The sequence below is a fragment of the Photobacterium arenosum genome, from assembly GCF_014841115.1.
In the GTDB taxonomy this organism is placed as follows: domain Bacteria; phylum Pseudomonadota; class Gammaproteobacteria; order Enterobacterales; family Vibrionaceae; genus Photobacterium; species Photobacterium arenosum.
In genome coordinates this window covers 230,687-288,357 of sequence record NZ_JACYTP010000003.1, presented here as the reverse complement: position 1 = coordinate 288,357, position 57,671 = coordinate 230,687, and the positions used below count along the sequence as shown (strand labels likewise).

51 protein-coding genes, 3 tRNA genes and 1 other annotated feature (1 of these 55 cut by a window edge) are annotated in these 57,671 nt (G+C 50.0%); of the genes, 25 read left to right on the top strand and 29 right to left on the bottom strand.

All coding sequences use genetic code 11. The features are described 5' to 3' along the window. Nucleotides 1–369: 369 nt before the first annotated feature. Nucleotides 370–460: transfer RNA gene (locus IFO68_RS07245), tRNA-Ser, on the bottom strand. 6 nt (nt 461–466) lie between these two features. Further along, nucleotides 467–554, bottom strand: a tRNA-Ser gene (locus tag IFO68_RS07240). Between the two features lie 199 nt (nt 555–753). Here IFO68_RS07240 and mscM point away from each other — a divergent pair. Continuing rightward, on the top strand, nt 754–4,068 hold the full coding sequence (gene mscM / locus IFO68_RS07235; protein WP_192015271.1) for a miniconductance mechanosensitive channel MscM: 3,315 nt from the start codon (nt 754–756) through the stop codon (nt 4,066–4,068). A 64-nt stretch (nt 4,069–4,132) separates the two neighbouring features. Here the strand turns inward: mscM and IFO68_RS07230 are convergent, their stop codons facing one another. The 3 genes from IFO68_RS07230 to IFO68_RS07220 all read right to left on the bottom strand — a co-directional run bounded on the left by IFO68_RS07230 (nt 4,133) and on the right by IFO68_RS07220 (nt 7,834). Continuing rightward, entirely contained in the window at nt 4,133–4,576 is a 444-nt protein-coding gene (locus tag IFO68_RS07230) for an L-alanine exporter AlaE (protein WP_303453641.1), read from the bottom strand. A 671-nt stretch (nt 4,577–5,247) separates the two neighbouring features. Continuing rightward, complete coding sequence (locus IFO68_RS07225; RefSeq protein WP_192015270.1) at nt 5,248–7,080, bottom strand: M4 family metallopeptidase; 1,833 nt, start codon at nt 7,078–7,080, stop codon at nt 5,248–5,250. A 666-nt stretch (nt 7,081–7,746) separates the two neighbouring features. Beyond that, a tRNA-Ser gene (locus tag IFO68_RS07220) sits at nt 7,747–7,834 on the bottom strand. A 247-nt stretch (nt 7,835–8,081) separates the two neighbouring features. Between IFO68_RS07220 and IFO68_RS07215 the strand changes: the two genes are divergently transcribed. Next, on the top strand, nt 8,082–8,657 hold the full coding sequence (locus IFO68_RS07215) for a UPF0149 family protein (protein WP_192015269.1): 576 nt from the start codon (nt 8,082–8,084) through the stop codon (nt 8,655–8,657). Nucleotides 8,658–8,714: 57 nt separating this feature from the next. Here IFO68_RS07215 and IFO68_RS07210 read toward each other — a convergent pair whose 3' ends face one another. From IFO68_RS07210 to cydA, 14 genes are all read right to left on the bottom strand, one after another. Next, complete coding sequence (locus tag IFO68_RS07210) at nt 8,715–10,616, bottom strand: TRAP transporter permease (RefSeq protein WP_192015268.1); 1,902 nt, start codon at nt 10,614–10,616, stop codon at nt 8,715–8,717. A 76-nt stretch (nt 10,617–10,692) separates the two neighbouring features. Further along, nucleotides 10,693–11,634 carry a TAXI family TRAP transporter solute-binding subunit gene (locus tag IFO68_RS07205; RefSeq protein ID WP_192015267.1) on the bottom strand — a complete coding sequence of 314 codons (942 nt, stop codon included), beginning with the start codon at nt 11,632–11,634 and terminating at the stop codon, nt 10,693–10,695. A 349-nt stretch (nt 11,635–11,983) separates the two neighbouring features. Further along, the gene (nadA, locus tag IFO68_RS07200; RefSeq protein WP_192015266.1) at nt 11,984–13,045 is read right to left on the bottom strand and encodes a quinolinate synthase NadA; all 1,062 of its coding nucleotides are present in this window, start codon (nt 13,043–13,045) and stop codon (nt 11,984–11,986) included. A 158-nt stretch (nt 13,046–13,203) separates the two neighbouring features. Next, the gene (gene ybgF, locus IFO68_RS07195) at nt 13,204–13,953 is read right to left on the bottom strand and encodes a tol-pal system protein YbgF (protein WP_192015265.1); all 750 of its coding nucleotides are present in this window, start codon (nt 13,951–13,953) and stop codon (nt 13,204–13,206) included. 14 nt (nt 13,954–13,967) lie between these two features. Further along, a complete protein-coding gene (pal, locus tag IFO68_RS07190) occupies nt 13,968–14,501 on the bottom strand; it encodes a peptidoglycan-associated lipoprotein Pal (RefSeq protein ID WP_192015264.1) in 534 nt (177 codons plus the stop codon). A gap of 36 nt (nt 14,502–14,537) precedes the next feature. Further along, entirely contained in the window at nt 14,538–15,884 is a 1,347-nt protein-coding gene (gene tolB / locus IFO68_RS07185; RefSeq protein ID WP_192015263.1) for a Tol-Pal system beta propeller repeat protein TolB, read from the bottom strand. A 13-nt stretch (nt 15,885–15,897) separates the two neighbouring features. Continuing rightward, nucleotides 15,898–16,944 carry a cell envelope integrity protein TolA gene (gene tolA / locus IFO68_RS07180; RefSeq protein WP_192015262.1) on the bottom strand — a complete coding sequence of 349 codons (1,047 nt, stop codon included), beginning with the start codon at nt 16,942–16,944 and terminating at the stop codon, nt 15,898–15,900. 8 nt (nt 16,945–16,952) lie between these two features. Further along, nucleotides 16,953–17,402 carry a protein TolR gene (gene tolR / locus IFO68_RS07175; RefSeq protein ID WP_225445102.1) on the bottom strand — a complete coding sequence of 150 codons (450 nt, stop codon included), beginning with the start codon at nt 17,400–17,402 and terminating at the stop codon, nt 16,953–16,955. A gap of 4 nt (nt 17,403–17,406) precedes the next feature. Then, on the bottom strand, nt 17,407–18,093 hold the full coding sequence (gene tolQ / locus IFO68_RS07170; protein WP_192015261.1) for a protein TolQ: 687 nt from the start codon (nt 18,091–18,093) through the stop codon (nt 17,407–17,409). Beyond that, a complete protein-coding gene (gene ybgC / locus IFO68_RS07165; RefSeq protein ID WP_192015260.1) occupies nt 18,094–18,498 on the bottom strand; it encodes a tol-pal system-associated acyl-CoA thioesterase in 405 nt (134 codons plus the stop codon). Between the two features lie 218 nt (nt 18,499–18,716). Next, nucleotides 18,717–19,043 carry a cyd operon YbgE family protein gene (locus IFO68_RS07160; RefSeq protein WP_192015259.1) on the bottom strand — a complete coding sequence of 109 codons (327 nt, stop codon included), beginning with the start codon at nt 19,041–19,043 and terminating at the stop codon, nt 18,717–18,719. Then, entirely contained in the window at nt 19,015–19,134 is a 120-nt protein-coding gene (gene cydX / locus IFO68_RS07155; RefSeq protein WP_192015258.1) for a cytochrome bd-I oxidase subunit CydX, read from the bottom strand. Before cydX ends, IFO68_RS07160 begins: the two co-directional genes overlap by 29 nt. Before the next feature lie 11 nt (nt 19,135–19,145). Continuing rightward, complete coding sequence (gene cydB / locus IFO68_RS07150; RefSeq protein ID WP_192015257.1) at nt 19,146–20,282, bottom strand: cytochrome d ubiquinol oxidase subunit II; 1,137 nt, start codon at nt 20,280–20,282, stop codon at nt 19,146–19,148. Nucleotides 20,283–20,307: 25 nt separating this feature from the next. Next, nucleotides 20,308–21,891, bottom strand: coding sequence for a cytochrome ubiquinol oxidase subunit I (gene cydA, locus IFO68_RS07145; protein ID WP_192015256.1), 1,584 nt, complete (start codon nt 21,889–21,891; stop codon nt 20,308–20,310). Between the two features lie 44 nt (nt 21,892–21,935). Between cydA and IFO68_RS07140 the strand changes: the two genes are divergently transcribed. After that, complete coding sequence (locus tag IFO68_RS07140) at nt 21,936–22,235, top strand: hypothetical protein (RefSeq protein ID WP_192015255.1); 300 nt, start codon at nt 21,936–21,938, stop codon at nt 22,233–22,235. Between the two features lie 699 nt (nt 22,236–22,934). On the opposite strand, the gene ruvB is transcribed toward IFO68_RS07140, so the two are convergent. The 6 genes from ruvB to aspS form a co-directional block, all read right to left on the bottom strand. After that, nucleotides 22,935–23,948: a Holliday junction branch migration DNA helicase RuvB gene (gene ruvB / locus IFO68_RS07135; RefSeq protein ID WP_192015254.1), complete on the bottom strand. Its 1,014-nt coding sequence runs from the start codon at nt 23,946–23,948 to the stop codon at nt 22,935–22,937. A gap of 10 nt (nt 23,949–23,958) precedes the next feature. Beyond that, a complete protein-coding gene (ruvA, locus tag IFO68_RS07130; protein ID WP_192015253.1) occupies nt 23,959–24,579 on the bottom strand; it encodes a Holliday junction branch migration protein RuvA in 621 nt (206 codons plus the stop codon). Nucleotides 24,580–24,681: 102 nt separating this feature from the next. Then, entirely contained in the window at nt 24,682–26,139 is a 1,458-nt protein-coding gene (locus IFO68_RS07125; protein ID WP_192015252.1) for a methyl-accepting chemotaxis protein, read from the bottom strand. 170 nt (nt 26,140–26,309) lie between these two features. After that, the gene (ruvC, locus tag IFO68_RS07120) at nt 26,310–26,831 is read right to left on the bottom strand and encodes a crossover junction endodeoxyribonuclease RuvC (protein ID WP_027253444.1); all 522 of its coding nucleotides are present in this window, start codon (nt 26,829–26,831) and stop codon (nt 26,310–26,312) included. Nucleotides 26,832–26,836: 5 nt separating this feature from the next. After that, nucleotides 26,837–27,580 carry a YebC/PmpR family DNA-binding transcriptional regulator gene (locus IFO68_RS07115; RefSeq protein WP_192015251.1) on the bottom strand — a complete coding sequence of 248 codons (744 nt, stop codon included), beginning with the start codon at nt 27,578–27,580 and terminating at the stop codon, nt 26,837–26,839. A 172-nt stretch (nt 27,581–27,752) separates the two neighbouring features. Continuing rightward, nucleotides 27,753–29,540 carry an aspartate--tRNA ligase gene (gene aspS / locus IFO68_RS07110; RefSeq protein WP_192015250.1) on the bottom strand — a complete coding sequence of 596 codons (1,788 nt, stop codon included), beginning with the start codon at nt 29,538–29,540 and terminating at the stop codon, nt 27,753–27,755. A 298-nt stretch (nt 29,541–29,838) separates the two neighbouring features. Here aspS and IFO68_RS07105 point away from each other — a divergent pair, with 298 nt between their 5' ends. The 9 genes from IFO68_RS07105 (at nt 29,839) to IFO68_RS07065 (ending at nt 38,853) form a co-directional block, all read left to right on the top strand. Next, the gene (locus IFO68_RS07105; RefSeq protein WP_225445100.1) at nt 29,839–30,714 is read left to right on the top strand and encodes a DUF72 domain-containing protein; all 876 of its coding nucleotides are present in this window, start codon (nt 29,839–29,841) and stop codon (nt 30,712–30,714) included. Between the two features lie 164 nt (nt 30,715–30,878). Beyond that, nucleotides 30,879–31,607 (top strand): carboxy-S-adenosyl-L-methionine synthase CmoA, encoded by a 729-nt coding sequence (gene cmoA, locus IFO68_RS07100; RefSeq protein WP_192015249.1) that lies wholly within the window; start codon nt 30,879–30,881, stop codon nt 31,605–31,607. A 30-nt stretch (nt 31,608–31,637) separates the two neighbouring features. Continuing rightward, the gene (gene cmoB, locus IFO68_RS07095) at nt 31,638–32,612 is read left to right on the top strand and encodes a tRNA 5-methoxyuridine(34)/uridine 5-oxyacetic acid(34) synthase CmoB (protein WP_192015248.1); all 975 of its coding nucleotides are present in this window, start codon (nt 31,638–31,640) and stop codon (nt 32,610–32,612) included. A gap of 102 nt (nt 32,613–32,714) precedes the next feature. Then, nucleotides 32,715–33,470 (top strand): ATP-dependent zinc protease family protein, encoded by a 756-nt coding sequence (locus IFO68_RS07090; protein WP_192015372.1) that lies wholly within the window; start codon nt 32,715–32,717, stop codon nt 33,468–33,470. A 97-nt stretch (nt 33,471–33,567) separates the two neighbouring features. Then, nucleotides 33,568–35,073, top strand: coding sequence for an inactive transglutaminase family protein (locus tag IFO68_RS07085; protein WP_192015247.1), 1,506 nt, complete (start codon nt 33,568–33,570; stop codon nt 35,071–35,073). Nucleotides 35,074–35,076: 3 nt separating this feature from the next. Beyond that, nucleotides 35,077–36,048 carry an alpha-L-glutamate ligase-like protein gene (locus IFO68_RS07080; protein WP_192015246.1) on the top strand — a complete coding sequence of 324 codons (972 nt, stop codon included), beginning with the start codon at nt 35,077–35,079 and terminating at the stop codon, nt 36,046–36,048. Between the two features lie 109 nt (nt 36,049–36,157). Then, a complete protein-coding gene (locus IFO68_RS07075) occupies nt 36,158–37,306 on the top strand; it encodes a MalY/PatB family protein (protein ID WP_192015245.1) in 1,149 nt (382 codons plus the stop codon). Nucleotides 37,307–37,394: 88 nt separating this feature from the next. Continuing rightward, complete coding sequence (locus tag IFO68_RS07070) at nt 37,395–37,916, top strand: VC2046/SO_2500 family protein (RefSeq protein ID WP_192015244.1); 522 nt, start codon at nt 37,395–37,397, stop codon at nt 37,914–37,916. Nucleotides 37,917–38,163: 247 nt separating this feature from the next. Further along, nucleotides 38,164–38,853, top strand: coding sequence for an SDR family oxidoreductase (locus tag IFO68_RS07065; protein ID WP_192015243.1), 690 nt, complete (start codon nt 38,164–38,166; stop codon nt 38,851–38,853). 126 nt (nt 38,854–38,979) lie between these two features. Here the strand turns inward: IFO68_RS07065 and adhE are convergent, their stop codons facing one another. After that, on the bottom strand, nt 38,980–41,694 hold the full coding sequence (adhE, locus tag IFO68_RS07060) for a bifunctional acetaldehyde-CoA/alcohol dehydrogenase (RefSeq protein WP_192015242.1): 2,715 nt from the start codon (nt 41,692–41,694) through the stop codon (nt 38,980–38,982). A gap of 648 nt (nt 41,695–42,342) precedes the next feature. Here adhE and IFO68_RS07055 point away from each other — a divergent pair. Further along, nucleotides 42,343–43,191: an ion transporter gene (locus tag IFO68_RS07055; protein ID WP_192015241.1), complete on the top strand. Its 849-nt coding sequence runs from the start codon at nt 42,343–42,345 to the stop codon at nt 43,189–43,191. Nucleotides 43,192–43,279: 88 nt separating this feature from the next. Here IFO68_RS07055 and cysS read toward each other — a convergent pair whose 3' ends face one another. Continuing rightward, nucleotides 43,280–44,659 (bottom strand): cysteine--tRNA ligase, encoded by a 1,380-nt coding sequence (cysS, locus tag IFO68_RS07050; RefSeq protein ID WP_192015240.1) that lies wholly within the window; start codon nt 44,657–44,659, stop codon nt 43,280–43,282. Between the two features lie 243 nt (nt 44,660–44,902). Between cysS and IFO68_RS07045 the strand changes: the two genes are divergently transcribed. From IFO68_RS07045 to hisIE, 12 genes are all read left to right on the top strand, one after another. Then, a complete protein-coding gene (locus IFO68_RS07045; protein ID WP_192015239.1) occupies nt 44,903–45,400 on the top strand; it encodes a peptidylprolyl isomerase in 498 nt (165 codons plus the stop codon). Between the two features lie 47 nt (nt 45,401–45,447). Continuing rightward, on the top strand, nt 45,448–46,188 hold the full coding sequence (gene lpxH / locus IFO68_RS07040; protein ID WP_192015238.1) for a UDP-2,3-diacylglucosamine diphosphatase: 741 nt from the start codon (nt 45,448–45,450) through the stop codon (nt 46,186–46,188). A gap of 299 nt (nt 46,189–46,487) precedes the next feature. After that, a complete protein-coding gene (locus IFO68_RS07035) occupies nt 46,488–47,702 on the top strand; it encodes an EAL and HDOD domain-containing protein (RefSeq protein ID WP_192015371.1) in 1,215 nt (404 codons plus the stop codon). Continuing rightward, nucleotides 47,703–48,191, top strand: coding sequence for a YchJ family protein (locus tag IFO68_RS07030; protein WP_192015237.1), 489 nt, complete (start codon nt 47,703–47,705; stop codon nt 48,189–48,191). A gap of 156 nt (nt 48,192–48,347) precedes the next feature. Continuing rightward, nucleotides 48,348–48,487, top strand: a sequence feature (His leader region). A 47-nt stretch (nt 48,488–48,534) separates the two neighbouring features. Beyond that, a complete protein-coding gene (gene hisG, locus IFO68_RS07025) occupies nt 48,535–49,431 on the top strand; it encodes an ATP phosphoribosyltransferase (protein WP_192015236.1) in 897 nt (298 codons plus the stop codon). A 5-nt stretch (nt 49,432–49,436) separates the two neighbouring features. Continuing rightward, entirely contained in the window at nt 49,437–50,753 is a 1,317-nt protein-coding gene (hisD, locus tag IFO68_RS07020) for a histidinol dehydrogenase (protein ID WP_192015235.1), read from the top strand. Nucleotide 50,754: 1 nt separating this feature from the next. Continuing rightward, nucleotides 50,755–51,810: a histidinol-phosphate transaminase gene (gene hisC / locus IFO68_RS07015; RefSeq protein WP_192015234.1), complete on the top strand. Its 1,056-nt coding sequence runs from the start codon at nt 50,755–50,757 to the stop codon at nt 51,808–51,810. A gap of 17 nt (nt 51,811–51,827) precedes the next feature. Next, entirely contained in the window at nt 51,828–52,898 is a 1,071-nt protein-coding gene (gene hisB / locus IFO68_RS07010; RefSeq protein WP_370630657.1) for a bifunctional histidinol-phosphatase/imidazoleglycerol-phosphate dehydratase HisB, read from the top strand. Continuing rightward, nucleotides 52,898–53,530 carry an imidazole glycerol phosphate synthase subunit HisH gene (hisH, locus tag IFO68_RS07005; RefSeq protein ID WP_192015233.1) on the top strand — a complete coding sequence of 211 codons (633 nt, stop codon included), beginning with the start codon at nt 52,898–52,900 and terminating at the stop codon, nt 53,528–53,530. Before hisB ends, hisH begins: the two co-directional genes overlap by 1 nt. Before the next feature lie 17 nt (nt 53,531–53,547). After that, nucleotides 53,548–54,282, top strand: a complete 735-nt coding sequence (hisA, locus tag IFO68_RS07000) for a 1-(5-phosphoribosyl)-5-[(5-phosphoribosylamino)methylideneamino]imidazole-4-carboxamide isomerase (RefSeq protein ID WP_192015232.1) — start codon at nt 53,548–53,550, stop codon at nt 54,280–54,282. 13 nt (nt 54,283–54,295) lie between these two features. Continuing rightward, nucleotides 54,296–55,069 (top strand): imidazole glycerol phosphate synthase subunit HisF, encoded by a 774-nt coding sequence (hisF, locus tag IFO68_RS06995; protein WP_192015231.1) that lies wholly within the window; start codon nt 54,296–54,298, stop codon nt 55,067–55,069. After that, nucleotides 55,066–55,698 (top strand): bifunctional phosphoribosyl-AMP cyclohydrolase/phosphoribosyl-ATP diphosphatase HisIE, encoded by a 633-nt coding sequence (hisIE, locus tag IFO68_RS06990; RefSeq protein ID WP_192015230.1) that lies wholly within the window; start codon nt 55,066–55,068, stop codon nt 55,696–55,698. The genes hisF and hisIE overlap by 4 nt, the downstream gene beginning before the upstream one ends. An 80-nt stretch (nt 55,699–55,778) precedes the next feature. Here the strand turns inward: hisIE and IFO68_RS06985 are convergent, their stop codons facing one another. Continuing rightward, on the bottom strand, nt 55,779–56,381 hold the full coding sequence (locus IFO68_RS06985; RefSeq protein WP_192015229.1) for a thymidine kinase: 603 nt from the start codon (nt 56,379–56,381) through the stop codon (nt 55,779–55,781). 186 nt (nt 56,382–56,567) lie between these two features. Then, nucleotides 56,568–57,671: the 3' portion of a Na+/H+ antiporter NhaC family protein gene (locus IFO68_RS06980; RefSeq protein ID WP_192015228.1), read on the bottom strand. Its footprint extends 483 nt past the window's final position; the window shows 1,104 of its 1,587 coding nt (coding positions 484–1,587); its start codon lies off the right edge, out of view; its stop codon occupies nt 56,568–56,570.

Sequence of the window (57,671 nt, the reverse complement as noted above, 5' to 3'; positions counted from 1 at the left end):
CTGATTGATGCCTATATTGAATATGCAGGATGATGGATGCGAAAGAAATCCGGATGGGGTGTCGCGGTATTTCAACAGGCCTAGCGGCCTGATATACATCAGACTAAATATGGGTTTGCCTGAAGGGCAACTTGGTCTCGCTCCGCTCGGCTGAGACTGGCCGTCCGCCCCCTTCTAGGCTTCTTCACCCTATCTCATCCTGCCAAGGTTCAGGCAAAAAAAAACCGCTGATGCTTCAGCGGTTTCTTCGAATGTGGCGGAGCCAGAACAAGGTATAGAGGGATTTTCAAATCCCGGGAAACATCATCTTAAACCCAATAAAAAAAGCCCCGACTAGGCGTCCCCGTCTGATGACGGGGCTTTCGAATGTGGCGGAGAGATAGGGATTTGAACCCTAGATACGCTATTAACGTATGCCGGTTTTCAAGACCGGTGCTTTCAACCACTCAGCCATCTCTCCTGAATGTGGCGGTGAGGGAGGGATTCGAACCCTCGATACGTTGCCGTATACACACTTTCCAGGCGTGCTCCTTCAGCCACTCGGACACCTCACCAAATTGTTGCCAACACCTGTCGCGTCGACGGCGGCTAATTTACTGACTTGTGCTAATCGGGTCAAGGTTTTTTCCCAATTAGTTGTACTTTCTTATCGTAAGCGATGATCAAAAGATCAAATCGGTTTTTTCTTAGGCCTAACACACGCTTATTTCTACACTTGTAAGATAATTCTTATTTGAGTCTCACCACTTCACTATGCGTAATCTCACCGTATTCGTACTCTCGTTAGTCTTATTGATCACCGTCTTTCCCTGCTACGCCAGTGAAGAGTCAAATTCCGCCACCACCCAGCAAACGTCCGATTACAGTAAAGCACTGGACAAACAGATTGCGTTGGCTAACGAGCTGGAGACAACGCCTGAGAATGAAAAATTACTGGAGAAACTACTTCAGGCTCAGGATCAGCTGCAAAAAACGCAAACCTATAAAACGCAAATCGAAAAGAACCAGCAGTTGCTGGATAACTTCAATGAGCAAACGGAAACCATAAAAACTCAAATCAGTGACTTTAATGCCTCAAACTTTCCAGACTTTAGCCAATGGAGCCAGGATCAGCTTACCCTTGAGATAGCTGAACAGGACAACAAGTTAGAGCAGCTTGAGTTACAGCGACATAACTATCGCAACGAGATTGAAGACATAGAACGCAGTATTGATGCGTTTCCAAAACGGGTCGAACAACTGCGCCAACAGATAGATAATGCAGATAAAGCCCGCAAGCAGGCGGAAAGAGATCGTGATAACCCGCTGTTGCTGGTTCATAACATTGAGTATGAGTTTTATGACAACCAGTTGTCTGCCCTCGAAGCCGAACAGTTGACGGGTGATAATCGCCGCACGCTCAGCAAGCAAAAGCTCCAGCTGGTCAATGTAGAAATAGAGGCCAGACAAGCTTATCGTAACAATCTGCAATTGATGCTGAACCGGCTACTCAGAACCGATGCCGAACAGTCTGCCGTCGATACCGATGAGCTGGTACAAGAGCTGGTCGATCTTCCCCCTGAACTGAAACAGCTCAGTGAAGAAAACCGGCGCTATGCCCGTGTGTTGTCCTCGTTGTCAGATCAACTGGATCAGGTTCAGTTGCAACAGGAAAAAACCGATCAGCAATCAGAACAAGTGGCAAAAACGGCAGAGGATCTGAATAACATGGCCGAGTGGTTGTCCCTCAGCCCTGCTTTCAGTGAAAACATGCGTACGCGGCTCAAGAGACTGCCAGATCCGCCGGATATGTCAGAGCTCGACAATAACATCGCTCAAAATCAGATCCGTAAGTATGAATACCAGCAACGGTTTGAAGATCTGACCGAAAGCGCAAAGTCTGCGCCAGAAAAAAATCTGTCCGAAGATCAGCAAGCACTGCAATCCGAACTCGTTCAGAACAACCTGTCTTTGTTAGAAAAGCTGATAGACAGCAGCGACATCCTGATTTATCAGCAAGCAACCTTGAAAGTCGCCTATGACAAACTGGATTCATCACTGAATAACCTGAAAAACAGAGCGGCACGCTTGCTGTTTCTGGCGCCGGACAGCAACGCTTTCAGTATCAAATTAGCGACCGACACACTGGAAAAATTGCAGTGGTTTTTTTCACCGTCGCACTGGCTGGGCTTACTCAAAGTCCCTTTGGTTGCCGATCCTGTGCTACTGGCTTTCTGTCTGATCATTGTCGCACTGCTGATTATTGCTCTCAGCTGGAGCCGCGCACGCTGGAAGCAATATTTAAAAGAAACCAGTCAGTATATAGGTAAAGTCACCAAAGACAGGTTCAGCTTCAGCACGATCAATGTCATCTGCTCTGGCTTGTTTGCCTGGCCGGCACCACTGGTGGTCGCCGTCGTTGGCGCCCTGTTAAGCGCGCTTTGGCAACTGCCTTTCATCCATCACTTAGGCCAAGCCCTCGCACTGCCATTGCCTCTGGTCATGTACTGTTTCATGAGGGAGCTGGTACGGCCGGACGGCCTGCTCATCAAACATTTTGACTGGCAGCCCAATCTGGTCATGCGCTGCTTCGGCCACTATCGCCGATTGCTCTGGATTTACCTCCCTATGATGGTGATCCAAAACTTTGCCTTCTTCTACAACGATATTGATGTGAACGCCACACTAGGACGACTTGCTTTTATCATCAGCAACATAGCCGTCAGTTACTTTATGTGGAAAATGGCCAATGAGCGTATTCCTATGACCTACCGGGACCTACCTCAAGGCCATTTGCATCTCAGCCATCACTTATTCTGGTGGCTGCTGATTTTATTACCGCAAGCGCTTAACTATTTTGCACTGCTGGGCTATCTGGGTTCAGCGCAAAAACTGATGTCCAAACTCGAATATGCTGCAGTGCTGGGCGTGTTTACCCTCTTGGTGTATTACCTGATCAAACGCCTTATGCTGATTCAGCGACGCAGGCTGGCTTTCGAACGTGCCAAAGCAAAACGTCAGGAAATACTGGCGCAGCGAAGAGCTGAATTACTTGAAGGCAAAGAGGAACCAGCAAGCAGTGAACTGCATATTGAAATTGAAGAACCAGAAGTCGATCTGGATGTCATCAGTGCGCAGTCACTGCGGCTTTTACGCTCACTGTTGCTGCTGATTTACCTGTTTATTCTGGCGCTCTTGTCGTCAGATTTATACCAGGCCACCAGCTTCCTTGAAGACATTACACTCTGGGACGTCAATGCCAATATCGACGGGATAGAACAACTCAGCCATATCACGCTGAAAAGTGTGCTGCTCGCCATTCTGGCGCTCTGGCTGACTGCCATTCTGGCCCGTGATTTACCCGGGGCAATGGAGCTGCTGGTGCTGCAACACATCAGCCTGAGTCCGGGAACCGGCTATGCGATTACTTCCCTGACCCGCTATATGGCCATTTTCTTTGGCATCATTATTGGTTCGGCATTGATAGGTTTTGAATGGTCGAAAATGCAATGGCTGATTGCAGCGCTGGGGGTCGGCCTGGGTTTTGGTCTGCAGGAGATTTTCGCCAATTTTATCTCAGGTTTGATCGTTCTGTTTGAGAAGCCTATCCGCATTGGCGATACGGTCACCATTCGCGATCTTACCGGGATTGTGGCAAAAATTAATACACGGGCAACCACCATTGTCGACTGGGACAGAAAAGAAGTCATCGTGCCGAACAAAGCCTTTGTGACAGAGCAGTTTGTCAACTGGTCGTTATCGGATTCCATCACCCGGGTAACCATAGCTATCAGTGTGAAATATCTGGCTGATACTGAATTGGTGACCCGGCTGTTATTTGAGGCGGCAGATGAATGCGAACTGGTGCTGGACAATCCTGAACCCGAGGTGTTTTTTCTGAGTATTACTGCAGACGCACAAAATTTTGAAGTGCGGGCCTATGCAGCAGAAACCGGCCACCGGCTCAGTCTGACCCATGATCTCCACAGCCGGATTAAACGTAAGTTCCTGGCACACGATATCAGTATTGCGCACCCTCAACTTGAAATTGCCATCAAGAAGCAGCAACGTCACCCTTTGAGCCGCTAGCGGCAGCAACGAAAAAGGCAGTCCGTTGGACTGCCTCTCAGGAAAGACGTTTTAACTCGCTGTGTTAAGCCTGCTGGTAGTAACCCGGTACTCTGAACATACGACGGCAAACTTCAAGAAATTGGCCATAGACGCCACCCAGTACACCGCTTACCAGCGCATTAGTTGCAACCGCTGTCATGATTTGCTCAGGCTCGGCCCCCACAAACCAAAGGATAGCGGCATAAACAGGCGACTGGAATAGCACGTAAGCCAGCATATCGGAGACGAATTTCATCCGGCCCAACGGGCTCAATTTTGCGCCCTGACGGATCATCCAGTCGCGAAAGACGCCGTAAGGCCAGGCAATAGCAATGTTAACCGGAATTGACAATGTTCGGGAAGCCAGCGACTGCTGGAAGGTCATCCCTGAGATAAACACTTCGATCATCATGCCCGTGATAAAGCAGAACACCACCATTGCAAAAGTGTCTGCTGCCGCATTGCGCACATTAAATTGTTCTTTCACTGCCGCTCCGAACCATTAACCAGAGATAAAAGCCAATATGGGTAATTCAAAAAGACTATATGACCAGAATCAACGCACATAGCCAGTCATTTGTCATATTAAATCAACTTTTCAGTGAAATATCTCACTGTATTAATATTAATGTTGTCTATTTACAACCAATAATCGTAATCAAAGCCGCATATTTAGCTAGTTGCGCACTACTGACGTGCTACTCAGGTATTTCTTGCCTTCTGTTATTCGGTTTTTTCGCATGTTTCACGGCACAAAAATGGTCGGAAAGCTCAGTTTGTCAGTTGATAAACGCAGCTTATCGCCAAGATCCGGTTTATTTACATGAAACCCCACCCCAAGTTTCGCTTCATTTTGCCTGTGCTATTTTTATATTTTTTTCATAAACTTATGATAGAACAAGCTCGGCTACCTCATCTAGCCTGCAATTAACACTGTTAAGATTGCCAAAAATCGTATGCATAAGGTGCACTTTACTGAGTCATGACTGAAGATCATGCCAAATGAAGATAAAACTGCAGGTTTTTATCGCGGGGATACAGGCACACAAAAGAGATATAACTACATAAGTGAAATTTAATTACATATCATGACCAAGCGCTCAGCAAAGAAAAAAGGGAGCACAAGGCTCCCTTCTGGTTCATAACGTTAAAAACGGCTTAGTAATTCAGGTTCAGTGTCACGCCTGAGAAGTTGCTGTAGCCACGCAGCATCACGTAGTAGGTCTGGCCAGATGAAACGGAAACATTGCAGGTTTCATTATTCCCACCAACATATGGACGACAATCCCATGAGCTCGTGGTGGGCTTGCTGCCTGCTTTCACGTACAAGTCGGCATCGCCAGATCCGCCAGTAATGCTTACAGAAGCACTTGATACTGATGCTGGCACAGTGAATGTGTAGTGAAGCTCACTGCTTCTGTTACCGGAAAGACCACTGATAGGCTTGCCTTTTTCTAGCGTATCACCCGTTGGCGGGGTTACACCACAAGCGGCATTGACACCGACAGTATTGAAGGCATCGACAACATCAGCAGTGTTATAGCCCAGATCCTGGGTTGCTTTAACAACACCACAACCACCCTGGTCAAAGTTGGAGTTGGCAGTCCAGTACAGCTGGTTAGCCACTGCAAAAACTTCGAAACCTTTACGGGCATCCCAACCGGATTTATTGGCTAGCAAGTAATATGCACGGTTGAATACACCGCTTGAATAGTGCACATTCAGGCCCGATGTGTACTGCGAAGCATGATCGATTGAGCGGCCGTCTTTGGATGGCTGATCAAAATAACGTAAGCCACCGGACTGTTTGAAAATATCGCTTCCTACTACCCAGTCCACACTGCCACGCATATAGAATTCAGCCGCTTCACCGGCGATATCAGAGAACGCTTCATTGATACCACCAGACATATTGCGGTATTCCAGACCTGAGTTCTGCTCGGTAAAGCCATGGCTGACTTCATGAGCACTGACATTGATATCTACCAGTGGATAGAAGGTAGAAGAACCGTCACCAAAGGTCATTGCGCTGCCGTCCCAGAAGGCATTTTCATATTGAGAGCCGTAATGCACACGCATTGTCAGCTGGAAGGTTAACGGTGCCGTATTCAGCCAGTCTTTATACATATCAAAGACAACCTGGCCAAAGTAGTGAGCATCATTCAGCGGTGAATAGGCACCATTGACCTGCTTGTGGCTATTGGCGTTGCTGTCAGTCGGACAGTTATAGCTGAAGGCGTTGTAGCCTGAGGTCGCCCCATTGAGATCGACGGTTTTTACTGCACTGGTATTCATGGTACAGGTCGTACCGTTTTTCTCCACCATGAAATTCGGGAAATCCACACCGAACTGATATTGCCCGGTCTTAGTGTTACCACCAGGGCCAGAGCCCGGAGCCTGGATATGGGCGATGCTGTCCCAGGTATCCAGCACATCACCTGTGTTGGCATCAATGAAGAAATAAGGACGTGATGGCTCATCAGAAGGAACAAAGAAACTCACCTGGTACACCAGCTCAGCCAGATTGTTTTCATCCAGACGAACCATCAGTGTCACTTGTTCATTTTCAAGTGGCAGCTCACCGGTTAATTGCGGAGAATGTAAAGAAGCATGGTGTGATTTAGCAATATTCAGTGCCTGTTTTTCATCAATACTTGCCTGAATTAATGGCAGATCTTGCTCTACATTTTGCGCCATTCGGCCATGAACCTGAGTCAGGCCTTTATTACTTGTCGTTGCCACTACGGCAGTATTATAAACGGGTAATCCTTTATAAAGCTGCTGATAGCGAACCTTTTGTTTACCATTTGGCAAAGTGACCGATTTAACAGGTTTAAAACTGTTATTTAATGGTGTCAGTGAACGTGCCATTAACCCTTGTTCCAGAACAGCAGAATCGGTTACGTCAACCATTTCTGCGGCCATGGCCGGCAAGGTGAAAAGTGAACCTAGTGTCAATACAGCCAAAGCTTGTTGTTTGTTTGTTTTCATTACTCATTCCTAGAGATTATAGTGAGCTGTCCTGCGCATCCCAACCAACAAACCATTCATACTGCAAATGTTTTATCGCCTAACTTCTGAGAACTTCTTGTTTCAGCTCCGTTACACATATGTATGCTTTTCAAGAAAGCGATTCAACTTTGGCTCAGCATTTCAATACTTTGCAAACATAACGAACAAAAAACCGATAATGAAACGTACATAAAAGTTAACATTTTAATAACAATTAAAACAATAAATAAGAGCTATTACTCTAATGTCAAGTAAAATCAACACGTTGAATCACCACGGATTGTATATGAAAATTTACAAATTAGTTCTTGCTAATTTACAAATATAATGAGGGTTTGATATTTAATGTAACGAATGAACATAAAATGAATAGTGTCTCGCAAATATTTTCGGCTGATAAAAGCGCTTAACGGCCAAATTAGAAATGAGTATTTCGTGAATAAACCAGTTCGCTGTCATCTAGCATTAACGACGCTATTTTAAATTTTCAATACAAAATAAATAACGATTCATGAATAAAGACTGAGTCAGAAATGAAATAATGAAGGTCAGTTTTAATTTTCTGGCTTATAGGCCATTTGATACAACTCAGAGTCGTTAAATACAAAAAGACCCGCTGATTTCTCAACGGGTCTTTTCTGAATGTGGCGGTGAGGGAGGGATTCGAACCCTCGATACGTTGCCGTATACACACTTTCCAGGCGTGCTCCTTCAGCCACTCGGACACCTCACCTAATTTTGGTCACTGCGCTTACTCAGTAACGGGGCGTAACTATAGTGTTGCCCCCGACTGAGGTCAACCCAAATCACCACATTATCAATCAAGTGGATACTTTTGCAGCATTGTCAGGCTCACACTCCCCTTTTTTCATGTTTCCCCGTTACAAGGCTATGTCTTCTGACTCTGCCTGCTACAATACCGTTATTCTGCTCCCAGGCGCTGGAACAGCGTGCCTGCCCATTTAAAAGAGAAACTGATAATGTCTGCGCAACTTTCGGCAATTTTGCAAGACCCTGAACTTAGTCAGCATTTGCTGTCTGAACATCAAACCCGTGGCTTTGTAACGGCAATGGCGGCGGCCCCTCATTTACTGGATCCGGCTGAATGGCTGGCCTACCTGTGGGGTGGTGATGAAACCTCGCCATTTACCAGCCATGAAGAGTTGGAAAACTATGCCAACGCCATCGTTCAGATATGGAACGAAGCGCGCCAGGCTTTGTTGTCCAATAGCTGGGAATGGCCGGAAGGCTGCGATTTGGATGACAAAGAATTAGTCACGCCAGCCACCCGTGAATTTGCCGAAGGCGTATTACAGGGCTGGCAATTGGCCCGGGATGACTGGGAAACCATCATGCCGGAAAACAGCCAGGACAATGCCCTGCTGGGTGGCGTGCTGCTTTCTGTCAGCCTGCTGTATGATCCGGAAAGTGCAATGGCCGCCTTATCTGAGCAAGGCGCTGAAGGTCTGGCACAATTTGAAGAAGTATTCAAAGCCATCCCTCCCATGCTGTGCGGCCTGACTCAGCGCGCACAACAGCTTACCGAAAACCAGTAATACCAACCGCCGGGCAGCCACTTCTGCCCGGCTGATTACACGGGCTGGAAACAAGCGTCAGTGGGTCATTTCCACCTTCTTCCGGCCTAACTTGGTGTTTACCACGACTATCCCGATAACAGCAACTAACGCAGCTAACCTGACCGAGTCATCCATAAACAGCATCATCAGTGCCAATGCCAGCAGTATCACTCTGAACGGCTTATTGAGCGGGTTAATCAAACGTCCCTCAATACCACCCGCAAATGCAATAATCAGCCCTGCCGTTGTCGCAATGCCAATCACAAAATGCAGCGTCTCCCCGTCACCCAGTATGAGCCCGGAGAATGCCATCATAGCAGGGATCAGGAAAAAGCCCTGAGCCAGTTTAAACGCCTGCACCGCAGATCGCATCGGCGATGCATTCGCAATACCGGCACCGGCAAAGGCCGCCAGAGCGATAGGTGGCGTGACATTAGAAGTTTGCGACAGCCAGAATACAATCATGTGGGCAGTCAGAATAGGCAAGCCGAAATCATTCAGCGCCGGTACCGCCATAACGGACAGCACTATGTACGCGGCTGTTACAGGCAAGCCCATGCCCAGCACCACCGCCGCCAGTGCTATCAGAAGGAGTGCCGACCATAAGTGACCACCGGACAGCGCCAGCAGGAACTGGGTGAACTGCAGGCCAATACCGGTTTGTCCGACAACGCCAACAACAATACCGGCCGTTGCACAGGCCACGGAAATCGGCAGGGCCATCAATGCCCCCTCTTTCATGCCTTCCAGTACCTGACTCAGGCTGACACGGCTCGAACGGCGACACAAGGCGGAAACAAGAATAGCGACACATCCCGCAATCCCGACCAGCACCGGCGAGTAACTCATCATCAGCAGCGCAGTGACCAGAATCAATGGCGCGAGAAAGTGCCAGCCTTTATTCAGCACTTCACGCACACCTGCTTTGACATCCATCCCTTCCAGCCCCAGCTTGCAGGCCATCAGGTGAACATAAAGCAACGTGCAGGCAAAGTACAAAATCGCAGGTGCGATCGATACCAGCAATATTTCGCTATATGGAATCCCCGTAAACTGCGCCATAACAAACGCACCCGCCCCCATAACAGGCGGCATAATCTGCCCCCCAGTGGATGCAGCGGCTTCAATGCCGGCAGCTTGCTCGGGTTTGTAGCCCAGCTTTTTCATCATAGGGATCGTTAACGACCCGGTTGTCACCGTATTGGCGATGGCAGAGCCAGAAATAGAGCCTAGCGCCGCCGACGCGATCACACTGGCTTTTGCCGGACCACCGCGGTATTTACCGGCAACAGCAAAGGCAATATCGATAAAAAATTGCCCGGCACCGGTCACCTGCAGAAACGCACCAAACAGCACGAAAATAAACACTACCCCTGCCGCAATCGCTAAAGGCGCGCCGTATACCCCGTTGGTGGAAAAAATATGGAATCGAATCAGCTCTTCCAACTCGAACCCTTTGCTGGCGATGCCAGAAGGCAAGGCATCACCAAACAGCGCATAAGTGATAAAGACCGCCGCAATCACCACCATTACCATGCCGACAGAACGCCGGGTCGCTTCCAGTAAGGCAACGATAGTGATCAACCCAGCCAGTTGATCTGCCCCTTTCAGCCCATCCAGTAAAAAACTGATATCGTCATAATCAAACTGAACAATGTGCCAGGTCGCCCAGATGGTGGCAGCCGACAACACAAAATCGACACTACGTGCCGCCAGATATAGTGGAAGAGAATGGCTCTGTTTGATTAATGGCTGAGTGAGAAACACTAATACCAGAATCCAGCTTAAGTGTACCGGACGAAAAACAGGCGCCGCTAATTCTGCCGTCACCCCTTGCCAAATCTGAAAGGCAGACAAAACGATAGCCGCTATAGCGGCTATTTTCATCAGCATATCTGCAAGCTTTTGCCCGTGCCGGGCAGTGGCTGTCGTTGACATAAATACTCCAATTCAGCACAAGGGCTGAGAGACAGACCCAGGTCTGCGCTTCCCCGCCCCTGAAAACAACCCATGTTTACTGCGACTGCTCATCCAGATATTGCTGGGCACCAGGATGCAATGGCACACCACCCAGTTTTTTCATATTTTCAATCGTCGTATATTGAGTCACGCTGATCGTTTTACGAATCTTATCCATATTCTCGAAGGCGGTTTTGGTCATTTCATACGCCAGTTTGTTATCCAGATCTTTATTCACCACTAACACATTCCAGATTGCCGGTGCTTTAAAGCTTGCGACATTCTTATAGGTGTCAGCGGGTGCTTCGATCAATTGATAAGAGGGGTTGGCCGCAGTGATTTTCGCCATATCCGCTTCGGTAAACGACAAAATACGGATATTACGGGTCAATGCCAGCTCTGTGATTGCGCCTACACCTAAGCTGCCGACAATGGCTCCGGCATCAATCTGACCATTGGCAATCGCACTGGTGGTCGCGGTGTAATTCAGAGACTGGGCCTGAATATCTTTTTCTTCAACCCCCAAGGCATTCAGAATATTAACGGCGCTGACTCGTGTACCCGAACCCGGTGCGCCAAGCGAAACCTTTTTACCTTTAAGATCAGCAATACTGTGGATATCTGAATCCGCAGGTACCATAAACTGGACAACATTGGGATAGAGAGCAAACAAAACTACCGCGTCCATTTTTCTCGGGAAGGGTTTAGTGCCTTCATAGGCCTGCTCAACCACATTGCCCATCGCAATACCCGCCAACTGCTTATGGGTAGATACTTTGATCACGTTTTCAACCGAAGCAGCAGTCACCTCAGCCCGCATATCAAAGTTATCAATATTCTCACTCCAGATCTTGGCCAGCATGCCGCCTAACGGGTAGTAAGTACCGCTCTGACTGCCTGTTCCTATGGTGTAATTTTCCGCACTCGCCTGAACCGATAAGGTAAGCAATGCTGTAGTCGTGAAGGCCAGCCAGCTTTTTCTGAATTGTGTAAGCATAGTTATGATCCTAGTTTTCAGATATTTAGTAGGGTTGTTTCATTATTATTTATCCTATAAATGTTATTGCCTTGTTGGCATACATGATCAACTAAAAAATGCTGACAATGAGATCTCAGGTGCCACTAAATGTTACAAATTTGATTCATTTTGTTATGTTACGGCGAGTAAAACCTGCTGTTACCGCTTACCGATAATGACTTATACCGGTTTAAGGTCTGTCTATCACAGTCGGATTTCACAACATCTCGCAAAATCCCGCCACACCTTCAACAACACAAAAGTCTTCAGATACAAAAAAAGCGACCATAGGGCCGCTTTTCATCTCGGTGGATCTGGTTTGCCCGTGTCAGGCGTTGCCTTTCACTTGCAACTGCAGCGATGCAGCAAAATCCAGCATACGGTTCAACGGAATAAGAGATTTCACACGAATGGCTTCATCGACAAAGATCTCGTGCTTTTCGCCACCTTCGCGCAAAGCTGCTTCAATGGCTTTCAAGCCGTTCATTGCCATCCAGGGGCAATGCGCACAACTTCGGCAAGTCGCGCCAGCTCCTGCCGTCGGTGCCTCAATCAGTTCTTTTCCTGGCACCATCTGCTGCATTTTGAAGAAAATGCCTTTGTCGGTCGCAACAATCAATTTTTGTTGCGGCAGGCTCTTAGCCGCTTTGATCAACTGGCTGGTAGAGCCTACAGCATCTGCTAAGGCAACCACACTCGCCGGCGATTCAGGGTGGACCAGGATAGCTGCGTCCGGATGCAGGTGCTTCATGTCTTTCAGCGCTTTGGCGGAAAATTCATCATGAACAACACACTCGCCTTGCCATAACAGCATCTCAGCGCCTGTTTTCTTCTGGATATAGCTGCCTAAATGGCGGTCTGGTCCCCAGATGATCGGCTTACCTTCGGCATCCAGATGTTCGACAATCTCCAGCGCTATACTGGACGTCACTACCCAGTCAGCGCGTGCTTTGACCGCTGCAGACGTATTCGCGTACACCACCACAGTGTGATCCGGGTGCGCATCGCAGAATTCACTGAATTCTTTTTCCGGGCAGCCTAAATCCAAAGAGCATTCAGCTTCCAGCGTCGGCATCAACACGTGTTTTTCTGGCGTAAGAATCTTGGCCGATTCCCCCATGAAACGCACACCGCAAACAATCAGGGTTTTCGCAGGATGTTGATTACCAAATCGTGCCATTTCCAGCGAATCGCCCACAAAACCACCGGTTTCTTCGGCCAGTGCCTGGATTTCGGGATCGGTGTAGTAATGCGCGATCAGCACAGCTTCTTTTTCCTGAAGCAGCGCTTTAATTTTCGCTTTGTAATCCACTTGCTCGCTTTGAGTCAGTGGAATAGGTTTGGGTGGAAATGGATACACCATTTCTGAAGGGTCAAATGTCAGGCTCATTACGTCTTGCTCTATCAGCTCGTCCTTACAATCCGCGCATTATACACTGCAATTACGCTGTAATACTAATCCGGGTAAGGCATAGAAGGGGCAAACAGACACCGCTAACCCAATTTTGAGAGGTCAGCGGCGAGGAAGAGACTAAGCCCGATATCCTGTTATTTAAGATTCTTGAGGCTTTTTTCGGCTTGTTGAGATGTCGCAGTATTGGGATATTCTGCCACTACCTGCTCGTAGAGTTTTTTTGCCACATCCGCTTTGTTGCCACGCTCGGCTAACACACCCATCTTCAACAGCGCATCAGCGCGCTTATTGGAATCTTTGAAACTGGCAACAGCTTCAAAGTGTGTTTGAGCATCCGCCATCTTGTTCTGGGTAAAATAAAGCTGCCCAAGCCAGTAATGGGCATTGGCCGCATACACAGAATCAGGATAAGTGGACAAAAATCCATTGAACGCCGTCACCGCACCATCATAATCCTTTTCTTTCAGAATCAAATTCACGGCACTTTCATAAGCGGTATTTTCATCGGCGCTGGCGGCATAGGTTTCACCGCCGGATACATCCTTTTTCTCTGCTTTGGCTGCAGCGGGTTGCTCACGGCTTAATTTGTCAATTTCACGATAGAGCTCACGCTGACGTTCCAGCATCTGCTTCATATCGTAACTATTGCGTTCAACCATACCACGTAGTTCGCCAACTTCACGGGACAATTCATCAAGTTGACGCTGCATATCCAGTTGCATCTGGCTACGCGCCTCAAACATACGTTCTAAACGTTGCAGACTGCTTTCGCTGCTTGATGAGCTGCCTTTGAGCTCAGAAACAGGAGCAGGTGCGGCGACCACAGGGGTCGCCGCACCAATCAGCAACGTTAATGCGACATAACGCATCATGTTACTGTTCATTTTCATAACCTTAATTAGTAAACCAGAACCGAACGACGGTTCTTAGCGTAATCGGCGTCAGTGTGGCCCAGTACCAGCGGCTTCTCTTCACCGTAGCTTACGATAGAGATCTGGCTTGAAGACACACCCAGTGCCTGCAGGTACTTAGCAACAGCATTGGCACGACGCTCGCCCAGTGCAATGTTGTACTCTGGCGTACCGCGCTCATCCGCGTGGCCTTCAACAATAATTTTCACACCACTGTTGTTACGCAGGTATTCAGCATGTGCTTCAAGCATCGCCTGGTAGCTGGCCTGAATTTCAGCATTGTCAAACTGGAAGTAAACCGTTTGTTCCTGGCGCAGTTGCTGGTTGCGGACTTCTTGCTCTGACATCGCCGCTGAACCAGAATCTACAGGTGTTACAACTGTGGTTTCTGAGCCAGTTGTACCAGCGCCAGTGTTAGTTTGAGCGGCAGAACTGTCTGTGCTGTCGGTAGAACTACAAGCAGCCAGAGTAAACATTGGCAGCGCAATTGCCAAACCCTTTAAAACTTTATTCAGTTGCATTTTTTTTCCTTATTTATCGCTATATTGCAGTGAACCCTATAAGAACGGTCCCCAAGATGGTGCTCTTACTCGCCCACTGGTAGCTGGTAAACGAGCCTTAAAACGACCATCTATTGATACCAGAGACAACTCGTTGGATTTGTTATTAACCGAGCTGTAGATCACCATGCCACCATTTGGGGCAATGCTTGGAGATTCATCCAAAAATGTTTTCGTCAAAATCTGTACAGCACCTGTTTTCAAATCCTGTTTGGCAATGTTGTAACCCGAATCCGATCGGTTCACCATTACCAAATAACGGCCATCTGGTGTCAGCTGACCACCGAGATTTTGCGATCCTTGCCATGTCAGACGCTCAGTCGAACCGTCAGCTAAATTTACTCGATATATCTGAGGTTTACCACCTCTGTCTGACGTGAAAATCATAGATTGACCGCTTGGATCCCAAAACGCTTCAGTGTTGTTCGCACGCCCGTCTGTCACCTGTTTCATCGCTTTAGTTTGTAAATCCATTACGTAGACTTGCAAACTCCCACTTTTCGACAAGACCATGGCTAGTTTCTTCCCGTCAGGGGAAAAACGCGGTGAACCATTGTGTCTAGGGAATGAGGCGACCATTTCACGGGTGCCATTCGTAATGTTCATGATAAAAATCTGGGACTGCTGATTTTCAAAGCTGACATAAGCCAGTTTGTTGCCGTCAGGAGACCAGGAAGGCGACATCAACGGCTGTTTGGATTTCAGGACCAGTTGCTCGTTATAGCCATCATAATCAGCAATGCGAAGCTGGTACGGATAGTCCGAGTTATCGTCGATGACCACGTAAGAGATCCGCGTCAGGAATGCCCCTTTTTCGCCGGTCAGTTTTTCATAGACCACATCCGAGATACGGTGCGCATACTGACGCAGACGGTTGGTTCTGACTGTCGCTCGGTTATTCAGCAAAACGTGATCACTGGTCTGAACCAGCTTTCCGTCTTCCAGACCCCGGCTCTCGCCATTGGTTAACTGGCCGCGCACTACATCTATCAGCTGGTAATTGATGACATAATTACCATCAGCGTTCTTACTGACAGTGCCTGTTACCAGCGCATCCACACCCAATGCTGTCCAGGCGGCATAATTAATGTCTGCTTCGCTGGTAGGCGTTTGCGGCATTGCATTAGGGGCAACAGGACTAAATTTGCCACTGCGACGTAAATCCGAGGCAATAACCGACGCCATATCAACAGGCGCCGCACCACCACCTTCCCACTGAAAGGGAATAATACCGATCGGGCGTGCCGAATCGACACCTTCAGTAATGACCAGTTCCAGTTCAGCATGTGCCAGTTGGCTCATGGTGAGCAGGGCGGCACACAAGCCCAAAATCCAACGTTTCATTTAGCTTTCCCTCTTAACTTACTGGCTTCACGGTTAAGCGAATTGAACGCAGTTTTTCCACCACTGCCGGATCTTCTGGCATGGGAAACTGGCTGACTTTTACAACGGCCGCTTTTGCCGCGCGGCACAAACTTGTATCCCCCCCCACATCCGACACATCCAGCAGCAGGCCGCTCACTGACAGTCGCATTTGCAGGTTGCATTCTTTACCCGAGAAATTTTGATCAAACAGCAAATTTTGCTGGATCATCTGCTTGTAAATTTCGCCGTAACGGGCAGTTTCATCAGCGATAAACTGCCCTTTCGCACTACCTCGTTGCTCAGTTTCTGCTTCCAGGCCGGCAAACATGTCATTAAGAGCCGCTTCCTGCTGCCGCTGCAGTGCTTTTGCTTCTTTCGCTTTACGTTCGGCTTCTTTACGGGCAGCTTCAGCTTTACGTGCTTCTTTTTCCGCTTTCTTCTTCGCCGCTACCTTAGCTTTACGATCAGCTTCTGCCTGGCGAGCCGCTTCTTCGGCACGTTTTTGCTCTTCAATTTTCTGCTGACGCGCAATTTCAGCTTTACGCGTTGCTTCTTCAGCTTCCTGCTTGGCTTTTAACTTAGCCTGACGATCCGCTTCGGCTTTTTTCGCTTCTTCGCGAGCCAGCTTGGCTTGTTCGTCTGCCTGACGCTTTTCTTCTGCTGCTTTTTCTTTTTCACGAGAAATTCGAGCCCTTTCAGCATCTGCTTCGCGCGCTGCTTTCTCGGCCTGGAGCTTATCCGCTCTCAATTTACGAATGCGCTCTTCTTCAGCCTGACGCTGCTGTTCCAGTGCCACAGCCTGACGTTCAAGGCGCTCAAGACGTTCTTGCTCGGCTTTTTTCGCCGCATCTCGCTGCTCGCGAAACTGGCGGGCCTGCTGATTGACCAAAGCGGGATCAACGACAACAGCCTGAATGGTCGAACCCTTTGGCTTAGGGTCAGACATAGTGAAGTCCGTTCCCCAGATCAGCGCAGCAAACAATACAGCATGGAAAAATAACGAAATGATGATGGCAACTGTATAGTTGTTTTTTTTCATTTACTTCCCTACTGCTCCAATGGCTCAGTCATCAGACCCACAGAGCCGACACCTGCCTGATTCAAGGCATCCAGCGTTTCGATAATCGCTGAATAAGGGACTCTGGCGTCTCCGCCCACCATTACGGGCGTTTTCGGATTAAGCTGCAATTCGGCTTTAACGCGCGTCAGCAGCTCAGTCAATTGCAGGCCACGTATCATGTCATCGTTATTGACGCTCAGGCCAAGCTGACCATCTTTGTCCACCTCGACAATGATAGGTGCCCCGCTATCGTTTTCACCGGCCAGCTCTGCCGCCGTTTGCGCTGTATGCGTGGCAGGTAACTCAACGTCTACACCCTGAGTCACAAATGGCGCGGTCACCATGAAGATAATCAGGAGCACCAGCATCACGTCAATGTACGGAACCACATTGATTTCTGCCGTCATCTTGCGCTTTTTCGGTTGATAAACCGCCATGATGTTACTCCTGGTTAGCTGCAAACGCCTGACGGTGCAGGATGCTGGAGAACTCTTCCATAAAGGTGGCGTAGTTATGTTCCAGTTTGGCAACCTTGTTGGTCAGGCGGTTGTAAAACATCACAGCCGGGATTGCTGCGAACAGACCCATCGCCGTTGCAACCAATGCTTCGGCAATACCCGGAGCGACCATCGCCAGTGTTGCCTGCTTCACGGCGCCCAACGCAATAAAGGCATGCATAATGCCCCATACTGTACCGAACAGGCCGATGTAAGGACTGATTGAACCCACAGTGGCCAGAAACGGCAGACTGGTTTCCATTTCTTCCACTTCCCGCGACAGCGATACACGCATCGCACGGCCAGCCCCTTCCATGACTGATTCTGGCGCTTTGCCATTATTACGGTGCAAACGGGCAAACTCTTTAAATCCCGCATAGAAAATCTGTTCCGTTCCGCTCAGATCGTCTTTACGGCTCTGCACTTCCTGAAACAAATGAGATAAATCAATGCCCGACCAGAAACGGTCTTCAAAACGCTCGGCTTTTGAGGCTGCCTGAGACAATATCTGCGAACGTTTCACAATCATCGCCCAGGAGATGACCGACATTCCCAGCAGGATCAGCATGACAATTTTGACCAGCAGGCTCGCCTGCAAAAACAAATCCAGAATAGAAAGTTCAGCACTCACTTAGGCTATCTCCGACAGTATATGTTCTGGTATCACAATGGGTTTCATTGAACGAGGGTCGACACAGGCTACCTGAACAGTAGCTTTACACAAGCACTGGCCCTCATTGTTTACTAAAATCTGACAAAATTCGATGGAGGCTTTACGCACCTTTAACGGCCAGGTACGAACCTTGAGCTGATCGTCTAATCTGGCACCTTTCAGGTAATCAATTTCAAGATGGCGCACCACGAAACTGAAACCTTGCTCTAACATGTCCTGTAAGCTGACTCCAAAGCTTCTGAATAGTTCCGTTCTGCCACGCTCAAAAAACTTAAGATAATTGGCATGATAAACAATGCCGCCAGTGTCTGTGTCTTCAATATAAATAGTGATTGGCCATTCAAAGGCGTTTTCTTCCGTCATCCCAATACCACTAATGATGCATAACCAACGCCAAAAAAATGACGTCAGAAGGTAATCCAGCAATAACTATACCGGAGTTAATTTAGAGAATGAAACCCCTGACTTTCCGCATGTATTATTTCCTTTCAATTTTTGACCTTGTCGGTATTTCCGGGAATTACTGCCACATAAAACACAGCCCGCTATTCTCAGCGGGCTGTGTCGTAACATACATGCTTTCAGCTCAGACGGAGCCAAAGAATACCCGCCAATATGGGTAAGGCGGCATAAGGTGTGAATAACAGTTGCCAGTACCACCGCCGAGGCACAAAACCTACCCCGAAGATAACCGCGGCACAGCAAGACCAGATGAGTGCCGGAGAAATAACAGGACCAAAACCTCCTATCCCCTCGGCGAACAAGACTGGGTCCCATATCACGAGACCGCCTGTAACCAGTCCCATGATCAGGGCCAGCACACGTAACACACTGTGCGCCAGCCAGGCATGGCTTGTTCTGACCCAGACGTCGATACGATTACTCACTGTCTGATTGACTGCTGTCATCCATGTTCTCTGTTGTTTCTAACCACAACGCGTTAATGATACCGAACGAGCAGGCTAACAGGACCCCCAGAATCCAGGCGAAATACCACATAGTCAGTCTCCTTAGTACAGTGAATTTTTATTGTCTTCGATATATTGCTTATCGAGACGACCAAACATTTTGTAATAACACCAGCAGGTGTAAGCCAGGATGATCGGCACCATGACAAAAGCAACCACTGTCATAATGTTCAGCGTCAGCTCACTGGATGTTGCATCCCAGAGTGTCAGACTGTGGTTCGGAATCTCACTGGACGGCATGATGAATGGGAACATTGCAAAGCCGAAAGTAAGAATAATGCCTGCCATGGTCAAACTGGAGAACAGGAAAGCAAACCCTGCCCGTTCAATACGACATGCCAGAATCGTCAGCAACGGCATCACAATGCCCAGTGCCGGAGCAATCCACAGCAGCGGCTGAGCATTGAAATTCATCATCAGTGCGCCAGTCTGGCGAACCACTTCTTTATTGAGCGGGTTTGACGCCGCATCTTTTACAAGCTCAGACGCGACCACATACCCTTCCAGGTTTTTCGCCCAGAATCCGGCCAGCACAAAAGCAACCAAGGTTATTATCGCTGTGATTGGCGCAATGTTACGCGCGCGCGCATGCAGCTCGTCTGTGGTTTTCATCTGCAGGTATACCGCACCCTGTGTCACTATCATCGCCAGACTGACAACGCCGCACAGCAAAGCGAAGGGATTCAGCAAGCCGAAAAACGAACCCTTATAAGTCGGAATCAGCAGATCGCTCAGAACAAAAGGCACGCCTTGCAGCAGGTTGCCAAAAGCCACACCAAAGATCACAGGCGGAACAAAGCTGCCGATGAAAATCGCACGGTCCCACAGGTTACGCCATTTTGGATCTTCAATTTTCGAGCGGTAATCAAACCCCAGAGGACGGAGCCAGAGGGCCGCTACTGTCAGAACCATAGCCAGATAAAACCCGGAAAAAGCCGTCGCATAGACCAGTGGCCAGGCCGCAAATAACGCACCGCCGGCTGTGATTAACCAAACCTGGTTACCGTCCCAGTGCGGTGCGATAGAGTTAATCATGATGCGGCGTTCTGTGTCTGTTTTACCAATAATGTTGGTGAGAACACCGACACCCATATCGAATCCATCCGTCACTGCAAAACCGATGCACAAGACACCAATCAGCAACCACCAGATAAGACGTAACACTTCGTAATCAAACATTTTTAATTCTCCTGTCCGTCTCGGATCACTTCATGACCGGGTTATCAGTTAAGTCATGCGGTGCAACATTCTGTTCAAAATGATAGCGCCCGGTTTTCAGACTGCTTGGACCCAAACGGGCAAATTTCAGCATCAGGTAGACTTCCGCAATGAGGAAACAGGTATACAGAGCGATAATAACGGCCATCGACGTCAGTACATCCGACACGGCCACATTGGACGCCGCCATCGCTGTAGGCAAAATCTCACCCACCGCCCAGGGTTGACGACCGTACTCAGCGACAAACCAGCCGGCTTCAATGGCGATCCAAGGTAGCGGGATGGCGTACAGCGCCGCGCGAAGCACCCATTTTTTCTCAGTGATTTTATGGCGACAGGTTTGAATAAATGCCGCAGCAAACACACCCAGCATAATAAATCCACAGCCCACCATGATGCGGAAGCTCCAGAATAATGGCCAGACGGTAGGCAATGAATCGGCCGCCGCTTGTGCGATGTCCTCATCCGTAGCATCCACGACCCTGTCGGTATAAGGCTTCAGCAACAGCCCATAGCCCAGATCATTTTTCACGGCATCGAACGCGGCGATATTTTCAGGTGATTTTTCACCCGCACGCAGTTTCTCAAGCAGGCCGTAGGCTTCCATACCACTACGGATACGTACTTCGTGCTCATCTTTAAGATCACGTAAACCCGTGACTTCAGTATCAAATGAACGCGTAGCAATAATACCCATCACATAGGGGATTTTAATGGCGTAATCCGTGTGCATGGTTTCCTGATTCGGAATGCCGAATAAGGTGAAAGCCGCCGGGGCTTCTTCGGTGTGCCACTCGGCTTCAATAGCGGCCAGTTTTGCCTTTTGGACATCACCCAGCTCGTAGCCGGATTCATCTCCCAACACGATCACAGACAAGATAGAGGCCATACCGAAAGAAGCCGCAATCGCAAATGAACGACGGGCAAAAGGCAGATCGCGACCTTTGAGGATGTAATAAGAGCTGACACCCAAGATGAACATGGCACCTGTTACATAGCCTGATGCCACAGTGTGGACAAATTTCACCTGTGCAACTGGATTGAGTATCACTTCGGCAAAACTCACCATCTCCATGCGCATGGTTTCGAAATTGAACTCAGCACCAACTGGATTTTGCATCCAGGCATTGGCAATCAGAATCCACAATGCAGAGAAGTTTGAGCCCAGAGCCACCAGCCAGGTCACCGTTAAGTGTTGGCGCTTACTGAGTCGATCCCAGCCAAAAAAGAATAAGCCGACAAAAGTGGATTCAAGGAAAAAAGCTATCAGCGCTTCAATTGCAAGCGGGGCGCCAAAAATGTCGCCGACGTAGTGAGAATAGTAGGCCCAGTTCATACCGAACTGGAATTCCATGGTCAGTCCAGTGGCTACACCCAGTGCAAAGTTAATGGCGAAAAGCTTACCCCAGAACTTGGTCATGTCCTTGTAGATTTGCTTTCCGGTCATCACATACACAGACTCCATGATGGCGAGCAGAAACGCCATGCCCAAAGTCAGCGGGACGAACAAAAAGTGGTACATCGCAGTCATAGCGAACTGTAACCGCGATAGTTCGACGATATCAAACATGATAACTCCTTTAGTCGCCAGTCTCCCGGCAACGTACGACATAGTTGATCGAGCACGCCCAGCAAGTATTCTTCAAGACTACTGTCAATCGGTTAAAACATCAGCAATCATTGATTGATAACCCGACAACGCGTTATCCATCGTTAGGCTACGCAAAACGTCAGCGAGCACGCCTGCCTGTTTTACAACATCATTTCCTGACCAGCGATTTACTCGCCAAACTGGATGTTGCGGACTTGTTTCGAATTATAGATTTTAATGTAAAACCACAGCCAGATAAGCTGAAACTAATACTACTGACTTCGCCACACAGGTTCAAAGGTATTTATAAAAAAGCGCGCTGATTCGCTAAGCAGATTGCGATTTAAATCGTATAGATAAGTTATTTCCATGCGCGAGATCAAACTTCTCGCAATTGCATAGCTTTGTAGCTAACACTTTAAATAAATGTGATTTTTCAATTATAAAGTTACAAAAAATGCAAATTTAATCACCTTGGCAGATTCTATAATCACAACAAAAAACGGGTAATTTTTCTCAGTAAAGCTGAAAGGAAAAAATGACTTCGGCGCACAAGATAACATCAATAAACAAGCGTAAAGACAGTGCAATTAATATAAACCTGACCCGACCTTTAGATTATTTTTTCTAATCCAAAAAGACAACAGGACAATGACTGTGCCCTGCAGGTATCACCTTACTGGCAGCCATACCAACTGTGACACTTGTTTGGAGATGAAGATATTCCTATTAACATTTCCCAGTTTGGTTACTGCACCAATATCCAAGTTTTAAACAATCACCGCCAAGCCCAGGCCTGCCAGAAAAATCCGCAACTCCTGGCCAGCCTCAACCATTTGGGCCTTTACCAGCATTAAAGCTATGGCCACCGTCAGGATTTGACCCGTCTGACGCATAAACTCATGCAGGAAATGTTAATGATATTAGATGACTCAGCCGGATTTAGCCGAAAAAAACATGCGTAAAAAGCAAACAAAAACGGAGCCTTGAGCTCCGTTTTTAACATTTGATTATCTGTGATATCAGCTGCTAGGGATATCCAAACCAAAATGCAGATAAGCGCGATGGGTCGCGATCCGTCCCCTGGGTGTGCGCTGCAAAAAGCCTTGCTGAATCAGATAGGGTTCGAGTACATCTTCAATCGTATCCTTTTCCTCTCCGATAGCGGCTGCAAGATTATCCAATCCCACAGGACCACCCATGAATTTGTCAATAATCGCCATCAGCAGTTTTCGATCCATATAATCAAAGCCGCTGCTGTCCACATCCAGCATATCCAGCGCCTGGCTTGCTACCTCTTCACTGATATGACCATCACTCTTCACTTCAGCATAATCCCGTACGCGCCGTAACAACCGGTTCGCGATACGCGGCGTGCCGCGGGCACGTCGTGCAATCTCCAGCGCCCCTTCCGGCACCATAGACAACCCGAGGCACCGGGCGCTGCGCTGAACAATATCTTGCAGATCAGCCACTTTGTAGTACTCAAGCCGCTGGGTAATACCAAAACGATCACGCAGCGGTGAGGTCAGCGAACCGGCACGCGTTGTCGCGCCCACCAGGGTAAACGGGGGCAGATCTATCTTGATAGACCGTGCCGCCGGCCCTTCGCCAATCATGATATCAAGCTGATAATCTTCCATCGCCGGATAGAGCACCTCTTCCACCTGAGGGCTGAGACGATGGATCTCATCAATAAAGAGCACATCATTTTCTTCCAGGTTGGTCAGTAGTGCCGCCAGATCGCCGGCCTTCTCCAGCACAGGGCCTGACGTTGTACGGATACTGACACCCATTTCGTTTGCAACAATGTTAGCCAGTGTCGTTTTACCCAATCCGGGCGGGCCAAAAATCAGCAGATGATCGAGCGCTTCAGTACGCAGTTTCGCAGCCTGAATAAAAATTTCCATCTGGCCCCGGACATGATCCTGGCCCTGATAATCCTGCAGTAATTTCGGGCGGATGGCACGGTCAATGACCTCTTCTTCGCGGTTAACCGGATAACTTCCCGACACCAGGCGATCAGCTTCTATCATACAATCTCACTTACACCATGGAGCGCAGGGCTTCACGGATAATCGCTTCACTTGGCATATCATCCTGCGCAACCTGAGCGACCACTTTAGAAGCCTGCTGAGGTTTATAGCCCAGCGCTATCAGGGCGCTCACGGCTTCATCTTCCGCCCGGTTCTTATCGGATGCGGCAGACTGTGCCTGGCTGGCTGCAGTATCCAGCGCTGGTGTGAAAAGATCGCCCTCGCCCCAGCCTTTCAGACGGTCTTTCATTTCAACCAGCAGGCGTTCTGCCGTTTTCTTACCCACACCGGGGATCTTCACTAAGGTAGAAATATCTTCATTTTCCACACAAAGCACGAACTGGCTGGCCGTCAACGCAGACAAGATGGCTAAACCCAGTTTCGGGCCAACACCATTGGCTTTGATGACTTCGCGAAACAAATCCCGCTCACTTTTCTTATTGAAACCGTACAGCAGCTGGGCGTCTTCTCTCACCACAAAGTGGGTGGCAATGGTGACTTCCTGCCCCGCTTGCGGCAATTCGTAAAAACAGCTCATCGGCATCTGAACTTCATACCCGATTCCGGCGGCTTCAATCACCACTTCCGGTGGCTGTTTTTCTACTATGATTCCTCGTAATCGGCCAATCACTGCCTTGCCTCTATCTCGCAAATTAAATTGGCTCTAGCATAATAAAGCGCTGGATGGATATCCAGCGCTTTATCAGAATGTCGTAAGAAATGACAGACAAGATCAAGCCTGATGGCGTGACACCAGCGCATTGAGGCTATCGGCGAGTCCTTTTAAGGTTTCGACTCTGTTGGCCAGCTCGGCGCCCTGCTGGGCCACCTGATCCGAAACCTGATTAGTCTGCACCACACTGTGTGCCACTTCGGTGCTGACCTGATTGAGCTCTTTCAGTGACTGGACCTGAATACCCAGGGTATCGGCCAGCCGGTTAACATCCTCAGACAGACCAGTGATCTCGGCAATAATACCGCCCAGCTCGGTCGCCGTAGCATGAATGACTTTTTGTCCCTGCTGCACTTCATTTTTACTTTTCTCCAGCAAGCTGCGGATCTCTGTGGCGGAAGCATTACTTTTTGCAGACAGCTTACGGACTTCATCGGCGACCACGGCGAACCCTCGTCCCGATTCCCCGGCTCTCGCGGCTTCAATCGCGGCATTCAATGCCAGCAGATTGGTCTGTTCGGCAACGGCAGTGATCAGCTCAGCGGCCGACATGACTTCATTATTACTGTGCAGGATGCGGGCGATAGCGTCGGTTGAGGCATTCAGTGATGCCGAGCTGTGCTGGGCCTGAGTTTCTATAGTTCGGCTGCGCTGGCGCAATTCGGTTACCGAACGGTCTGATTCATCCAGCCCTTCTGTCATCTGCCCGAGTTGCTGGCTCATCTGCTCGGCCGCACTGGCCTGCGACAGACAGTTCTGATTGAGATCTTTCACCTGATGATGCAACGCATCAGACTGCTGTTCCAGATCATCGGCTAACTGTGCCAGCTGACTGGCACTTTCGCTGGCACGATCCATAATGCTGCCCAGCGCCTGCTCACCTTTTTTGGCTTGCTCTGCCAATGTATGGCTGGCCCGTTCAGCCTCTGACGACTTCACCAGCGCGCTTTCTCGCTGACGCACGGTGAAGGCCTGAGCGATACCTATCACTATTAAAGGCAGTAATAAGCCAGACCAGGTTTCCAGCCGCTCTGCTGCCGGCGTCAATACCAGGTGAGGAAAGTCGTGACCGGCCAGAGATTCCTTGATCATCCAGCCAGAAATCACTACGACCAGCGCACTCCAGATCATGGCTGTGACCGGTTTGGCCGCCAGAAAAAACGCCACAATCAGCAGCGGCATCCAGAATGCCTGAGTAGAAACAACAATACCGCCACTTTGATAGACAATGTTCACGGCATGGATCACCATGCCCAGAAAACCCAGATTGACCGCGAGCTCAATCTGTTTCAGCCAACGTACAACCAGCCCGGCCAGTATTTCGCATCCAATGAGTGTAATAGACGTGATAACCAAACTGGTATGGGCATGGCTCGACCATTTTATCCAGCTGTACAAGCCGACGAAAAACGAGATGAGGGTGAAAAATAGCAGGGTATCAACCAAGCGGACTTGCTCTCCCTGCCACTGATGTGAAGAGGGCAAAAACAGGCCGCGCCAAAAAGCGACTGGGGACATTTTGTTATCCTTGTCATTGTTATATATGAACTATCCAACAGCTCCGACCACTATATTCAGTTAACAATGAATTAACAAAGAAAAAGCAGCACAAGGCTGCTTTTTTTTGATCCGTCCAACAGAACGCATTCCTGACAGGGATATTGATATGGTGACTTAACAGCGTATGACTATCTGTATCGTCCCCGTTTCGAACCCGATGCCTGGCCTGCCATCGCCACCAGGGTTTTGTGGGTATGGGCATGACAGATAGCCACTGCCAAAGCATCTGCCGCATCCGCCTGGGGCTTACCCGGTAATTTCAGCATATGGCAGACCATGTGCTGAACCTGTACTTTATCGGCACTGCCTTTGCCAACCACCGCCTGTTTAATCAATCTGGCCGCATATTCGCTGACGGGGATATGGGCATTCACGGCTGCAACAATTGCACTGCCGCGTGCCTGCCCGAGTTTCAGTGCCGAATTGGCATTTTTGCCCATGAAGACTTCTTCAATGGCAAAATCATCGGGACGAAACTGAGTGATCACTTCGGTAACCCCGGCATAAATCTGATGCAGCCGACCCGGAATATCATCACAGCTGGTACGGATACAACCACTGCCCAGATATTCAAGTTGTCTGCCCACCTGACGGATAACACCGTATCCCGTGATTCTGGAGCCTGGGTCTATCCCTAAAATAATGGCCATTAATATTACAACTGTTCCGCCACTTCGTCGGAAATATCCCCGTTATGGTATACCTCCTGCACATCATCAAGATCATCCAGCGCATCAATCAGACGCAGCAGTTTTGGCGCTGTGTCCGCGTCCAGCTCGGCCTTGGTTGACGGCACCAGAGTCACTTCTGCGTTCTGGGCTTCAAATCCGGCAGTGTCCAGTGCGTCTCTCACCGGACCAAAATCCGCCGGTGTGGTGTAGACGTCGATAGAACCATCATCATTGGTTTCAACATCATCAGCCCCCCCTTCCAGTGCTGCTTCCATGACAGCGTCTTCATCCAGCCCCGGCGCGTAGGAAATCACCCCTTTTTTCTCGAACAGGTAATTAACGCTACCGTCTGTGCCTAGGTTACCGCCCGCTTTGCTGAACGCATGGCGCACACCGGATACCGTGCGATTGCGGTTGTCTGTCATGCATTCAACCATCACAGCAGTGCCGCCAGGACCGTATCCTTCATAAATCACGGTTTCCATGTTGTCGTCACCTTCACCGCCGGCACCACGGCTGATGGCACGGTTAATGGTGTCACGCGTCATGTTATTGGACAGCGCTTTATCGACAGCAGCACGCAGGCGCGGGTTGCTTTCCGTTTCAGGACCGCCTTCTTTGGTCGACACCACGATTTCTCGGATTAACTTGGTAAAAATTTTGCCACGCTTAGCGTCTTGCGCCGCTTTGCGGTGTTTGATGTTGGCCCACTTACTATGACCTGCCATAACAATGCTCCGGATTTATAGAGGGTGTTGTCCCAGCTCTGCGTCACTGGGAGGCGCTGATCACTGTTCAGAACACGGCGAGAGATCGTACATCAGATGGTATGAAGCATACTGCAATGTCTTGAAGAGTGATCGGGCTGGCAGAGCTGCCAGCCCGGATAAGCCTGATTAATCAGGCTTCAGTATTTTGTTCGTCTTTCGCGGCCAGCTTCACCGCAATCGCCAGCTCCTCAAGAGCGGCAGGATTAGCCAGACTTGGCGCATCTGTCATCAGACATGCTGCCGCCGTTGTTTTCGGGAAGGCAATCACGTCACGGATATTCTCAGTACCACACAGCAGCATCACTAGACGATCCAGACCAAACGCCAGGCCTGCATGCGGCGGCGTACCAAATTTCAGTGCGTCCAGCAGGAAGCCGAATTTCAGTTGCTGCTCTTGCGCGTCAATACCCAGAATGTTGAATACTGCCGCCTGCATGTCTGCGTTGTGAATACGCACAGAACCACCGCCCACTTCGTAGCCATTCAGTACCATATCGTAAGCATTGGAAATTGCTGTTGCAGGGTTAGCCGCCAGCTCTTCCGCGGTCATGCCCAGTGTCGAGGTGAACGGGTGGTGCATCGCGTGCAGATTACCTTCCTCATCTTCTTCAAACATTGGGAAGTCAACCACCCATAACGGCGCCCATGCCGATTCGTTGGTCAGCTGCAGATCTTTACCCAGCTTCAGACGCAGCGCGCCCATCGCTTCATCAACCACATTTTTACGATCGGCACCAAAGAACAGAATATCGCCAGATTCGGCCTGAGTGCGCTCCAGCAACTGGGCCACTATGTCTTGGTTCAGGAATTTAGCCACAGGTGACTGCACGCCGTCAAAACCGGCCGCGCGGTCATTGACCTTCATCCATGCCAGGCCTTTTGCACCGTAAATACCGACAAAACTGGTGTACTCGTCAATCTGCTTGCGAGACAGCGCTGCACCACCCGGTACACGCAGAACGGCCACGCGGCCTTTAGGATCATTAGCAGGGCCGGCAAAGACTTTGAAGTCGACGTCTTTCAGGATGTCGGCCACATCCACCAGCTCCAGCGGGTTACGCAGATCGGGCTTGTCCGACCCGTAACGACGCATCGCTTCTTCATACTTCATGACAGGGAAAGTACCCAGGTCAACGTTCAGCAGCTCTTTCCACATATCGGCTACCATGCGCTCAGTCACGGCACGTACCTGATCGGCCGTCATGAACGAGGTTTCAATATCGATCTGGGTAAATTCAGGCTGACGATCTGCACGCAGATCTTCGTCGCGGAAACATTTGACGATTTGATAGTAGCGGTCAAAACCAGACATCATCAGCAACTGCTTAAAGAGCTGCGGTGACTGAGGCAATGCGTAGAAACTGCCTTTGTGCACACGGCTGGGCACCAGATAGTCACGGGCACCTTCCGGTGTCGCTTTAGTCAGGACAGGTGTTTCAATATCCAGGAAGCCGTTTTCATCCAGGAAGCGACGCACGAAGCTGGATGCTTTCGCACGCAGTTTGATACGGTCGCTCATTTCCGGGCGACGCAGGTCCAGATAGCGGAATTTCAGGCGTTGCTCTTCGGTGTTCTTCTGGTTGAAGTCCAGCGGCAGCACATCGGAACGGTTGATGATTTCCAGGCCTTTGGCAATCACTTCCACTTCACCGGTCGCCATGTCTTTGTTGACCTGGCTGTCCGGACGCTGACGGACTTCACCGGTCAGACGGATACAGAATTCATTGCGCAGTTGGTTCGCCACCTCGAAGATATCTTTCATATCCGGGTCAACCACTACCTGAACGATACCTTCACGATCTCGCATATCAATGAAAATAAGACCGCCTAAATCACGACGGCGGTTTACCCAGCCGCAAAGCTCAACGGTTTGTCCCGCATGGGACTTGTTCAGGTGACCACAATATTGGGTGCGCATAAGAATTTCCCGATCTGTTTACTTACAATCCTGTGTGTCCGCCCAAAATGGTATGACAGACACCAACTGTGCCAGTTTCGGCCATCTTCAGTGTCCGGCTGCGGCCTGACTGACGTCCGAAATAAAAATAACGCGGTATTATAAATGAAAAACACCACTGTAGGAAAAACCTCTGGCGTAAATCAAGCAAAATAGCCTGATTCCAGTCGTGAATGTTGACCGAATGGCGGGATATTCTCCACAATGTCAGCCAAGCCCCTTATCCAGACGGATAAAAAGTATTCACTAAGGTTTTTCAATGCCCTTTTCTTCACCCCTAAAGATCGGCATGGCAATGTGGTCACATGCGCCCTGGCAACGTAGCCTCTACGGCCGCGGCTGTCCTTCCACCGAAAGATTAAACCGGTACGCAGAAACTTTCTCCACTGTCGAAGGCAATACCACCTTCTATGCCACGCCCAAGCCGGCCACTGTACAGAACTGGGCTGATGCCACACCGGACGATTTTCGATTCACCTTCAAGCTGCCGAAAACCATCACTCATCAATATAAGCTGATGCACTGCCAGGGCCAGCTCGGTGAATTTTTTCATGTCATGGCGCCTGTGGCAGAAAAAACCGGCATCTGGAAAATTCAATTACCCGCCAGCTTCGGACCGGCAGAGCTGCCTGCACTCTCCGCTTTTCTTAAACAGCTGCCGTCAGATCTGACGGTTGGGGTTGAGGTCCGCCATCCGGCCTTTTTCAGCAAAGGCGCAGAAGAAAAGGCGCTAAACCGGTTGCTTATCGAACATCAGGCCAACCGGATTATCATGGACACTCGCCCGGTTTTTTCGGCCCCCGCCACCAGCGAGGCCGTCATTGATGCCCACCAGAAAAAACCCAGAGTGCCGGTTCACGCCATTGCAACCGCCATGCACCCTGTGGTGCGTTTCATTGGTCACCCGGATCTTGATGCCAACGATCCCTTTTTTGCCAACTGGTTACAACGTCTTCCCTTATGGCTGAGTGAAGGCCGCCAGCCTTATCTGTTCATTCATACGCCCGACAACGACTTTGCCCCGGAACTGGCCGTCCGGCTTCATCGCCAGTTGGCACAACAATTGGCTGACACAGCGTTGCACCTGCCCGAGCTGAAATTGCCGCAAGGTGGTGACCAGGTGTCACTGCTCTGAATCCTGCCTGACCTGCCCTGTAAATCCACAAGACAAGTGGCGCTATTTTATCTACAATACGCGCCTTTTCAGCGGGAGAAGGACTCCCCATTGCCATCGCCGTGCGGCGAGGTATGCCGGAAGGAACCGTGCGAGATTCAGATATCAGGTGTGAGGAAGAGATAATGGCTGGCCACGACAATTTGTTCGCCGCCCCGATCGATAAATTGGGTGATTTTACCTTTGATGAACGCGTCGCCGAAGTATTCCCGGATATGATCCAACGTTCTGTGCCGGGATACAGCAATATCATCTCCGCCATTGGCATGCTGGCCGAGCGCTTTGCTATGTCGGATTCCACTATTTATGATCTGGGCTGTTCGCTTGGCGCTGCCACGCTGTCCATGCGTCGTCATATCAAACAGCCCGGTTGTAGAATCATAGGCGTCGACAACTCCCGCGCCATGGTAGAGCGCTGCCGTCTGCATATTGACGCTTACCGCTCCGACACGCCGGCAGACATTATTGAAGCGGATATCCGGGACGTGGATATTCACAATGCCTCTGTGGTGGTGCTGAATTTCACCCTGCAGTTTCTGGCACCGGAAGATCGCCGCCAGTTGCTGGAAAAAATCTATGCCGGGCTGCGTCCGGGCGGCATTCTGATCCTGTCTGAGAAATATGTTTTTGAGAACGGCCAGGCGCACGAGTTGCTGATCGATCTGCATCACGATTTCAAACGTGCCAACGGCTACAGCGAGCTGGAAATCAGCCAGAAACGCAGCGCCATCGAGCATGTCATGCGCCCGGACAGCATCCCGGCCCACCGTGAGCGTTTGTCCGATATTGGCTTTCGCAGCGTAGAAGTCTGGTTCCAGTGCTTCAACTTCGGCTCTATGTTTGCCATCAAGTAATTAACGAAATTAAGGTAACTTTGACGCTCCATGTTTAGCTTTTCAGAATTCTATCGCTTATTAGCCAATGACGAGCAACTGCGTCCCTGGCTTAACATTTTGCCGCAGCAATTATCCGACTGGGAAACCGCCCAGCACGGCGACATGGCCCGCTGGGTTCGGGCGCTGAAGAAGTTTCCTGCCGATAAGCCGGACTTTATCGACCTGAAAACACAAGTCAGTGTCATGAATGAAGTGCCGGTAGCCGATGGTGAGCAAAAACGCCTGGAAAGCTTACTGCGTCTGCTGCACCCCTGGCGCAAAGGCCCGTACCATATCCACGGTATTCACATCGACACCGAATGGCGTTCCGACTGGAAATGGGATCGCGTTCTGCCGCACATCTCTCCCCTCAAACACCGTAAAGTGCTGGATGTCGGTTGCGGCAACGGCTACCACATGTGGCGTATGCTGGGTGAAGGGGCCGCACTGACGGTCGGGATCGATCCTTCAAACCTGTTCCTGATTCAGTTCGAGGCGATCCGTCGCCTGATGGGCCAGGATGAGCGTGCGTACCTGCTACCGCTGGGCATCGAACAACTGCCGGAACTGAAAGCGTTTGATACCATCTTCAGTATGGGTGTGCTCTATCACCGCCACTCGCCGCTTGATCACTTATTGCAGCTGAAAAACCAGCTGCGCAAAGGCGGTGAACTGGTGCTGGAAACCTTAGTGATTGAAGGCGATGAAAATGCGGTACTGGTTCCAGGTCACCGTTATGCTCAGATGCACAATGTCTACTTTTTCCCCTCTGCCAAAGCCCTGAAAGTCTGGCTGGAGAAAAGCGGTTTTGTCGATGTGCGGATTGTTGATGAAAGTGTCACCACCACCGATGAGCAACGCTCCACCAACTGGATGACAAATAATTCACTGCCGGAATATCTTGATCCGCAAGACCCGTCAAAAACAATAGAAGGCTACCCAGCCCCCCGACGCGCAGTGCTGGTCGCCGTAAATCCTGACTAAGTGTTAACAAAAGGGTGCTACCCGCATCCTTTTTTGTACGCTAAACTACGGCCCCCTAAAGAAAAACTAAGAATTACACTATATCCACTTTTGGGAGTGAGCATGCTTGGCCGCAGCGTAACCTTTATTGCATTGACATTTATTTCCGGCTGCTCAATGCTGAAAACCGAACCCAGCCCGCAGCGGGAAACGAATACACTGACTGCGATTGAGATGATGGAAACCAATGTCCATTTTCGACTTAATCGCATGTCGCAACAAATAAATGAGCAAAATGAAAACATTGCTAAGTTAGAAAAAGAGCTATCATCAATGTCAGAAGAACTGAATAAAGTTGCTTCTGTTTCATCGTCTAAACCTGAAGTCATTGTTGAGAAAAAAATAGTGCCGGTACCACAAAAAACTATTGATATCGATCCTAAAACTGCCCATGGCAAAGTTATCCTGGGTGAAGAAGAATGGATCTGGCTGGACTCAGTGCAATCCTTTTTTAAAGCACGGGTTGACACGGGTGCGACAACTTCTTCGATCAACGCACTGGATGTCCAGATCTTTGAACGGGATGGCAAACAGTGGGCCAAATTCAATCTCAGCCACAGCGGGGAAGAGAATCAGCCAGCCGATCAAATCATGGAAGCCCCGATTGTCCGCTGGGTGAAAATTCGCCAGTCTTCCGCCGACGATACCGAGCGGCGCCCGGTGGTTGAAATGTGGCTTAAACTCGGCAAATTGCATGAGAAAGCACAGTTTACCCTGGCAGACCGAACACAGATGACATATCCGGTGTTGCTTGGGCGGGAATTCTTTAAAGACGTCGCACTCGTTGATGTCGGTAAACAATTCATCCAAGGGCGATAACCGTTTTCAGTTTGGGGCATGACAGCTTGTCATAGCCCCATTTTCGTTTTCATCGTTTCGTTTGCTTCAACCAATAAAGGAAAAATTAGAGGTTGTCATGACGTCAAGAATTCCGTTTTATTTTCTCATCACCTTGCTCGTCATTGCCGGGACAGCGCTCAGTCTCTACCGCCATGATATTTACGGTGTGCCTTGGACACCGGGCGAAGAGCGCGCCTTGTGGGAGCTGGAAGCCAGAGTGGAGTTTGATGCCATCGGCAAGCCGGTCAAAGTATCAATGGCCGCACCGGAATCACAGCAGGGCTTCACGCAAATCGACGAAAGCACCTCATCACCTGGCTATGGCGTTGCACTGATCGATACCGATCAGGGACGCCGGGCGGAATGGTCAATTCGTCAGGCATCCGGCAAACAGGTGCTTTATTACAAAACACAGATGCTTGTCGACCCGCTGGCCAGTTTCTCGACCGATAAACCGAGAGGCAAGCCTGAAGCTCCCAGCCTTGATAACCCTCAGGAAACGGCAGCCAAAGCCATGCTGGTTCAGGCTAGAACCCTGTCGGCGGACAATCTGACGCTGACCCGGGAAATACTGAAACAGCTCAATGACAGGAATAACCAAAACGCCTCTTTGCTGCTCAATGCTTTTCCGCGGGAAAATGTGGTGGTTTTCTTACTCTCGATGGAAGGGATAAATGCCCGCATCGTGGGTGGCTTACAGCTCGAAGATGGCCGCCGTCGCCAAAGCATCAGCCCTATGGTGGAAGTCTGGGGCGGCGAGAAATGGCATTTATTTGACCCGCAGACAGGACAGGAAGGTAAACCTAACGATGTACTGGTCTGGAATCAGCAAGGTCATTCCTTGCTGGATGTCATAGGCGGCCGTAACTCCAATATCAGCTTCTCGATTATTTCGCAGGATATTACCCCGCAGCAGGCAACCCGTGAAAAAATCCAGGCTGAAGATCTGCTGAACTTCTCAATACACAGCCTGCCTATTGAGGAGCAGGCGATGTTCAAAACCATCATGCTGGTACCGATAGGCGCGTTGATTGTAGTCTTCCTCAGGGTCATAGTGGGCCTGAAAACCTCAGGGACATTCATGCCGGTGCTGATTGCAGTGGCCTTTGTGCAGACTCAGCTGATTACCGGTGTACTGGGTTTTCTGCTTATCGTTGGCACAGGTTTAATCATACGCAGCTACCTGTCGCGGCTGAACTTGCTGCTTGTGGCCCGAATATCCGCCGTCATAGTGACTGTAATACTCATTATTTCGATCTTTACCGTGGTGGCCTTCAAAATTGGCCTGGTAGAAGGTCTGACGATCACCTTCTTCCCGATGATCATCCTGTCCTGGACGATTGAGCGTATGTCGATTCTGTGGGAAGAAGAAGGGGCAAAAGAGGTCTTTATTCAGGGTGGTGGCTCGCTGTTAACGGCTATCATAGTGTATCTGGTCATGACCAATGATCTGGTTCGTCACTTAACCTTTAACTTTATCGGCCTGCAACTCATTATAATGGCAATGATCCTGATGCTGGGTAACTACACAGGCTACCGCCTGAGTGAGCTACGACGCTTTAAGCCGTTAGCGGAGGATTAAGCCATGTTTTTATCGCGTTATACTACGCCGTGGCGTCTGCGCGAACGCGGCATCATGGGCATGAACAAGCGCAATCACAGCTATATCGGCCGCTACAACGACCGCAGTCTGTATCCGCTTGTCGATGATAAACTGAAAACCAAGATCATCGCCCAGCGTGCGGGAGCCACCGTGCCTGAACTGATCGGTGTGATAAGAAGCCAGGTTCACGTCAAAGAAATTCACGACATGGTGCGTGACTGGCCGGGCTTTGTTATCAAACCGGCTCAAGGCTCCGGCGGGAAAGGGATTCTTGTCATTATCAAACACGAAAACGGTTTATACACCAAACCGTCAGGGGCTGTGATTAATAAGCAGGATGTTGAAAGACACATCACTAATACCCTGGCCGGGCTTTTTTCGCTCGGCGGCAAGAACGATGTGGCCATGGTCGAAAATCTGATCCAGTTTGATAATGTCTTCGACGGGTTCAGCTTTGAAGGGGTACCGGATATACGGGTGATTGTATTTAAAGGTTACCCTGTCATGGCCATGATGCGTTGTTCTACCGCGGCCTCCGACGGCAAAGCCAACCTTCACCAGGGAGCCGTCGGGGTCGGCATTGATATCGCCTCCGGCAAAGCCGTTCGTGCGGTGCAGTTTAACCTGCCGGTAGAACGTCACCCGGATACTGAAAGATTGCTCAGCGAGCTCACCGTACCCAACTGGCTGAAGTTACTGGAACTGGCAGCCAGTGCCTGGGAAATGACAGGACTGGGCTATCTGGGCACTGACATGGTACTGGATAAAGTCAAAGGTCCTATGGTATTGGAGCTGAATGCCCGGCCTGGCCTTGCGATCCAGACCGCCAATGGCTGCGGGTTGCTGCCGCGACTTCATCACATTGAAAGCCTGGGCACGCCGTCCAAGATGCCCTCTCCGGCTGAACGCGTCGCCTATGCTGCCGAGCAGTTTGGTGCTAAGCCCCTGTTCTGATTACCTCTCAAGCCCCGGTTTTCGGCTGGGGCTTTCTTCTTCAGGCCAATTAGGCGCATAATAGCTGAGTCATCATATTCATTGATTTCAACTGGTTATTGGAGAGCCTATGTCAGAGATCCTGCGTTTATTTGACCAGCCGGTGGATCGCACCAAGAGCAACAGTACAAAGTGGCTGAAGTATCAGGGAAAGGATGTTCTGCCTATGTGGGTGGCAGACAGTGACTTCAGAGTACCGGATGCGATCACACACGCCCTCCACCAGCATGTCGATCACGGCGTCTTTGGCTATGGTTCCGTGCCTGCATCGCTCAGCGAGCTGATCGTTGAGCGCATGGCGACGCTCTATAACTGGCAGATCAAACCGGAGTGGATTGTTTATTTACCCGGTCTGGTCTGTGGTCTCAATCTGGCTGTTCGTGCCTGTACCGAGCAACATCAGGCCGTTGTCAGTCCCAAGCCGGTGTACCCGAAATTTTTTAGTGCGGCAAAATACGCTTCACGCCCTCTGGCCTACTCCCCCGTAACACTGCAGCAAGGCCGCTGGCTGTTGGATTTAGCGGCAACTGAGATCCCGACCGATAGCAAGCTGTTGCTGTTCTGTAACCCCTTAAATCCCGGCGGTACCGTCTACACGCGTCAGGAGTTGGAAGCGCTGCACAGCTTTGCCAAAAAGCATGACCTGTATGTCTGTTCCGATGAAATCCACTGCGATTTGCTCCTCAATGAGAACGCCCGCCATATTCCCTTTGCCAGTCTGGATGACGATGCCGCACAGCGATCCATCACCCTGATAGCACCGAGCAAGACCTTTAACATTGCCGGTCTTGGCGCATCAATGGCAATTATTCCGAGTTTCGAGCTACGACGCCGTTTCAACCGGACGCGGGCTGGCATAGTGCCTGAGGTCAATGTGCTGGCCTATACGGCCGCCGAAGCCGCATACCGTGATTGCCAGCCGTGGCTCGACAATCAGCTCCACTATCTGCGTCAGCACAGAGACAGGCTGATGACAGCCATTAACAGTATGCCGGGGCTCACACTGCATCCGATTGAAGCGACCTATCTGGCCTGGATTGATGCCTCCGGCCTGCCTGTGGCAAACCCGCATGCCTTCTTTGAAGCCGCCGGTGTTGGCTTTTCGTCTGGCGCAGATTTTGGCCATTCCGGATTTGTCAGAATGAATTTTGCCTGTACCAGCCAGACTTTAGAGCTGGCGCTATCGCGCATGAAGAACGCCATTGAATCAATCGGTTAATAATTAGCCATCTGATAGACAATCTCGCTAAAGATTTTCACTGACTGTCCGATAGAGATAACACTGGTTTTAATTTCTGTCGGACTCCATGCAAATCCATACCATAGACAAAGCACAGCTTATCAGTGAAGTGCAGCTTGGTAACCAGCTCAACCGCGCGGTTGAGCAGGGGCGCCGATCTGACTTCGCACTGATGCTGGCTATGTTATCGCCGGATTATCTGGAAACCACGCCGACCGAAAAACCGCTGCCTCCTGCGACCACAGAAGAGCAGTTGCGCTCTTATTTCGAATTGCAAGACCCTGCCCCGCTATCGACATCCGAGTTCTGCTATCCCCGTGGTGCAGAGCAGTCACGAGCGTTCCATTATGGCGGGCTTTCCGCAACCCGCTTACTCAGCTCGTTACAACCCATAGCAATAACGTTCCCCCCCCAGGACACTAAAGGTTTGCCTGAAGAGCTGTACCATAACCTGTCCGGGCATGAGCGCCGCCGCCTGCCTCCCACCCAGCCGGAACCGATCAAAGGGTCCCCGCAGGATCTCTACCTTAACCTTATCCGAGCCAAACGTTCCGCTGAAATGTACGGCGCCGTTGCTAAGGTCTGCTGATCACCATCACCTTTTCTTTTCGTTATTTTTCAGTCAATTAAGCAATTTTTTCGCGACATCTCACAAAGTACTAAATTTCGTGACAAGCGTCATATGCCAAACAATTCAATGCCGCTTTACCTGCGTACTTAACTAAGATTTAACATTATCAGGGTGTTATTAGTTTATTGAATAGTGAAGGTGAGGATGGTTAAAGCCGTCATTGCTGTTACGACTTCTAGGTATCCACATATAGGAAGATTGCGCTATGAATATTGCAGACTCAGTTATTCTTATTACTGCTGCAGGCTGCCCATTAGGAAAAGCCGCATCGTTCCATTTCTCTTCATTAGGCGCACGGATAGCCCTGGTAGATACAGACAGTGAACGATTGCACATCAACCATCAGGAATGTTTAGCCAAAGGCAGCGAGTGCTATGCACTTTGTCTTTCCGATAATAAAGAAGCCACTATTGCCAGTGCCATTCATGCGGTACACGAACAATACGGAAAAATCGATGTACTGATCAACTGCTGGCTGGGTGTCGATATTCCCATGCTCTTAACCCAGACCTCAGTTGAAGAATTCTGCCAGCTCATGACGGAAGGTACATCAGCGTTTCTTTCCTTTGGCAAACAGACCGCAAGCTACATGCGCGAACATCACCAGTCCGGTGTGATTATCAATTTAGCTGCTTGCCGGCCGGATAATCCCATACCTTTGAGCAGCAGTTCCAAAGCCATGCTGGCGGGCTTTACTCAAAGCTGGTCCAAAGAGCTGGCGCAGTACAAAATTCGTGTTGGTGGCGTTTTCCCGCTGATCTTTGATGAGCGGCATGATCTGCCACCCAGCACCCTACTCAGCCTGCCCATGCAGTATGAAATTGCCCGTAGTGCTGAGTACATAGTCTCGAACGACTATTTCAATGGCAGAATGATTGAAGCTGAAGTGGTCTGATCCCCTGTCACTGCAGCGAGTCCCGTCTTTGTCCTCGCAATCTACTAATGCCATAGGCCGTAATCTGCAAATGGTATAAAAAAACCCGCCAGATGGCGGGTTTTTGTTTCACTCAGCGATAGGCTATCAAGCCTTAGCCGCAACCTTCTTGCTTCGGGCCGCAGGAGCAGCCTGAATGACTTCCGCAGGTTTTTGATCTGCATTCTTCTTAATCACAGTCGTGCCTTCAAAGGTTTCGCCTTCGACATACGCCTTTCCGTAATAAGAAGCCAGTAGCACCTCTTTCAGCTCTGCAATCAGCGGATAACGCGGGTTCGCGCCGGTGCACTGATCATCAAAGGCTTCGACAGCCAGTTCATCCAGTTTCGCCAGGAAGTCAGATTCTGATACCCCTGCCGCCTGAATTGACTTAGGAATATCCAAATCGTCTTTCAGTGCATCCAGCCAGCTCAGCAAGCGCTCAATTTTCTGTGCGGTACGGTCACCGGGCTGAGAAAGGCCCAGGTGATCAGCCACTTCGGCATAGCGACGACGAGCTTGCGGGCGGTCGTACTGAGAGAAAGCCGTCTGCTTGGTTGGATTGTCGTTCGCGTTATAGCGCACCACATTCGCAATCAGCAAGGCATTTGCCAGACCATGTGGAATATGGAACTCAGCACCTATCTTGTGTGCCATAGAGTGACAGACGCCCAGGAACGCATTGGCAAAAGCAATACCGGCGATGGTTGCCGCGTTATGGACTTTCTCACGGGCAATCGGGTCTTTCGCACCGTTGGCATAGCTGGAAGGCAGGTATTGCTTGAGCAGTTGCAGTGCCTGCAATGCCTGGCCATCTGAATACTCGTTTGCCAGCACAGACACATAGGCTTCCAACGCATGGGTCACAGCGTCATAACCACCAAACGCAGTCAGTGATTTTGGCATGTTCATTACCAGATTGGCATCAACGATTGCCATCTGAGGTGTCAGCTCATAATCAGCCAGCGGGTATTTCGCGCCTGTTTCATCATCGGTGACGACCGCAAACGGCGTCACTTCAGACCCCGTCCCTGACGTGGTTGTAATACAAACCAACTCTGCTTTTTTACCCATTTTCGGGAATTTGTAGATACGTTTACGGATATCCATAAAGCGCATCGCCAGCTCTTCGAAGTGGGTATCCGGATGTTCATACATCACCCACATGATTTTCGCGGCGTCCATCGGTGAACCGCCACCCAGTGCAATGATCACATCAGGCTGGAAGCTCTTCATGGCTTCCGCACCTTTTTTGACGATCGTCAGTGTTGGATCGGCTTCCACATCGTAGAAAGCATGGACATCTATGCCCTGTGCTTTGAGCAGCGTCATCACTTCATCGGCATAGCCGTTGTTAAACAGGAAACGGTCGGTCACCAGAAAGGCACGTTTCTTATCTTCCAGATCCGTCAGCGCCACAGGCAGGCTGCCACGGCGGAAATAGATCGACTTAGGCAGTTTATGCCACAGCATATTTTCAGCTCGCTTCGCCACTGTTTTCTTGTTAATCAAATGTTTAGGCCCGACGTTTTCAGAGATAGAGTTCCCCCCCCAAGAACCGCAGCCTAAAGTCAAAGATGGTGCTATGTTGAAGTTGTACAGATCACCGATACCGCCGTGGGTGGTTGGGATGTTCACCAGAATACGCGCGGTTTTCAGCTTATCGCCAAAGTACTTAATGCGCTCTTCATTGACATCCTGGTTGGTATATAAACCCGAGGTATGACCAATACCGCCAAGGTCAACCATCTTACAGGCCATATCTACCGCATCTTCAAAGGTTTTGGCACGGAACATCCCCAGGGTTGGCGACAGTTTCTCATGGGCAAACTCTTCATCGATCGTGATGGCCTCGCCTTCACCAATCAGTACCTTGGTATCAGAAGGAACCGACACCCCTGCCATTTCAGCAATTTTTGTAGCAGGCTGGCCCACGATATTGGCGTTCAGATTACCTTCAATCAAAATCACTTTGCGGACTTTGTCGGCCTCTTCTTTGCTCAGCACATACCCTTTGTGGCTGGCAAAACGCGCCTTCACTTCGTCATAGATTTCATCCATTACGATTACGGCCTGCTCTGAGGCACACACCACGCCATTATCAAATGTCTTAGACATCAGCACAGATGCCACCGCACGTTTTACATCGGCCGTTTCGTCAATCACCACAGGCACATTACCTGCGCCGACGCCAATGGCCGGTTTGCCAGACGAGTAAGCCGCTTTCACCATGCCCGGACCACCGGTGGCCAGAATCAGGTTTAGGTCTGGGTGCTTCATCAGGGCATTGGACAACTCAACCGAAGGCTGATCGATCCAGCCAATGATATCTTTAGGTGCGCCAGCCGCGACGGCGGCATCCAATACCAGTTTCGCCGCAGCGTTGGTCGATTCTTTCGCCCGTGGGTGCGGAGAGAAAATAATACCGTTACGGGTTTTGAGTGAAATCAGAGATTTGAAGATAGCGGTTGAAGTTGGGTTTGTCGTCGGCACAATGCCGCAGATGATACCGACAGGCTCTGCGATGGTGATGGTGCCGAACTCATCGTTCTCCTCCAGAATGCCGCAGGTCTTTTCGTCTTTGTATTTGTTGTAAATAAATTCAGAGGCAAAGTGGTTTTTGATCACCTTGTCTTCAACGATCCCCATGCCAGACTCTTGTACGGCTTGCTGGGCCAGAGGAATACGGGCGTTGTTTGCCGCCAGAGAGGCGGCACGGAAAATCTTGTCTACTTGCTCCTGCGAGTAGGTGGCAAAAATCTTCTGTGCTGCTTTTACACGGGCAACCATTGCATCGAGTTCTGCCAAATTAGTTACAGGCATAGTCAAACTCCTAACTTTAAGATTGAAAACTTTTTAGTAAGGATACGTCTCTGATTCCTTGCCATGAGAGCGCTTATCGCCGATTGAGCACACTTAGTAAATTGCTTTCAAAACTGATTTTATGACTTCATTGCCAGGTGGGGCTTGATCTGGATCATGCTAAACGCATACATCAGAAAGATGTCACCACTCATCAAAAACAAATAAAATCAATTATTTAAAAAGCAACTCAATTAGAATCATTCACAAAACAAATATTTAGACATGCCGCAACATGAAATTAATTTTCATATCGGTAATTTAATTCCCAAAAGTGACAACAGATTGGCTCCCCAAACGGCTACAGGCTCATACCCCATTCTGGGTAGTATTCACGCCACATAAAGCCTAATCCAGTAACGCTCAGAACGACAATGTCATTGAATGACTTTTTGACCACCAATAAGCATCTGAACACATATCATTGATAAATGAAGCCAGAATAGCAAACAAAAACAGTAAAATAGGTGCAGTAAGTCTTACCTTCCCCCTGCTGCTGTAAACCAAATAAGCTCTTACCGGCAGCAGGTACAAACAGCGCGGAAATGGCTCTGGCAAAGGCAGCAACTCTTAAGTATGCTTTATTTTTCAATCACTCAGATGTTAGTTATGTCCCACTCAACAAGAAAAGAAAGACTCTACATCACCATTTTTGGCACCCACACCCCGGCGGGCAAAGCATTTGATATCACATTAATTCTGACCATACTGGCATCGATTATTGTTCTGATGCTCGGGTCTGTCAGCCCGATAAGCCAGAAGTGGGGACAGCTGTTCTACTTGATGGAATGGGGGTTTACGCTGATCTTTACGCTCGAGTATCTGCTCAGGCTGTACTGCTCACCCAAGCCGGCTGCGTATGCCCGGAGTTTTTACGGCATTGTCGATTTTCTTGCCATCTTACCCACCTATCTGGTGTTTCTTTTTCCGGCCGCGCACTATCTGATGGTCATCCGGTTGCTGAGGGTAATGCGTATATTCCGGATCTTAAAACTGGTTAGGTATTTGCAGGATTCTAATTTACTGCTGAGGTCTTTATTACAATCCAGCCGCAAGATCCTGATCTTTTTCACTACTGTCGCAGTGCTGGTGACTGTATTTGGTTCACTCATGTTTGTGATTGAAGGACCAGAACATGGCTTTACCAGCATTCCTTACAGTATTTACTGGGCCATAGTGACCTTAACGACTGTGGGTTATGGTGACCTGGTACCTCAGACGGATCTCGGTAAAACGCTCGCCTCATTCACTATGCTGATGGGCTATTCCATCATCGCCGTTCCCACCGGCATTATCACGGCAGAAATTGGCCATCAGAGTCAGTTACACCGCACCCTGGTGAAGTGCATGAACTGCTCGCGGCCGGGCCATGAAACCGACGCCGTCTTCTGTAAGCATTGCGGCAGTGAACTCGCACATCCCGATGACAGGATCGTCTCAGCGCCTGCCACTAAATGATCCCAGAAAAACGAACACAATCCGCACGCACAAAAAAGCCCTCGCAAGAGGGCTTTTTCACTCAGCTGTCCAAGTGTCTGATAAACAGCTATTTACGACGCCATATCGTACCTTGCGGACCATCCTCAAGAATGATTCCCATGGCGGTCAGCGTATCACGTGCGGCATCTGCAGCTGCCCAGTCTTTCGCAGCTCGGGCATCCAGACGTTGCTGGATCAGTGATTCAATCTCAGCCACATCGTCTGCCTTTGCACTGCTTTGCAGGAAGGTTTCAGGATCCTGTGCCAGCAATCCCAGTACTTCAGCCAGTGCGCGCAGTTGAGCGCCAAGTGCAGAAGCCGCCTTCAGATCTTCACCTTTCAGGCGATTAATCTCACGCGCCATATCAAACATCACAGAGTAAGCTTCAGGCGTGTTGAAGTCATCATCCATCGCCGTGGTAAAGCGCTCAATGAAGGCTTCACCACCCTGTGCGGCAACATCCGTATCCAGACCGCGCAGTGCCGTATACAGACGCTCCAGCGCAGAGCGTGCCTGCTTCAGGTTCTCTTCGCTGTAATTGAGCTGGCTGCGATAATGGCCAGACATCAGGAAATAACGAACCGTTTCAGCATCGTAATGCTCCAGCACATCACGAATGGTGAAGAAGTTACCCAGTGATTTGGACATCTTCTCACGATCAACCATCACCATACCGCTGTGCATCCAGGTATTCACATACTGGGTATCATGGGCACAGCAGGATTGCGCAATTTCATTTTCGTGATGCGGGAACTGAAGATCAGAGCCGCCGCCGTGAATGTCAAAATGATCGCCCAGAATGGCTGAGTTCATTGCAGAACATTCAATGTGCCAGCCCGGACGGCCAGGTCCCCATGGTGATTCCCAGGTCGGCTCGCCCGGTTTGGACATTTTCCACAGCACGAAATCCAGTGGGCTGCGTTTTGCCGTTTCAATATCAACACGCGCACCGGCCTGCAGCTGTTCCAGATCCTGGCCAGACAACTTACCGTATTCGTCAAACTTACTGACTTCAAACATCACGTCGCCATTGTCTGCCACGTACGCGAAACCGCGTTCGATCAGACGTTCACACAGCGCAACAATTTCCGGAATGAATTTGGTCGCACGAGGCTCAATATCCGGACGCGCCATACCCAAGGCATCAAAATCGGCGTACATTTCGCCGATCAGACGTTCGGTCAGAGAGTCACAGCTTTCACCGTTTTCTGCCGCGCGTTTAATAATTTTATCGTCAATATCTGTGATATTACGGACAAATGTCAGATCATAGCCACTGTAACGCAAGTAGCGTGACACCACGTCGAATGCAACAAAGGTGCGGCCGTGGCCGATGTGACATAAATCGTAAATAGTAACCCCGCAGACGTACATGCCTATTTTGCCAGGCACTATGGGTTTAAATTCCTCTTTTTGTCTTGTCAGTGAGTTATAGATCTTTAACATGTCTGATAATTACTCATTTCGGGGGTTACGATTCAAAGGGCTGATTATACCCAAGTCGCCTCAAGATGCTAGGTTCAGCGCGATTGGCATGGTTAACGGGTGCAGTACCGATTTTACCAATCCCAACCCTCTTCTATAGTTATAGAATTAACTTGGTTCACCTGTATAAACTGTATTGACGCTTTGCCTTAGTTCGTTAGAATTCAGGGTTTAAAGCAATACACTCCAGTTAAGGATAAGCTCATGGTAACGCTTCACACCACTTTTGGTGATATTAAAATCCAGCTCAACACAGAAAAAGCTCCGGAAACCAGTGCGAACTTCCTGCAGTACTGCCGTGACGGTTTCTACAATGGTACGCTGTTTCACCGTGTGATTGACGGCTTCATGGTTCAGGGCGGCGGTATGGCGTCCGGCATGGTTGAAAAAGAAACCCGTGCACCAATCAAGAATGAAGCTAACAATGGTCTGAGCAACAAAACTGGCAGCATCGCGATGGCCCGCACCATGGAACCACATTCCGCAAGCTCTCAATTCTTCATCAACGTGAATGATAACAACTTCCTAGATTTCAAATCTGAAACACCAGATGGTTGGGGATACTGCGTATTTGGTGAAGTGGTTGAAGGTATGGATATCGTCAACAAGATCAAAGCGGTTGCGACAGGTAACTGGGGCTATGTCCATCAGGACGTGCCGGTTGAAGAAGTTGTCATCAATTCTGTTACCATCGAAGAATAATTCCCTGCCAAGGTGGCCGTTCATACCGGCCACCTGTCTCAATACTTATGACCATATGTTTTATAGCTGATTTGCACCTGAGTGCGGATCGCCCTGATATTACCGATTGTTTTCTGCACTTTATGTCAACCGAGGCAACCCAATGCGAAGCACTCTATGTGTTGGGCGATCTGTTTGAAATGTGGATTGGTGATGACGACGACAATGCCTTTCACCGCCAGATCAAATGTGCATTTAAAGCATTGACGGATTCCGGTGTGCCCTGTTTTTTCATTCATGGCAACCGTGATTTCCTGATCGGCAAGCAATTCAGCCGTGAAACGGGCGTCATGTTATTACCAGAGCACACTGTGATTGACCTGTACGGTACGCCAACGCTGATTTTGCATGGTGACACTTTGTGTACCCTGGATGAAAGCTATCAGCGTTACCGGAAAAAAGTCCATAATCCATTTATTCAATGGCTATTTTTGCGCCTACCGCTGGCATGGCGCCAGGCTGTTGGCCGCAAGATGCGCTCTGGCAGCAGTAGCAACAATCAGATGAAGTCCTATGACATCATGGATGTGACGCCACAAGCTGTCACTGATTTAATGTCAGAACATCAAGTGACCCATATGATTCATGGCCATACCCATCGCCCGGCCGTTCATGATTTAACCATTGATGGGCAGCAGGCCACCCGGACCGTGCTGGGTGACTGGTATGATCAGGGTTCCGTTCTGCTCTGCACAGCTGCCGGTTGCCAGCTGCAAATGCGCAGCTTCAGAATGGCTGACCAAAACTAGCGATACATACTCACACTCACACACAACCCGGTGATTCATAACCTGAGGCTGAATTCGGGTCGACACCGGGCATTACTTTTACTTATCAATCTTATCTTTTGGGCTTAAGATCACAAGCCGCGCAATTTCTCAGCGAAAGGTCACAACCAGTGGAAAATTCTACTGCTAATGTTACGCAACGGTGATAATTATTAGTAATATACTGGTTCACTCCTGTCATGCGGACTATTCACCAAAGAGAATCACTGGCAATGCAAGCCCTCGCCAACACAACGATAACCATAAACAGTGCTGATATCATGTATTCTTATCTTGCCCGGCAGCCCGTTTTAGATCGCGAAAAAACGACTATTGGCTACGAATTGCTCTTTCGCGACGGGCCCAAAAATTGTTTCCCGGATGTGCCGCCCGAAGAGGCAACAAATCGCTTGTTACTGAACAATTTCTTCTCTAACGGTTCAAACGATGTATGCAGCGGCAAACTCGCCTTTGTCAACTTTCCTGAAAAAAGCCTGCTTAAAGGTACACCTCTTCTTTTTCCATCCCATACTTTTGTAATTGAAGTGCTGGAAGACTGCACCCCCTCAGACACGCTTCTGGAAACGGTTAAAGACCTTTATCAGCGTGGCTACCAGATAGCACTGGACGATTTTAACCCGAGCGTAGAATGGAACCGGTTTTTGCCTTTCGTCCACATCATTAAATTTGATTTACAACTGACGCCTATTGATAAAGCGCGATTTTTTATTCGCCGCCACAAAGACAAGCCAATTCAGTTTCTGGCTGAAAAAGTGGAAACCTACGCCGAATTCAAAGAAGCCAAAGCGGCGGGATTTCATCTGTTTCAGGGGTATTTCTTCAGCAAGCCCGAAATGATGCAGCAAAAGACACTCAGCCCTTCGGCGCTGACGACGCTGAGGCTCTACCAGCAGATCTGTCAGGATGTGGTGAACTTTGATGAGGCGGAGGAGATCATTGCGACCGATTTGTCCTTATCGTACAAGTTATTACGCCATGTGAATGCCATCACCTCAAACCGTGCTGTGCCCATTTCCTCCTTCAAGCAGGCACTCATTTATCTGGGGGAAGAAAGGCTTCGCCGCTTTATCAGTTTTGTGGCAACCTCACACGTTACCCGTGACAAGCCGTCATCACTCTACTGCCTGTCTTTGCAACGGGCCCATCTGTGCGAACTGCTGGCCGCTGACATTTCCCCGAAATTAAATGGCAACCGTGCTTTTCTGACGGGGCTTTTCTCGATGCTGGATTCACTGCTTGATCAGCCGCTCGATGTGTTGATTCCTATGCTGCCGCTCGATATCAGCATTCAGGACGCCTTGATTCACCGCAGCGGAAAACTGGGATACCTGCTGTCACTGGTGTGCGCCTATGATCATGCCGATTGGGATCAGGTGGATAGCATGTGCTCTAAACTGGGTCTGGAGAGTGAACATGTTGCGAACCGCTACCTGGAATCTTTAGAATGGGTGACCAGCATAGAAGAACTGCAATAAATGATGACAAACACACAATTATGTCCTTGTGGCAGCCAGCAACCTTTATCCAGCTGCTGCCAGCTTGTCCACCAGAATCCATCAATGGCCCTGCATCCTGAACAGCTCATGCGCGCCCGATACAGCGCGCATGTTCTGGGACTGGTCGATTTTGTCGTCGCGACTTACCACCCCAGTTGTCAGGCAGAACAATATCGCGACGCCATCGCAGACTCCATCAATAGTGAATGGCTTGGGCTTGAGGTCGTCAGTAGCCAGATCGCCAGCGATACCCAAGGCTATGTCGAATTCAAAGCCTTTTACCGTGACGAAAACCAAGAATATTGCCTGCACGAAAAGTCACGATTTTTACGTGAAATGATCGGAAACATCCCACAATGGTTCTATATCGACGGCGAGTATCCGGAAGCAACCGAACCGCTGAAAGTGGGCCGGAATGATCCCTGCACGTGCGGTAGCGGCAAGAAGTTTAAAAAATGCTGTATGTAAGCTAATCCCCGTGTGGCATTCAGCACAAAGAAATTTCCAAAATGTACTAATTAACTATTGCAAAACCGCCGCAGCTTGGTTAGTGTGAATAACAAGTCCACAGTCAATAATGATTTAGACAGAGTACATAATTATGCGTATCCAAATGGTAAACCTACACCACCATCATCATCCTGATTAGTCTTTCAGGAGGATACGCCTCACTCTGGAAGACGACAATTCGCCTCTTCCAGCGGTCGCTACATATAAGCAGCATTCAGACCCCCGGAAGAGAAATCTTCCGGGGGTTTTTCGTTTTAGCACTGAATTTAAAAGATAAATTAAGCATATAGGGAATGTCATCATGCAAACACAACGACTACGCATTGCTATCCAGAAGAAAGGACGACTGAGCACTGAATGTAAAGATCTCCTGAAGCGCTGCGGTGTAAAATTCAATCTGATCGGTGAGCGCCTTGTGGTTCACTGTGAAAACATGCCCATCGACCTGCTGCTGGTTCGTGATGATGACATTCCCGGCCTGATTATGGATGGTGTCGTTGATCTGGGCTTCATTGGTGAAAATGAACTGGAAGAAGTCGGGCTTGAGCGTGCGGCGCGGGGTGAACCCAGCCACTACGAGATGCTGCGTCGCCTGGATTTCGGTGGCTGCCGTCTGTCTATTGCGATTGATAAAGATGAGGAATACCTAGGTCCGCAAGATCTGCAAGGTAAGCGCATTGCCACTACCTATCCACAACTGGTGAAGCGCTACATGACAGAGCAGGGTGTGACATTCAGCACCTGCATGCTCAATGGCTCAGTCGAAGTTGCACCACGTGCCGGTCTGGCCGATGCCATCTGTGACCTGGTTTCCACCGGTGCGACACTCGAGGCCAACGGCCTGAAAGAAGTCGAAGTGATCCTGCAGTCTAAAGCGGTACTGATTCAGCGTTCTGGTGATTTCAGCGCCGACAAACAAGCGTTGATCGAGCGTCTGTTAACCCGTATGCAAGGTGTGATTCAGGCCAAAGAGTCGAAATACATCATGCTGCACGCACCGACTGAGTGCCTGGAACAAGTGACAGCCTTACTGCCTGGCGCGGAAGACCCTACCGTACTGCCGCTGTCTCACGACAAAAGCCGCGTCGCCGTTCACCTTGTCAGCTCAGAAAATCTGTTCTGGGAAACCATGGAACAACTGAAAGCGCTGGGCGCCAGCTCAATTCTCGTTCTGCCAATTGAGAAAATGATGGAGTAAGCACCATGAAGACGGTTGTATGGCAATCTCTGAGTGAACAGCAGCGTGAATCATTACTGCAACGCCCGGCCATCACAGCAGGCGAGAATGTGACGGCAATTGTCAAAGACATCATTACAGATGTTCGCGAACGCGGTGATGAGGCCTTGCTGGAGCTGGCAGAAAAATTCGATAAAGTCCGCCCGGAATCAATCAAAGTCAGCCAGGAAGAGATTCAGGCCGCCGCTGACAGACTGTCTGAGGACATGAAACAGGCACTGCAACAGGCATACGCCAACATCGCCAAGTTCCATAAAGCGCAAAAAACCAAGCCACTGCAGGTTGAAACACAACCCGGTGTTATCTGTGAGCAGGTCACCCGGCCCATTAATGCCGTGGGTCTGTACATTCCGGGAGGCAGCGCCCCCTTACCGTCGACTGTGTTGATGCTGGGCGTGCCGGCACAAATTGCCGGATGCCGGCGTGTGGTGCTTTGTTCGCCCCCGCCTATCGCCGATGAGATTCTGTATGTCGCCCAACTGTGCGGCATTACCGATGTCTACAATGCCGGTGGTGCGCAGGCTGTCGCCGCCATGGCATACGGCACCGAATCAGTATCCAGAGTCGACAAAATTTTCGGCCCCGGTAATGCGTTTGTTACCGAGGCCAAACGTCAGGTCAGCAATGATTTTAATGGCGCCGCCATTGACATGCCTGCCGGCCCGTCTGAAGTCATGGTCATTGCCGACAGTGGCGCTGAACCGGATTTTATCGCTGCTGATTTGCTCAGTCAGGCTGAGCACGGACCAGATTCACAGGTTGTGCTGGTCACCCCTGAGCCAAGTATTGCCGACCGCGTCGCTGACGCCATTGCAAAACAGCTCAGCAGTCTGTCCCGTGCCGATATTGCCCGCCAGGCACTCGGATCGAGCCTGATGATCATTGCCGACAGCATCACTCAGTGCGTGTCTATCTCAAATCACTACGGACCTGAGCATCTGATTGTTCAGACCCGTAACCCGCGTGATTTAGTGCCTCTGCTGGATAACGCCGGCTCGATTTTCCTGGGGCACTGGTCGCCGGAATCCGTAGGCGATTACGCCTCAGGCACCAACCACGTATTGCCTACTTATGGTTATACCAAAACGTATTCCAGCCTGGGTCTGGCCGACTTTACCAAGCGTATGACGGTGCAGGAGCTCAGTGCCGATGGCCTGCTGGAACTGGCGCCGACGGTGGAAACCATGGCAACCGCAGAAGGTCTGGACGCACACCGCCGTGCCGTCAGCATCCGGGTAGAAAAAATCAAACAATCACGCTCATCGACGTTGAAAGAGGCTTAAGATGAACCCTGAATTACTGGCTCGTAAAACCGTTCGCGAACTCACGCCATACCAGTCTGCCCGCCGCCTTGGCGGCAGTGGTGACATCTGGCTGAATGCCAACGAGTCGCCGTTCGTCAATGAATACAAGATTCAGTGTGACCGCCTGAACCGCTACAGCTCCTGCCAGCCAGAAGCGCTGATTCAAGCCTATGCCGATTATGCGCGTGTCGATAAATCCCAGGTGCTGACTTCGCGTGGGGCTGACGAAGGCATTGAGTTGCTGGTCCGCACTTTCTGTGAGCCTAAGCAAGACAGCATTCTTTACTGCCCGCCGACTTACGGCATGTACAGCATCAGTGCCGAGACCTTTGATGTGGGGGTCAAGCAGGTACCGCTGACCGCTGACTGGCAGCTGGATTTACCTTCGATTGCCGATAACCTGGACGGTGTCAAACTGGTCTTTGTCTGCAGCCCTAACAACCCGACCGGCAACCTCATTCGCCGTGATGACATTATTACGCTGCTGAACATGACGCAAGACAAAGCCCTGGTGGTGATGGACGAAGCCTATATCGATTTCTGTCCGGAAGCTTCCACGGTTGATTTGCTGGCGCAGTTCCCGAATCTGGTGATCCTGCGTACCCTGTCTAAAGCCTTTGCCCTGGCTGGCCTGCGTTGTGGCTTCACACTGGCCAACTCAGTGGTGATTGATTTACTGCTAAAAGTCATTGCACCTTACCCTGTACCTATCCCTGTGGCTGATATTGCAGTCCAGGCACTGTCGCCCGCCGGTCTGGCCAGAACCAAATTTCAGGTGCTCGACCTGAGCGCAAACCGTGCTTACCTGCAAGCTGGACTAGGTATGTTACCGGGTGTGACGGTATACGACGGCTATGGTAACTATCTGCTGGTACGTTTTCCTGACGGTGATGCCATGTTCAAAGCCCTGTGGGATAACGGCATTATTCTGCGCCGCTCTCCGATCGAGAACTGTATCCGTATCAGTATTGGCAGCCGGGATGAATGCGAGAAGACCCTGGCCTTCATCCGCACTCAGCTGGAAAAGATTTCGTAATTTGGAAGGATTCTATTGTGAGCAAGGAAAAAATTCTCTTTATTGATCGCGACGGCACTTTGATTGCCGAACCGCCGGTAGACTTCCAGGTCGATCGGCTGGACAAACTTGAGCTGGAGCCCTTCGTCATCCCTGCCCTGCTAAAACTGCAGGATGCAGGCTATAAACTGGTCATGGTGACCAATCAGGACGGACTGGGCACAGACAGTTACCCGCAGGCTGACTTTGATGCTCCGCACAATATGATGATGGCCATTTTCGAGTCTCAGGGAGTTCGCTTCGATGATGTGCTGATCTGCCCGCATTTTGAACACGACAACTGCAGTTGCCGCAAGCCCAAGCTCGGCCTGGTCAAAGACTACCTGCAACAAGGCCGTGTCGATTTTGCCACCTCTGCGGTTATCGGCGATCGCCAAACCGATCTGCAACTGGCCGGCAACATGGCTATCCGGGGTATCCAGTACCAGCGTGAAAGCCTGAACTGGCAGCAGATAGTGGCCGATCTCACCACCCGTCCCCGCATTGCCGAAGTGGTCCGCAAGACCAAAGAAACCGACATCAGAGTGAAGGTCAATCTGGATCAGTCCGGCGGCAACGTGATTCAGACCGGTCTGGGCTTTTTCGATCACATGCTGGATCAGATTGCGACTCACGGCGGCTTCCAGCTCATCCTGACAGTGGATGGCGACCTGCACATTGATGACCACCACAGTGTGGAAGACACCGCACTGGCACTGGGCCAGGCGCTGAAAGAAGCGCTGGGCGACAAACGCGGCATCGGCCGCTTTGGCTTCAGCCTGCCAATGGACGAATGCCTGGCTCAGTGTGCGCTGGACTTATCCGGCCGCCCCTATCTGAAATTCGATGCCAAGTTCAGCCGTGAAAACGTCGGTGATCTGTCAACGGAAATGGTCCCGCACTTCTTCCGCTCCCTGACCGATACACTGGCCTGCACGCTGCACCTTTCTTCCGATGGCAACAACGATCACCACATCGTTGAAAGCCTGTTTAAAGCCTTTGGCCGTACCTTGCGCCAGGCCATTAAAGTGGAAGGCAACGAGCTGCCGAGCAGTAAAGGGGTGCTGTAATGACTGATTCAACTCAGAAAGTTGTCATCATTGATACAGGGTGCGCCAACGTGTCATCCGTGCGATTTGCCATTGAGCGTTTGGGTTATCAGGTGACCGTCAGCCGGGATCCTGAGATTGTACTGGCGGCAGATAAACTCTTCCTGCCCGGTGTAGGTACCGCCAGCGAGGCTATGAAAAACCTGGCCGAGCGCGACCTAATCACACTGGTCAGCCAGGTCGACAAACCCTTGCTGGGTATCTGTCTGGGCATGCAGCTGCTGGGTGACTACTCAGAAGAACAAGGCCTGAATGGTACAGAACGCGTGCCCTGTCTGAAGCTTTGTCCGGCACCGGTGCAGAAAATGCGCACCGGTGAGCTGCCCTTACCGCACATGGGATGGAATACCATTACTCCGGAAGAGGGCCACCCATTATTTAACGGCATCCCTGCTGGCAGTTATTTCTATTTCGTCCACAGCTACGCCATGCCGGCGTTTAACACCGAGCAAGGCAGAACGATAGCCAGCTGTGAATACGGCCAGCCATTTACTGCCGCAGTGCAAAGCGGTAATTACTACGGTGTGCAGTTTCACCCTGAACGTTCCGGTAAAACCGGTGCACAACTGATTCAAAACTTTCTCGATATGTAGGACGACAAGGACTGGTTATGATTATTCCCGCACTCGATTTAATAGATGGCCAGGTCGTCCGCCTGTTTCAGGGCGATTACGGTCAGGTAACCGAGTATAAAGTAAACCCCGCAGAACAGTTTGCGCTGTATCATCAGGCAGGGGCTGACTGGCTGCACCTGGTTGATCTGACCGGCGCGAAAGACACCTCTGCTCGCCAGCTCGATTTAATCCGTGCCCTGCTGGCCAGCACGCCTGCCAATATCCAGATTGGAGGTGGCGTTCGCAGCGAGCAAGATGTTGCCGACTTACTGAATGCCGGCGCGCAGCGTGTTGTGATTGGTTCAACCGCGGTTAAACAACCGGAAGTTGTTAAGGCTTGGATGGAAAAATACGGCCCGGAGCGCATCGTACTGGCGCTGGACGTCAACATCGATGACAACGGCCAGCGCAAAGTGGCCGTCTCCGGCTGGCAGGAAGATTCAGGCGTCACCATTGAAGCCCTGATTGAAGACTTCCGCACCGTGGGCCTTAAACATGTTCTGTGTACGGATATCTCCCGCGACGGCACGCTGGCTGGCTCTAATGTCGATTTGTACCGCGACTTATGTGCGCAATACCCGGACGTTCAGTTCCAGTCATCCGGCGGTATCGGATCACTGGATGACATTGCTGCACTGAAAGGCTCAGGCGTTGCCGGCGTGATTGTCGGCCGTGCCCTGCTGGACGGTAAATTTACCGCAGAGCAGGCATTTACCTGCTGGAACGAGTGACAAGGAGCCTGACATGTTAGCAAAACGCATTATTCCCTGCCTGGATGTCCGTGACGGCCAGGTCGTTAAGGGTGTCCAGTTCCGAAATCACGAAATTATCGGTGACATCGTTCCGCTGGCAAAACGCTACGCGGAAGAAGGGGCCGATGAGTTAGTTTTCTACGATATCACAGCGTCCAGCGATGGCCGTGTCGTTGACAAAAGCTGGGTCGAACGTGTCGCTGAAGTCATCGATATTCCGTTCTGTGTCGCGGGCGGTATTAAATCAGCCGACGATGCCCAGCAAATACTGCAATTTGGCGCGGATAAAATTTCTATCAATTCGCCGGCGTTAGCCAACCCTGCGCTGATCACTGAGCTGGCAGATAAATTCGGTGTGCAGTGTATTGTGGTGGGTATCGATTCTTACTTTGATGCCAAAACCAGTCAGTATCAGGTTTACCAGTTCACCGGTGATGAAAGCCGCACCCAGGTCACCCAGTGGCAAACCGCTGACTGGATTGAGGAAGTGCAGCGCCGCGGGGCAGGTGAAATCGTATTGAACATGATGAACCAGGATGGTGTTCGTCAGGGCTATGATCTGACTCAGCTGAATCTGGTGCGTGACATTTGCAAAGTGCCGCTTATTGCCTCCGGCGGCGCCGGTGAAATGGCGCATTTTGCCGATGCCTTTACTATCGCCAAAGTTGACGGCGCCCTCGCCGCCTCTGTTTTCCACAAGCAAATCATTAATATTGGCGAACTCAAGCAATACCTCAAACAACAACAGGTGGAGATCCGACTATGAGCCTGAGCAGTGAAATTAATTGGGACAAGGTCGACGGTCTGGTCCCCGCCGTAGTGCAGGACAGCCGCAGCGGCCAGGTACTGATGCTGGGCTACATGAATGATGAAGCACTCAGCAAAACGCTGAATACCCGGCAGGTGACTTTCTGGTCACGCAGCAAACAACGTCTTTGGACTAAAGGCGAGACATCCGGCAATGTGCTGCAACTCAAACAAATTCAGCTCGACTGTGATCAGGACACCCTACTGGTCAGCGCCGAGCCTGTTGGCCCCACCTGCCATCTCGGTACAACCACCTGTTTCGACAAGGGCAGCACAGACAGCGGAGACACAGCCATCGCCCCCGATCTGGTGTTTCTTCACCGACTGGAGCAAGTGCTGGCAGCCCGCAAAGGCGCCGATCCTGAGTCCTCTTACACTGCCAGCCTTTACGCTCGTGGCACCAAGCGGATTTCGCAGAAGGTGGGCGAAGAAGGCGTTGAAGTCGCGCTTGCGGCAACGGCGGGTGACAAAGAGGAGGTAATTTCCGAATCAGCCGACCTGATGTATCACCTGATAGTGTTACTTCAGGATCAGGGTCTGAGCCTGTCTGATGTGATTGCCAAACTGCAGGAAAGGCATAAAGGCTAAAGCCTGCGACAAACCCCATTAAAAAAGGAAGCTTCAGCAGCTTCCTTTTTTATTTCATTTCCATTATTACGCTGGCTTTATCAGGCGCTTTTCGCCGCCTGACGAGCTTGACCCATCGCTTCTTTATAATGCTTCCGGCAAACTGATACGTATCTGTCATTACCACCGATTTCAACCTGATCGCCATCCGCAATGGCTTTACCTGACGCATCATGGCGAATCACCATGTTCGCTTTTCGGCCGCAATGACAAACGGTTTTCAGTTCGACCAGTTTATCGGCCCAGGCCAGCAGGTACTGACTACCTTCAAACAGCTCACCACGAAAATCGGTACGCAAGCCATAGCAAAGCACAGGAATATCCAGTTTATCAACCACTTCAGTCAACTGGTGAACCTGATCTTTCGTCAGGAATTGGCATTCATCCATTAACACGCAATCCACTCGTGACAAGCTGTTCATCTGAGACAGCTTATCCCACAGGTTATCTTCCGGGCTATACAGTTCAGCCTCTTCAGACAGACCAATTCTGGAACTGACCTTACCCTGACCAAACCGGTTATCAATGGCTGCGGTAAAAATTACCGGCGACATGCCGCGTTCACGATAGTTAAAAGACGACTGCAACAGCGTCGTCGACTTCCCGGCATTCATCGCCGAGTAATAAAAATACATTTGCGCCATCAGGCTTTCCGCATCACTCTGAATATCGCAAGATGCTACCGAAGAAGAATGCGAATTGGAAGTCTGGCTCCCGGCTTCATGCGGTGAGACCACTTTACGATGAATGACTGTACACAGAGATAAATAACCGGCTCAGTGCAGACTAAGCCGGTTCAGTGCCATCTTTCTACGATGGCTAAGCTGCTCTTACGCGCCTTTCAGCGGGCGTTTGGCAATCCAGGCAAGGGATACACAAACCAGTAAGAAAGCGACTGTCGCAGCCACAAAAGACACCGCCAGAGATTCTGTCATCCCTAACACGGTAAAGCCTACCGCAGAAACGAGTGCAACGGACAATGCGTAAGGCAACTGTGTCGACACATGGTCAATGTGATTACAGCGTGCCCCCGTTGAAGACAATATGGTGGTGTCTGAAATAGGTGAACAGTGATCGCCAAAAACAGAACCAGCCAGTACCGCACTGAGCATAGGCAGAATCAGGCTGATGTCAGTTGCCGCAGCCAGATCGCCGGCTATCGGCAACATAATACCAAAGGTGCCCCAGGACGTACCGGTCGAGAAAGCCATAATACCGGCCAGCAGAAACAGAATCACAGGCAACCAGACAGGGTTAATATTGCCCTGAACCAAAGTCGACAGGAATTTACCTGTTGCCATATCGCTGATTATGCTACCGATTGTCCAGGCAAAAAACAGAATAAGAATGGCACCGAACATGGATTTCGCACCAATCCATAAAGCATGCGCAATGTGCTTTACCGGAATAGCCTGGCGTCCAACGGCAACCAGTGCCGATAATAACCCCAGCAGACCGCCGTAACACAAAGAGGCCCCAACATCGGTAGACTCAAATGCGCCAAGAATAGAAAACGGTTTACCGTCAGCCTGCAAACTCTGATTACCGGTGTAGATCATGAAGAATAATGTGGCTGCCACCAGTACCAGAATAGGAATAATGAGATCGCCCACTTTTCCATTTTCACTTTCTTCTATTTCAAGTTCGTCATTCAAATCTTTGGCTTCGGCATGAACTTCTTCATTGTCAAACCCGCGAGCATGACTGGCCTGAACTTCATGCTTCTTCATCAAACCAACATCTAATTGGAACCAGGCAACAACAAATACCATCAGCAGCGCGAACACAGCGTAAAAATTCATAGGTGCCAATTGCATGAAGGCGCTTAACGCAGAATATTCAGTCACACCATGTGAAACCAAAATACCCCCCACCACTGTAATGATATATGCCCCCCAACTGGATGCAGGCATCAGTACACACATAGGTGCGGC

What these genes read in the sequence shown, in the direction of transcription:
- mscM (WP_192015271.1), top strand. Translation starts at nt 754, where the DNA reads ATGCGTAATCTCACCGTATTCGTACTCTCGTTAGTCTTATTGATCACC.
- IFO68_RS07225 (WP_192015270.1), bottom strand. Translation starts at nt 7,080, where the DNA reads ATGAAAACAAACAAACAACAAGCTTTGGCTGTATTGACACTAGGTTCA.
- IFO68_RS07215 (WP_192015269.1), top strand. Translation starts at nt 8,082, where the DNA reads ATGTCTGCGCAACTTTCGGCAATTTTGCAAGACCCTGAACTTAGTCAG.
- IFO68_RS07210 (WP_192015268.1), bottom strand. Translation starts at nt 10,616, where the DNA reads ATGTCAACGACAGCCACTGCCCGGCACGGGCAAAAGCTTGCAGATATG.
- IFO68_RS07205 (WP_192015267.1), bottom strand. Translation starts at nt 11,634, where the DNA reads ATGCTTACACAATTCAGAAAAAGCTGGCTGGCCTTCACGACTACAGCA.
- nadA (WP_192015266.1), bottom strand. Translation starts at nt 13,045, where the DNA reads ATGAGCCTGACATTTGACCCTTCAGAAATGGTGTATCCATTTCCACCC.
- ybgF (WP_192015265.1), bottom strand. Translation starts at nt 13,953, where the DNA reads ATGAACAGTAACATGATGCGTTATGTCGCATTAACGTTGCTGATTGGT.
- pal (WP_192015264.1), bottom strand. Translation starts at nt 14,501, where the DNA reads ATGCAACTGAATAAAGTTTTAAAGGGTTTGGCAATTGCGCTGCCAATG.
- tolB (WP_192015263.1), bottom strand. Translation starts at nt 15,884, where the DNA reads ATGAAACGTTGGATTTTGGGCTTGTGTGCCGCCCTGCTCACCATGAGC.
- tolA (WP_192015262.1), bottom strand. Translation starts at nt 16,944, where the DNA reads ATGAAAAAAAACAACTATACAGTTGCCATCATCATTTCGTTATTTTTC.
- tolR (WP_225445102.1), bottom strand. Translation starts at nt 17,402, where the DNA reads ATGGCGGTTTATCAACCGAAAAAGCGCAAGATGACGGCAGAAATCAAT.
- ybgC (WP_192015260.1), bottom strand. Translation starts at nt 18,498, where the DNA reads ATGACGGAAGAAAACGCCTTTGAATGGCCAATCACTATTTATATTGAA.
- IFO68_RS07160 (WP_192015259.1), bottom strand. Translation starts at nt 19,043, where the DNA reads ATGACAGCAGTCAATCAGACAGTGAGTAATCGTATCGACGTCTGGGTC.
- cydX (WP_192015258.1), bottom strand. Translation starts at nt 19,134, where the DNA reads ATGTGGTATTTCGCCTGGATTCTGGGGGTCCTGTTAGCCTGCTCGTTC.
- cydB (WP_192015257.1), bottom strand. Translation starts at nt 20,282, where the DNA reads ATGTTTGATTACGAAGTGTTACGTCTTATCTGGTGGTTGCTGATTGGT.
- cydA (WP_192015256.1), bottom strand. Translation starts at nt 21,891, where the DNA reads ATGTTTGATATCGTCGAACTATCGCGGTTACAGTTCGCTATGACTGCG.
- ruvB (WP_192015254.1), bottom strand. Translation starts at nt 23,948, where the DNA reads ATGATAGAAGCTGATCGCCTGGTGTCGGGAAGTTATCCGGTTAACCGC.
- IFO68_RS07125 (WP_192015252.1), bottom strand. Translation starts at nt 26,139, where the DNA reads ATGTCCCCAGTCGCTTTTTGGCGCGGCCTGTTTTTGCCCTCTTCACAT.
- ruvC (WP_027253444.1), bottom strand. Translation starts at nt 26,831, where the DNA reads ATGGCCATTATTTTAGGGATAGACCCAGGCTCCAGAATCACGGGATAC.
- IFO68_RS07115 (WP_192015251.1), bottom strand. Translation starts at nt 27,580, where the DNA reads ATGGCAGGTCATAGTAAGTGGGCCAACATCAAACACCGCAAAGCGGCG.
- aspS (WP_192015250.1), bottom strand. Translation starts at nt 29,540, where the DNA reads ATGCGCACCCAATATTGTGGTCACCTGAACAAGTCCCATGCGGGACAA.
- IFO68_RS07105 (WP_225445100.1), top strand. Translation starts at nt 29,839, where the DNA reads ATGCCCTTTTCTTCACCCCTAAAGATCGGCATGGCAATGTGGTCACAT.
- cmoA (WP_192015249.1), top strand. Translation starts at nt 30,879, where the DNA reads ATGGCTGGCCACGACAATTTGTTCGCCGCCCCGATCGATAAATTGGGT.
- cmoB (WP_192015248.1), top strand. Translation starts at nt 31,638, where the DNA reads ATGTTTAGCTTTTCAGAATTCTATCGCTTATTAGCCAATGACGAGCAA.
- IFO68_RS07090 (WP_192015372.1), top strand. Translation starts at nt 32,715, where the DNA reads ATGCTTGGCCGCAGCGTAACCTTTATTGCATTGACATTTATTTCCGGC.
- IFO68_RS07085 (WP_192015247.1), top strand. Translation starts at nt 33,568, where the DNA reads ATGACGTCAAGAATTCCGTTTTATTTTCTCATCACCTTGCTCGTCATT.
- IFO68_RS07080 (WP_192015246.1), top strand. Translation starts at nt 35,077, where the DNA reads ATGTTTTTATCGCGTTATACTACGCCGTGGCGTCTGCGCGAACGCGGC.
- IFO68_RS07075 (WP_192015245.1), top strand. Translation starts at nt 36,158, where the DNA reads ATGTCAGAGATCCTGCGTTTATTTGACCAGCCGGTGGATCGCACCAAG.
- IFO68_RS07070 (WP_192015244.1), top strand. Translation starts at nt 37,395, where the DNA reads ATGCAAATCCATACCATAGACAAAGCACAGCTTATCAGTGAAGTGCAG.
- IFO68_RS07065 (WP_192015243.1), top strand. Translation starts at nt 38,164, where the DNA reads ATGAATATTGCAGACTCAGTTATTCTTATTACTGCTGCAGGCTGCCCA.
- adhE (WP_192015242.1), bottom strand. Translation starts at nt 41,694, where the DNA reads ATGCCTGTAACTAATTTGGCAGAACTCGATGCAATGGTTGCCCGTGTA.
- IFO68_RS07055 (WP_192015241.1), top strand. Translation starts at nt 42,343, where the DNA reads ATGTCCCACTCAACAAGAAAAGAAAGACTCTACATCACCATTTTTGGC.
- cysS (WP_192015240.1), bottom strand. Translation starts at nt 44,659, where the DNA reads ATGTTAAAGATCTATAACTCACTGACAAGACAAAAAGAGGAATTTAAA.
- IFO68_RS07045 (WP_192015239.1), top strand. Translation starts at nt 44,903, where the DNA reads ATGGTAACGCTTCACACCACTTTTGGTGATATTAAAATCCAGCTCAAC.
- lpxH (WP_192015238.1), top strand. Translation starts at nt 45,448, where the DNA reads ATGACCATATGTTTTATAGCTGATTTGCACCTGAGTGCGGATCGCCCT.
- IFO68_RS07035 (WP_192015371.1), top strand. Translation starts at nt 46,488, where the DNA reads ATGTATTCTTATCTTGCCCGGCAGCCCGTTTTAGATCGCGAAAAAACG.
- IFO68_RS07030 (WP_192015237.1), top strand. Translation starts at nt 47,703, where the DNA reads ATGATGACAAACACACAATTATGTCCTTGTGGCAGCCAGCAACCTTTA.
- hisG (WP_192015236.1), top strand. Translation starts at nt 48,535, where the DNA reads ATGCAAACACAACGACTACGCATTGCTATCCAGAAGAAAGGACGACTG.
- hisD (WP_192015235.1), top strand. Translation starts at nt 49,437, where the DNA reads ATGAAGACGGTTGTATGGCAATCTCTGAGTGAACAGCAGCGTGAATCA.
- hisC (WP_192015234.1), top strand. Translation starts at nt 50,755, where the DNA reads ATGAACCCTGAATTACTGGCTCGTAAAACCGTTCGCGAACTCACGCCA.
- hisH (WP_192015233.1), top strand. Translation starts at nt 52,898, where the DNA reads ATGACTGATTCAACTCAGAAAGTTGTCATCATTGATACAGGGTGCGCC.
- hisA (WP_192015232.1), top strand. Translation starts at nt 53,548, where the DNA reads ATGATTATTCCCGCACTCGATTTAATAGATGGCCAGGTCGTCCGCCTG.
- hisF (WP_192015231.1), top strand. Translation starts at nt 54,296, where the DNA reads ATGTTAGCAAAACGCATTATTCCCTGCCTGGATGTCCGTGACGGCCAG.
- hisIE (WP_192015230.1), top strand. Translation starts at nt 55,066, where the DNA reads ATGAGCCTGAGCAGTGAAATTAATTGGGACAAGGTCGACGGTCTGGTC.
- IFO68_RS06985 (WP_192015229.1), bottom strand. Translation starts at nt 56,381, where the DNA reads ATGGCGCAAATGTATTTTTATTACTCGGCGATGAATGCCGGGAAGTCG.